At 67.0% G+C, this 51,747-nt stretch carries 42 protein-coding genes (1 of these 42 cut by a window edge); 25 read left to right on the top strand and 17 right to left on the bottom strand.

Translation table 11 applies throughout. The features are described 5' to 3' along the window. Positions 1 to 376 precede the first annotated feature (376 nt). From AC1DQR_RS04025 to cobU, 4 genes are read right to left on the bottom strand one after another with little or no spacing between them, the layout of a single operon-like run. Positions 377 to 1,300, bottom strand: coding sequence for a cobalamin-binding protein (locus AC1DQR_RS04025; protein WP_416049469.1), 924 nt, complete (start codon positions 1,298 to 1,300; stop codon positions 377 to 379). 6 nt (positions 1,301 to 1,306) lie between these two features. Beyond that, on the bottom strand, positions 1,307 to 2,359 hold the full coding sequence (gene cobD, locus AC1DQR_RS04020; protein ID WP_416049468.1) for a threonine-phosphate decarboxylase CobD: 1,053 nt from the start codon (positions 2,357 to 2,359) through the stop codon (positions 1,307 to 1,309). Then, positions 2,356 to 3,366, bottom strand: a complete 1,011-nt coding sequence (cbiB, locus tag AC1DQR_RS04015) for an adenosylcobinamide-phosphate synthase CbiB (RefSeq protein WP_416049467.1) — start codon at positions 3,364 to 3,366, stop codon at positions 2,356 to 2,358. Before cbiB ends, cobD begins: the two co-directional genes overlap by 4 nt. Beyond that, positions 3,366 to 4,082, bottom strand: a complete 717-nt coding sequence (gene cobU, locus AC1DQR_RS04010; RefSeq protein ID WP_477132560.1) for a bifunctional adenosylcobinamide kinase/adenosylcobinamide-phosphate guanylyltransferase — start codon at positions 4,080 to 4,082, stop codon at positions 3,366 to 3,368. The genes cbiB and cobU overlap by 1 nt, the downstream gene beginning before the upstream one ends. A 93-nt stretch (positions 4,083 to 4,175) precedes the next feature. On the opposite strand from cobU, the gene AC1DQR_RS04005 reads away from it, so the two are divergent. Both AC1DQR_RS04005 and AC1DQR_RS04000 read left to right on the top strand, forming a co-directional pair. Further along, entirely contained in the window at positions 4,176 to 5,699 is a 1,524-nt protein-coding gene (locus AC1DQR_RS04005; RefSeq protein ID WP_477132559.1) for a cobyric acid synthase, read from the top strand. A gap of 165 nt (positions 5,700 to 5,864) precedes the next feature. Further along, the gene (locus tag AC1DQR_RS04000) at positions 5,865 to 6,515 is read left to right on the top strand and encodes a ParA family protein (protein WP_183036630.1); all 651 of its coding nucleotides are present in this window, start codon (positions 5,865 to 5,867) and stop codon (positions 6,513 to 6,515) included. Here AC1DQR_RS04000 and AC1DQR_RS03995 read toward each other — a convergent pair. Continuing rightward, the gene (locus AC1DQR_RS03995; protein ID WP_416050372.1) at positions 6,466 to 7,047 is read right to left on the bottom strand and encodes a GNAT family N-acetyltransferase; all 582 of its coding nucleotides are present in this window, start codon (positions 7,045 to 7,047) and stop codon (positions 6,466 to 6,468) included. The genes AC1DQR_RS04000 and AC1DQR_RS03995 overlap by 50 nt on opposite strands. A gap of 224 nt (positions 7,048 to 7,271) precedes the next feature. Between AC1DQR_RS03995 and AC1DQR_RS03990 the strand changes: the two genes are divergently transcribed. Then, on the top strand, positions 7,272 to 8,495 hold the full coding sequence (locus AC1DQR_RS03990) for a PepSY-associated TM helix domain-containing protein (protein WP_416049463.1): 1,224 nt from the start codon (positions 7,272 to 7,274) through the stop codon (positions 8,493 to 8,495). Positions 8,496 to 8,747: 252 nt separating this feature from the next. Here the strand turns inward: AC1DQR_RS03990 and panC are convergent, their stop codons facing one another. The 3 genes from panC to AC1DQR_RS03975 all read right to left on the bottom strand — a co-directional run bounded on the left by panC (position 8,748) and on the right by AC1DQR_RS03975 (position 10,851). Beyond that, positions 8,748 to 9,596: a pantoate--beta-alanine ligase gene (panC, locus tag AC1DQR_RS03985; protein ID WP_043348819.1), complete on the bottom strand. Its 849-nt coding sequence runs from the start codon at positions 9,594 to 9,596 to the stop codon at positions 8,748 to 8,750. 138 nt (positions 9,597 to 9,734) lie between these two features. Continuing rightward, positions 9,735 to 10,616, bottom strand: coding sequence for a segregation and condensation protein A (locus AC1DQR_RS03980; protein WP_477132558.1), 882 nt, complete (start codon positions 10,614 to 10,616; stop codon positions 9,735 to 9,737). Positions 10,617 to 10,662: 46 nt separating this feature from the next. Further along, positions 10,663 to 10,851, bottom strand: coding sequence for a DUF3460 family protein (locus tag AC1DQR_RS03975; RefSeq protein ID WP_006160566.1), 189 nt, complete (start codon positions 10,849 to 10,851; stop codon positions 10,663 to 10,665). A 265-nt stretch (positions 10,852 to 11,116) separates the two neighbouring features. Between AC1DQR_RS03975 and AC1DQR_RS03970 the strand changes: the two genes are divergently transcribed. From AC1DQR_RS03970 to bamE, 3 genes are all read left to right on the top strand, one after another. Beyond that, positions 11,117 to 12,973: an autotransporter assembly complex protein TamA gene (locus tag AC1DQR_RS03970; protein WP_416049460.1), complete on the top strand. Its 1,857-nt coding sequence runs from the start codon at positions 11,117 to 11,119 to the stop codon at positions 12,971 to 12,973. Between the two features lie 79 nt (positions 12,974 to 13,052). Further along, positions 13,053 to 17,186 (top strand): translocation/assembly module TamB domain-containing protein, encoded by a 4,134-nt coding sequence (locus tag AC1DQR_RS03965; RefSeq protein ID WP_477132557.1) that lies wholly within the window; start codon positions 13,053 to 13,055, stop codon positions 17,184 to 17,186. 76 nt (positions 17,187 to 17,262) lie between these two features. Further along, the gene (gene bamE / locus AC1DQR_RS03960) at positions 17,263 to 17,805 is read left to right on the top strand and encodes an outer membrane protein assembly factor BamE domain-containing protein (RefSeq protein WP_477132564.1); all 543 of its coding nucleotides are present in this window, start codon (positions 17,263 to 17,265) and stop codon (positions 17,803 to 17,805) included. Here bamE and AC1DQR_RS03955 read toward each other — a convergent pair. From AC1DQR_RS03955 to AC1DQR_RS03945, 3 genes are all read right to left on the bottom strand, one after another. Beyond that, positions 17,802 to 19,676: a SulP family inorganic anion transporter gene (locus tag AC1DQR_RS03955; protein WP_477132556.1), complete on the bottom strand. Its 1,875-nt coding sequence runs from the start codon at positions 19,674 to 19,676 to the stop codon at positions 17,802 to 17,804. The two genes, bamE and AC1DQR_RS03955, sit on opposite strands and share 4 nt — an antisense overlap. A 131-nt stretch (positions 19,677 to 19,807) precedes the next feature. Next, positions 19,808 to 21,877, bottom strand: a complete 2,070-nt coding sequence (gene metG, locus AC1DQR_RS03950) for a methionine--tRNA ligase (protein ID WP_416049457.1) — start codon at positions 21,875 to 21,877, stop codon at positions 19,808 to 19,810. 324 nt (positions 21,878 to 22,201) lie between these two features. Then, complete coding sequence (locus tag AC1DQR_RS03945) at positions 22,202 to 22,834, bottom strand: YiaD family glycine zipper/OmpA-like lipoprotein (protein WP_150984015.1); 633 nt, start codon at positions 22,832 to 22,834, stop codon at positions 22,202 to 22,204. Positions 22,835 to 23,156: 322 nt separating this feature from the next. On the opposite strand from AC1DQR_RS03945, the gene apbC reads away from it, so the two are divergent. The 16 genes from apbC to AC1DQR_RS03865 all read left to right on the top strand — a co-directional run bounded on the left by apbC (position 23,157) and on the right by AC1DQR_RS03865 (position 40,271). After that, positions 23,157 to 24,245, top strand: coding sequence for an iron-sulfur cluster carrier protein ApbC (apbC, locus tag AC1DQR_RS03940; RefSeq protein ID WP_174422664.1), 1,089 nt, complete (start codon positions 23,157 to 23,159; stop codon positions 24,243 to 24,245). 5 nt (positions 24,246 to 24,250) lie between these two features. Then, positions 24,251 to 24,823 (top strand): DUF3305 domain-containing protein, encoded by a 573-nt coding sequence (locus AC1DQR_RS03935; protein ID WP_416049456.1) that lies wholly within the window; start codon positions 24,251 to 24,253, stop codon positions 24,821 to 24,823. A gap of 16 nt (positions 24,824 to 24,839) precedes the next feature. Beyond that, positions 24,840 to 25,463: a DUF3306 domain-containing protein gene (locus tag AC1DQR_RS03930; protein ID WP_477132555.1), complete on the top strand. Its 624-nt coding sequence runs from the start codon at positions 24,840 to 24,842 to the stop codon at positions 25,461 to 25,463. Positions 25,464 to 25,563: 100 nt separating this feature from the next. Next, positions 25,564 to 27,735, top strand: coding sequence for a 4Fe-4S binding protein (locus AC1DQR_RS03925; RefSeq protein ID WP_416049454.1), 2,172 nt, complete (start codon positions 25,564 to 25,566; stop codon positions 27,733 to 27,735). Between the two features lie 32 nt (positions 27,736 to 27,767). Continuing rightward, positions 27,768 to 28,406, top strand: coding sequence for a TorD/DmsD family molecular chaperone (locus tag AC1DQR_RS03920; protein WP_416049453.1), 639 nt, complete (start codon positions 27,768 to 27,770; stop codon positions 28,404 to 28,406). 137 nt (positions 28,407 to 28,543) lie between these two features. After that, positions 28,544 to 28,762: a formate dehydrogenase gene (locus AC1DQR_RS03915; RefSeq protein ID WP_043348783.1), complete on the top strand. Its 219-nt coding sequence runs from the start codon at positions 28,544 to 28,546 to the stop codon at positions 28,760 to 28,762. Between the two features lie 55 nt (positions 28,763 to 28,817). After that, a complete protein-coding gene (locus AC1DQR_RS03910) occupies positions 28,818 to 31,841 on the top strand; it encodes a molybdopterin-dependent oxidoreductase (RefSeq protein ID WP_416049452.1) in 3,024 nt (1,007 codons plus the stop codon). A gap of 97 nt (positions 31,842 to 31,938) precedes the next feature. After that, complete coding sequence (gene fdh3B / locus AC1DQR_RS03905) at positions 31,939 to 32,598, top strand: formate dehydrogenase FDH3 subunit beta (protein WP_416049451.1); 660 nt, start codon at positions 31,939 to 31,941, stop codon at positions 32,596 to 32,598. Then, a complete protein-coding gene (locus AC1DQR_RS03900) occupies positions 32,595 to 32,828 on the top strand; it encodes a hypothetical protein (protein WP_150984024.1) in 234 nt (77 codons plus the stop codon). The genes fdh3B and AC1DQR_RS03900 overlap by 4 nt, the downstream gene beginning before the upstream one ends. A 52-nt stretch (positions 32,829 to 32,880) precedes the next feature. Then, complete coding sequence (locus tag AC1DQR_RS03895) at positions 32,881 to 34,092, top strand: formate dehydrogenase subunit gamma (protein WP_416049450.1); 1,212 nt, start codon at positions 32,881 to 32,883, stop codon at positions 34,090 to 34,092. Positions 34,093 to 34,128: 36 nt separating this feature from the next. Continuing rightward, complete coding sequence (locus AC1DQR_RS03890; protein WP_416049449.1) at positions 34,129 to 34,530, top strand: hypothetical protein; 402 nt, start codon at positions 34,129 to 34,131, stop codon at positions 34,528 to 34,530. A gap of 13 nt (positions 34,531 to 34,543) precedes the next feature. Next, positions 34,544 to 35,083: a superoxide dismutase family protein gene (locus AC1DQR_RS03885; protein WP_416049448.1), complete on the top strand. Its 540-nt coding sequence runs from the start codon at positions 34,544 to 34,546 to the stop codon at positions 35,081 to 35,083. 66 nt (positions 35,084 to 35,149) lie between these two features. Next, the gene (locus tag AC1DQR_RS03880; RefSeq protein WP_416049447.1) at positions 35,150 to 35,980 is read left to right on the top strand and encodes a formate dehydrogenase accessory sulfurtransferase FdhD; all 831 of its coding nucleotides are present in this window, start codon (positions 35,150 to 35,152) and stop codon (positions 35,978 to 35,980) included. A 193-nt stretch (positions 35,981 to 36,173) separates the two neighbouring features. Beyond that, positions 36,174 to 36,740, top strand: a complete 567-nt coding sequence (gene dcd, locus AC1DQR_RS03875) for a dCTP deaminase (RefSeq protein WP_477132554.1) — start codon at positions 36,174 to 36,176, stop codon at positions 36,738 to 36,740. Between the two features lie 142 nt (positions 36,741 to 36,882). Beyond that, a complete protein-coding gene (locus AC1DQR_RS03870) occupies positions 36,883 to 39,147 on the top strand; it encodes an arginine/lysine/ornithine decarboxylase (RefSeq protein ID WP_183036612.1) in 2,265 nt (754 codons plus the stop codon). A gap of 143 nt (positions 39,148 to 39,290) precedes the next feature. Continuing rightward, positions 39,291 to 40,271, top strand: a complete 981-nt coding sequence (locus AC1DQR_RS03865) for a quinone oxidoreductase family protein (RefSeq protein ID WP_416049446.1) — start codon at positions 39,291 to 39,293, stop codon at positions 40,269 to 40,271. A gap of 119 nt (positions 40,272 to 40,390) precedes the next feature. On the opposite strand, the gene AC1DQR_RS03860 is transcribed toward AC1DQR_RS03865, so the two are convergent. From AC1DQR_RS03860 to AC1DQR_RS03840, 5 genes are all read right to left on the bottom strand, one after another. Further along, the gene (locus AC1DQR_RS03860) at positions 40,391 to 42,139 is read right to left on the bottom strand and encodes a TRAP transporter large permease (RefSeq protein WP_416049445.1); all 1,749 of its coding nucleotides are present in this window, start codon (positions 42,137 to 42,139) and stop codon (positions 40,391 to 40,393) included. Next, positions 42,136 to 42,678, bottom strand: a complete 543-nt coding sequence (locus AC1DQR_RS03855) for a TRAP transporter small permease subunit (RefSeq protein WP_416049444.1) — start codon at positions 42,676 to 42,678, stop codon at positions 42,136 to 42,138. Before AC1DQR_RS03855 ends, AC1DQR_RS03860 begins: the two co-directional genes overlap by 4 nt. Positions 42,679 to 42,892: 214 nt before the next feature. Next, positions 42,893 to 44,302, bottom strand: a complete 1,410-nt coding sequence (argH, locus tag AC1DQR_RS03850) for an argininosuccinate lyase (RefSeq protein ID WP_477132553.1) — start codon at positions 44,300 to 44,302, stop codon at positions 42,893 to 42,895. A 136-nt stretch (positions 44,303 to 44,438) separates the two neighbouring features. Beyond that, the gene (locus tag AC1DQR_RS03845; protein WP_477132552.1) at positions 44,439 to 45,185 is read right to left on the bottom strand and encodes an anti-sigma factor; all 747 of its coding nucleotides are present in this window, start codon (positions 45,183 to 45,185) and stop codon (positions 44,439 to 44,441) included. Further along, complete coding sequence (locus tag AC1DQR_RS03840) at positions 45,182 to 45,787, bottom strand: sigma-70 family RNA polymerase sigma factor (RefSeq protein ID WP_416049442.1); 606 nt, start codon at positions 45,785 to 45,787, stop codon at positions 45,182 to 45,184. The genes AC1DQR_RS03845 and AC1DQR_RS03840 overlap by 4 nt, the downstream gene beginning before the upstream one ends. A 195-nt stretch (positions 45,788 to 45,982) precedes the next feature. Here AC1DQR_RS03840 and AC1DQR_RS03835 point away from each other — a divergent pair, with 195 nt between their 5' ends. Then, complete coding sequence (locus AC1DQR_RS03835) at positions 45,983 to 46,618, top strand: ferritin-like domain-containing protein (protein ID WP_043348737.1); 636 nt, start codon at positions 45,983 to 45,985, stop codon at positions 46,616 to 46,618. 173 nt (positions 46,619 to 46,791) lie between these two features. Here AC1DQR_RS03835 and ppc read toward each other — a convergent pair whose 3' ends face one another. Further along, complete coding sequence (gene ppc, locus AC1DQR_RS03830) at positions 46,792 to 49,806, bottom strand: phosphoenolpyruvate carboxylase (protein ID WP_416049441.1); 3,015 nt, start codon at positions 49,804 to 49,806, stop codon at positions 46,792 to 46,794. Positions 49,807 to 49,885: 79 nt separating this feature from the next. Here ppc and hemC point away from each other — a divergent pair, with 79 nt between their 5' ends. Both hemC and hemDX read left to right on the top strand, forming a co-directional pair. After that, positions 49,886 to 50,887: a hydroxymethylbilane synthase gene (gene hemC, locus AC1DQR_RS03825; protein WP_416049440.1), complete on the top strand. Its 1,002-nt coding sequence runs from the start codon at positions 49,886 to 49,888 to the stop codon at positions 50,885 to 50,887. Positions 50,888 to 50,896: 9 nt separating this feature from the next. Next, positions 50,897 to 51,747 carry the start of a fused uroporphyrinogen-III synthase HemD/membrane protein HemX gene (hemDX, locus tag AC1DQR_RS03820; RefSeq protein WP_416049439.1) on the top strand. The gene runs 1,309 nt beyond the window's last position, so 851 of the gene's 2,160 nt are visible here — the first part of the coding sequence; the start codon lies at positions 50,897 to 50,899; its stop codon lies beyond the right edge, outside the window.

Below are 51,747 nucleotides of genomic sequence, written 5' to 3'. Positions count from 1 at the left end.
CTGACGCAACCAGCCGGAGAGCCGCGGAGATCCAAACCGCGATGGTGTCGATAAGACGCCCGGGTCACGAAACTGAGTTTTTCAGGCGATCCTTAAGGCGATACTCAGACATGGGTCCCTCTTTTCCGCTCTTTTCGCCGAAGCCCGAGGCGCCCCATACGGCCTTGGCACACCTTGACGGCTCGCTTCGCATCGCGCTGGGGTGTTCCCCGCCTGAGGGCGGGTCACACGGCTACGCCGAATCGTTGGTCTGACGATGTCGATTCTGCTCCTGCTGGTTGGCTCCCCTCTCCCACTTGTGGGAGAGGGGCCGGGGGAGAGGGCGGGCGTTCGTCAAGTACGGGATGTCAGACCTGACCCTTGACCTGTCTCGCTCCTACTGTGCCGGCCGTTTGCGCCTTGCGTTGTCCAGATCTTTGCACACGACTTCCGCGCCTTGGGCGATGCGTGGTCCGGCCCGGTTGACCAGGTCGCCGTCGATGGCGTAGAGGTTGCCACGTGCCACGGCGGTTACCTGTTTCCAGCGTTCCCACATGGCGAAGTCTGGCAGTGGCCGGTCGGAGCGGGTTGCGCCCATGCTGGCGGTCATCATGACTTCCGGGTTGCCGGCTACCACGGATTCCACCGAGACCGTCGGCACCAGCAGCGCTTCATTGGCGAACAGGTTGCGGCCGCCGCATAGCGCGAGCACGTCGCTGATCAGGTGCTGGCCGCTGAGCGTCATCAGCGGTTGTTGCCATACCTGGTAGAACACCGTCACCGGCGGACGCGCCGCATAGGTCTGGCGCAGTTTGTCGATCTGCTGGCGGAAACTGGTGGCGGCGCTGTTGGCGGTGGGCTCGGTGCCGAGCAGCACGCCCATTCTCTCGATATTGCTGGGGATGCCTTCGAGCTTGCGCGGCTCGCTGTAGAACAGCGGCAGGCCGAGCGCGCGCAGGCGGTCGGTTTGTTTCTGCGCATTGCCGTGGCGCCACACCACGATCAGGTCGGGCTTGAGCGCGGCGATGCGTTCGAGATCCAGCGCCTTGTTGTCGCCGACCCGGGGGATGTCGCGGGCCTGTGGCGGGTAGTCGCTGTAGCTTACGGTGCCGACGATGCGCGAGCCGCCGCCGGCGGCGTAGAGCATTTCGGTGACGTGCGGCGCGAGCGAGATCACACGGCGCGCGGGCTGGTCCAGCGTGACGGTCTGGCCGGCGTCATCGACCACGGATACGGCGGCGCCGGCTTGGCTGCAAAGGGCGCTGCCCAGCAGCGTGGCGAGGGCCAGCAGGGCACGGGTAGTGATCGGGGTAGGGGTCATCGGGCGTTAGCTGGATAGGGTGCTTGTGTCGGAGCGCGTTGTCGCAAGGGCTTGGGCCAGTGCCGCATCGAGCCGTTGCCATGCGGGCTCCTGCTCTGGTGGCAAACCCAGGCGCAGGCTTGGCAATACGCCAGGGATACCCGGCGGTGCGTCGAACAGCCGTGCCCACACGCCTTGCCGCGCGAGCGCTTCGTGCAGGCGGGCGGCATCGGCATGCGGCATCCAGCTGAACAGGGGGCGTCCCACGGGCGTCAGGCCGTGCTTGCGCAACAGCGTCGCTAGCCGGATGCCAGCTTGTTGCAAACGGTCGCGCGTGGCGGCCTGCCAGGTGCGATCGGCCAGGGCCAGGCGCGCCACCGCGCGTGCGGGGCCGGCCACGGTCCAGTGGCCGAGGTGCTCGGCCAGCGCTGCCAGCAACGTGGGCTCGGCCAGCACAAAGCCGCAGCGTACGCCGGCCAGGCCGTAGAACTTGCCCAGCGAGCGCAGCACCACCATGCCGGGGCGATCCGCCAGCGCGGCCAGCGAGCGCTCGGGCGTGCAATCCATGAAGGCTTCGTCGAGCAGCAGCGTGCCGCCACGGACGGCGAGATCCGCGTGCCATGCCCGCAGTGTGGCTTGCGCGAGCGTGCGCCCGGTTGGGTTGTTCGGGTTCACCACCACGAGGTGATCGAGCTGCGCGGCCAGGTCCGCGCGGGCGAAATCCGTCTCCGCGAGCGGCACAACCTCATGCCCCGCGCGTGCGAAGGCGGGAGCGTATTCGCTGTATCCCTGCGCCGCCACGCCCACGCGCCCGGGCCTGAGCAGTTGCGGCAGCGTGCGGATGGCGGCCTGCGAGCCGGCCACCGGCAGCGCGCGCGGCGCGCCGTAGGCTTGCGCGGCCAGTTCGGCCAGGCCGTCGTCATCTTGCGGCAGCCGCAGCCACGCGTCGGCGGGCAGGGCTGGCACGGGATAGCCGTCCGGGTTGATGCCGGTGGAAAGATCGAGCCAGTCTTCGACCGGACGGCCATGGCGGCGCACGGCGGCGAGCAGGTCGCCGCCGTGGCGGATCGGAGTACTCATGCTAAGCCGTAATGGAGGAGGGCGGCGCTGGCGCCGGAAGCGGCCAGCCACAGCCACAGTGTGCGTTGAACAAGGCGCAAGCAGGCATGCACATCGGCTGCGCCGGGCGCGTGGCCCATGCCCAGCGGCGGGCGCTCTTCCCATTCGCCGTGATAGCGGGCGGGGCCGCCCAGCGCCACGCCGACGGCACCGGCGCCGGCCGCCATGACCGGGCCCGCATTGGGGCTGGACCATGCCGGTGCCTGCGCGCGCCAGCAGCGCAGCGCCTGGGCAGTGCGCCCGAGCAGCGCGTACGAGAGCGCGGTCAGGCGGGCGGGCGCCAGGTTGAGCACATCGTCAAGCCGCGCAGCCGCCCAGCCGAAATACAGCAGGCGCGGCGTGCGGTAGCCCCACATCGCATCGAGCGTGTTGGCCAGGCGATAGGCGACCACGGCGGGCGCGCCGCCGACCAGGAACCAGAACAAGGCGCCGAAGATGGCGTCGTTGCCATTCTCCAGTGCCGATTCGCAGGCGGCGCGGGCCAGCGCTTCGGTATCCGCGTCGGTGGTGTCGCGCGAGACGATGCGTGCCGTGAGTTGGCGCGCATCGGCGAGATTGCCCTGCGTGAGCGCCGTGGCGATCGGCGCAATATGCTGGGCCAGGCTACGCGCACCCAGTGCCGCGTAGAGTGCCAGCGCTTGCAGCAGCCACGCCAGCGCCGTACTGAACTGCGCGGCGACATGCACCAGCAGGGCGGCCAGCGCGGCCGGCACCAGCACCATCAGCGCCCAGGCGGCCAGGCCGGTGAGCCGCTGGCGCAGCGGCGCGCCGGCCTCGCCGCGGTTCAGGCGGCGTTCAAGTGCTGCCGCGAGGCGGCCGAAGCCAACCAGCGGATGCCAGCGGCGCGGCTCGCCCAGCCATTGGTCCAGCAAGACGCCGGCTACGGCCGCGGCCACGCAGGCTTGCCAGCTGAAGAGGGGAAACGGCCACCATGAGGACAGCGATGGCAGCGATGGCAGCCACGACATCACGCCAGGTCGGCGCCTTTCACGCTGACAGGGATGCCGGCCACCAGCAGGCGCACGCGGTCCGCGGCGGCGGCCAGCTTCTGGTTCAGGCGGCCCAGCTCGTCGACATAGAAGCGGGTGATGGCGCCCATCGGCACCACGCCGAAGCCGATCTCGTTGGAGACCAGGATCACGTGCCCGGGCAGGGTGGGCAGCGCGGACAGCAGCGCGTCGATTTCCTCGGTGAAGGCGGCCGGTGGCGTTACCAGGCCATGCTCGGGATAACTGCGCGCATCGAGGAACAGCAGGTTGTTGAGCCACAGCGTGACGCAGTCGACCAGGATGCAGCCATCGTGGGTGGCATGGGCATATAGCGCATCCGCCAGATGCAGCGGCGCTTCGACCAGGCCCCACTCGGCCGGGCGCCGCGCGCGGTGCAGCGCGATGCGCACCTCCATCTCTTCGTCGGCGCTGTCCTGGCCGTGGCGTGCGGTAGCGATATAGGTAACGGGGCCGCCGGTGGCAGCGGCATGGTCGGTGGCCATCTGCTCGGCAAAGTGGCTCTTGCCGGAGCGCGCGCCGCCCAGCACCAGCGTGAGCTGGCGCGCGCGGCCCGGGACGGCAGCGGCGTGCAGCGCGGCTGCAGCCTGGGGCGCGCGTTCGCTGGCCGGCGCATGGGTGGATGCGCGTACGGGCTCGGTGGCGGTGGCGGTGGCGGAAGCGTTGGCCGGGGTCATCCGGGTATTGTAGCGGGCGCATCCATGGATCGCACGCCCGCAGTGGCCCGCGCACCGGGCAGCGCCGCGGGCTGCCGATGCGATAATCCCACGATGCAAAAAAATTCCTCCGAAGCCGCTGGCGCGGCATTGCCGGGTGGCTTGCGCGGTACCTTGATGGTGCAGGGCACCACCTCCGACGCGGGCAAGAGCACGCTGGTGGCGGGCCTGTGCCGGGTGCTGGCGCGCGCCGGCGTGCGCGTGGTCCCGTTCAAGCCGCAGAACATGGCGCTCAACAGCGCGGTCACCGCGGACGGTGGCGAGATCGGGCGCGCCCAGGCCTTGCAGGCCGCCGCCGCCGGGCTGGCGCCGCACACCGATATGAACCCGGTGCTGCTCAAGCCGAGCAGCGATACGGGCGCTCAGATCATCATCCACGGCCAGGCGCGGATGGATCTGGACGCGCGGGCCTATCACGCCTACAAGCCGGTGGCGATGCAGGCGGTGCTGGCGTCGCACCAGCGCCTGTCCAGCGCCTACGAGGTGGTGATGGTGGAAGGCGCCGGCAGCCCGGCGGAGATCAACCTGCGCGAGCGCGACATCGCCAATATGGGGTTTGCCGAAGCGGTGGACTGCCCGGTGGTGCTGGTGGCCGACATCGACCGCGGCGGCGTGTTCGCCCATCTGGTGGGCACGCTGGACTGCTTGTCGGCGTCGGAGCGCGCGCGCATCAAGGGCTTCATCATCAACCGCTTCCGCGGCGATATCGCGCTGCTGCAGCCCGGGCTGGACTGGCTGGAGGCGCGCACCGGCAAGCCCGTACTGGGCGTGCTGCCCTACCTGCACGGCTTGCACCTGGATGCCGAGGACGCCATCATCGGCGCGCAGGCGGCCAAGCGGGGCGAACTGCTGCGCGTGATTGTGCCGGTGCTGCCGCGCATTTCCAATCACACGGATTTCGATGCGCTGCGCGCGCATCCGCAGGTGGACCTGCGTTTTATCGGCCCCGGCATGCCGATCCCGCCGGCGGACCTGATCGTGCTGCCGGGCAGCAAGAGCGTGCGCGCCGACCTGGCCTTCCTGCGTGCCAATGGCTGGGAGCCAGCCTTGCTGCGGCACCTGCGCTATGGCGGCAAGGTCATCGGTATTTGCGGCGGCATGCAAATGCTGGGCCGGCGCGTGGATGACCCCGCAGGCAACGAGGGCAAGGCCGGCAGCAGCGAAGGTTTTGGCCTGCTCGACTACGACACCGTGCTGGCGCCGCACAAGCAGCTGCGCGTGGTGAGCGGCCGGCTGGCGCTGGATGGCGCCACCGAGGCCACCGAGGCCGCCGTGCAAGGCTACGAGATCCATATGGGCGTGACCACGGGCCCCGCGCTGGCGCGCCCGGCGCTATGGCTGGAAGGCGAGCGCCCGGACGGCGCGCAATCGGAGGATGGGCAGGTGCTGGCCTCCTACGTGCACGGGCTGTTCGACCAGCCGCAGGCTTGCGGCGCACTGCTGCGCTGGGCCGGGCTGGCGCGGGCGGAGGGCGTCGACCTGGCCGCGCTGCGCGAGGCCTCGCTGGAGCGCCTGGCCGATACGCTCGTCGCACACCTGGACATGGATGCCTTGCTGGCGCCCCTGCGGGCGTCATAGCGGCTGTCAGAGCAGGCTCGGCCGCCCGCCGCGCCAACTGCTAAACTCGCAGGCGGGCCCGCTCCGCCAGGGCCCGGCAGCGACCAATGGCAGGGCCATGGCGGAACCCGGAGCGGCGCGCCCGCCGGCGGCGCTGCCATGGAAAAAGCCATTGCGGAGACAACCATGCCCGTAGTCGTGATCGCCAATCCCAAAGGCGGTGTAGGCAAGACCACGCTGGCCACCAACCTGGCGGGCTACTTCGCCAGCGCCGGCCACGCCGTGATGCTGGGCGACACGGATCGGCAGCAATCCTCGCGAGCCTGGCTGGGTTTGCGCCCGGCCTCGGCGCCGGCCATCCGCACCTGGGACATCAGCGCCGACCAGATCGCGCGCCCGCCCAAAGGCACTACCCATGTGGTGCTGGATACCCCGGCCGGCCTGCATGGCTGGCGCTTCAACGATGTGATGAAACTGGCGCACCGCGTGGTGGTGCCGCTGCAACCATCCCTGTTCGATATTCTCGCCACCCAGGATTTCCTCACCCGGCTCGCCGATGACAAGCGCGTGCGCCACGGCGAAGTGGAGGTGGGCGTGATCGGCATGCGGGTCGACCTGCGCACCCGCGCGGCCGAGCAGCTGCAGCGCTTTGTCGCGGGGCTGGGGCTGCCAGTGCTGGGCTTTCTGCGCGATACCCAGAACTACGTGCAGCTTGCCGCGCACGGCCTGACGCTGTGGGATGTGGCGCCGTCACGCGTGGCGCGGGACTGGGAGCAGTGGCAGCCGATCATCGGCTGGCTAGAGCAGCCGGCGCTGGCCAGGCGCCCAGCCGCCTGAGCAAGGCATCCACGGACGGCCAGCTCACCCGGCGCACGGCCACGATCAGATCGGCGCCGGGAAACTGGTCGTCGAACGCCTCGCTCTCCACGCCGTCCAGGCGCCGGTAGAACTCGCGCGCCTGGGTGTTGCCGTCCAGCACATAGAGAAAGAGGGGCTGCCCGGGCCAGCCAACGGCGGCACGCTGCGCGCAATGCGCGAAGAGGCGCTTGCCAAGCCCTAGCCCGTGCCATCCCGGCATCACATGCAAATTGTCCAGATACACGCCATATTGCGGCTCGGCCTCGGGTTGCAGGCAGGCAAAGCCGGCGGGCGTGCCGTCCACGCGCACGAGCGTGACTTCCACCGGGCCATCGGCGCCATCCGCCAGGCGAGCCTGCCAGGCCTGCGCGCGCTGGGCCGGTGCTTCGCGCTCCAGGTAGTGCGCCGGCAACAGGCCACTGTAGGCATGGCGCCAGCTCTGCGTGTGCAGGTCGGCAATCAGCGCGGCATCATGCTGGCCGGCGGGTAGTAATTCGATGGAATGGGTCATCTTCAAGGGCGTTGTCCGGGGCCTGCAATGGGCGCGACAACATTCTGCCGCAATCCAGGCGAGCCTCGCCACGGTCTTGCTGCTGTCACGCACTGGCAGGCCCTGCCTGTTAGAATCGCGAATCTTTCGCATTCTCATTATGGCGGCGTGATGCGTTCATCTCACGCCTGCATGGGGTCCGAAAACACAATCCCCACAACCCCCAAATCTGCTCCCCGCCTCCCATGGTCACCGGCCGCCTGCGCGTTGTTTTCGTCAAGATTCACCTGTATCTCGGCTTGTGGCTGGGCCTGCTCTTTGTCATGCTGGGCCTGACCGGCACCGTCATCGCTTGGCGCGATGAGCTGGATGCGCTGCTGAACCCGGCGTTGCTGACGGCATCGGCCGAAGTACCCATGCCGGTAGCGCCGGCCACGGTGCAAGCGGTCACCGAGCGGCTGCAGGCCGACCCGCACTATGGGCGCCCCACCTTGCTGATGCTGCCGTCCGCGCCGCAAGAGGTGTTTATCGCCTGGTACCCGCTCAAGGGCACGCCCAACGCCGGGCGCTCGCGTCAGGTGATGGTTGATCCCGTCACCTTGGCGGTGAAGGGCGAGCGGGTCTGGGGCGAGCCCGGCCTGTCGCGCCCGTTGCTGCTACCCACCTTGTTCCAGTTGCACCACTACCTGCTCTCTGGCGAGACGGGCCGGACGATCCTGGGCATCACCGGGATGCTGTTGCTGATTCTGGTGATCGGCGGGGTTGTGCTGTGGTGGCCCAAGCTCAAGCCGCGCGCGGTGCTCAATGCGTTTCGCATCAGCCATGGCGGCTCGTGGTCACGTTTTAATTATTCGCTGCATCGTACGGCTGGCATTTTTGCGGCGCCGGTGCTGGCGACGATGGCGTTTTCCGGCTGGTACCTGGATTTGCCCAAGTGGGTGACGCCGATCGTGGCCAGCGTGATGACGGTGTCGCCGCCCGGCAAGCCGGCATCGGCAGCAGCGCCCGCGGGCACGCCGCTGCTAGGCGTGGCGCAGGCCGTGAGCACGGCTCAGGCGCTTTATCCCGCGGCGCTGGTGACGCGGGTCAGCTTTCCGCGCAAGGCGGGGGATCCGTTTGAGGTGCGGCTGCGGCAGCCGGGTGAAGTCCGCCAGGGCAGCGGGGCTACGCGGCTCTGGCTGGATGCCCATACGGGCAAGCGGCTCGGGGTTCGCGATCCGATGGAAGCGCCGGCTGGGGATACTTTTCTTAACTGGATGTATCCGCTGCATACCGGGGAGGCGTTCGGATGGGTGGGGCGGGCGTTTATTTCGGTGTTCGGGGTGGTGCCGCTGATGTTTGCTGTTACCGGGGTGTTGATCTGGTGGAAGCGTAGGCGGGGGCATCGGCGGCATGTGGTGCGGACGATGGAGAGGGCTAGCGGTGCTAAGGGCGTTAAGGTGGCGCGGGAGGAGGCGGTGGAGGTTTGATTGCCGGTTGTCTGCGGCTGCAGAATCAGCTTTAAATTCAACGGCTTAACTGCAAATTCAACTGCAGTTTCACCACCCCTGCGGGGTGGCGACCTACTTTTTTGTCTTGCCAAAAAAGTAGGCAAAAAAGGCGCCCCATACGACCTTGGCACACCTTGACGGCTCGCTTCGCATCGCGCTGGGGTGTTCCCCGCCTTGGGGGCGGGGCACACGGCTAAGACGTATGGGGGTGAGGCGTCATTGCTTGGCTGGTCAGATTTCCAGGTTGTCGATCAACCGGGTCGCGCCTAGCTTGGCTGCGGTCAGGATGACCAGCGGTTCGCCGGCTACATATTCTTCGCGGGTGGGGGCTTGCAGGTCCACGCGCTTGCGGATGGAGACGTAGTCGGGTTGCCAGCCGCGGGCTTGCAGGGCGGCCTTGGCGCTGGCTTCGATGGCGGCGAGGTCCGCGCTGGCGCTGTTGGCGGCCAGGACGGTATCGCGGACTTCGTGCAGTGTCTTGTAGAGTACCGGGGCTTCGGTGCGCTCGTCGGGCGTCAGGTAGCGGTTGCGCGAGGACAGGGCCAGGCCGTCTTCGGCGCGCACGGTTTCGGCGGGGACGATGTCGATCGGCAGCGCGAACTGATGGACCATGCGGCGCACGATCATCAGTTGCTGGTAGTCCTTCTTGCCGAACACGGCCACGCGCGGCTGCGCGCAGGACAGCAGCTTCATCACCACGGTGCATACGCCCTTGAAGAAGCCGGGGCGGAACTCGCCTTCCAGGATGTCGCCCAGGTCGTGCGGCGGCTCCACGCGGTATTCCTGCGGCTCCGGGTACATGTCGCGCTCGGTGGGCGCAAACAGCACATAGACGCCTTCCTTTTGCAGCTTCTCGATGTCGTCCTGCAGCGTGCGCGGGTACTTGTCGAAATCCTCATTGGGACCGAACTGCAGCCGGTTGACGAAGATCGACGCGACCACCGGGTCACCATGCTGGCGCGCCAGGCGCATCAGCGACAGGTGGCCTTCGTGCAGGTTGCCCATGGTCGGCACGAACGCCGCCCGGTTCTGCCCGCGCAACTGGTCCCGCAACTCGTGAATGGAGGAAATGACTTTCATGAAGTTGGTGTACTGGTCGTGGTAGGAATGCCCTGGCGCGGGTGTGCGCCGGGAGGCCGGTCCGGTGCTCTAGGTGGCGCCGATTGTCGGCGGATTGTAGAGCATGTGGCCCGAGGCGGGCGGCGCTATGGGTGTGGCTTAGCTGGGAATGTACGCCAATCGCACATAAATCGGTGCGAAGGGTTCGGCCTGGGTGATCTCGACCAGGGCTTCGCGCGATAGCTCGAGCATGGCGATGAAGTTGACCACTACCACGGGCACGCCCTTGCCGGAACGCACCGCGTCTTCGAAGAGTTCGCTGAACTCCATGAAGCGGGCATGCTGCAGGCGGCGCAGGATGTGGCTCATGTGCTCGCGAACGGACAATTCCTCGCGCGAGATCTTGTGGTGCTGGTTGAGCTTGGCGCGCTTGATCACGTCGGCCCAGGCGGCCTGCAGGTCCACCACTTCCACATCGGGGAAGCGCGGCGCAATGCTCTGCTCGATGTAGACCTGCGAGTGCAGGAAATCGCGCCCGAGCTGCGGCACCTGGTCGATGCGCATGGCCGCCAGCTTCATCTGCTCGTACTCGAGCAGGCGGCGGACCAGCTCGGCGCGCGGATCCTCTTCGTCGTCGTCGCTGTCGGACTTTTTCACCGGCAGCAGCATCCGCGACTTGATCTCGATCAGCATGGCGGCCATCAGCAGGTACTCGGCGGCCAGCTCAAGGTTGCTCTTGCGGATCTGCTCGATATACGTGAGGTACTGACGCGTCACTTGCGCCATCGGGATATCGAGGACGTTGAAGTTCTGCTTGCGGATCAGGTAAAGCAACAGATCCAGCGGCCCCTCGAACGCTTCCAGGAAGATTTCCAGCGCATCCGGCGGGATGTACAGGTCCTGCGGCAGCTTGAACAGGGGCTCGCCGTACAGGCGCGCGAACGCCATGCCGTCGACGGCGGCCGGCGTGGAATCCTGCTCGGGCGTCACGCTCGGCAGCTCGATCGCCGGCTTCAGCTTGTCCTGCTCGCTCTGGTTCATCTAGGGGCGCTCGCTCGGGGGTGGGGCGATGCGGCGGGTAAGGGCTTCAGTCCAGCGAGTAGACGTACGGCTTTTGCGCCACGCGCGAGGCGTCGGCACGGGCACGTTCTTCGAGGTTGATCGGGCTCTTGTCCCACAGCAGGGCGCGGCCCTGGCGTTGTTCCGCTTCCAGGGAAGGGCGCTCGTCCTTGAGCGACTTCAGGAACTGGGTGATATCCGATTCGTAGGCAGCCATGGCGGGAAACAGAGTGAAATTAACAAACAGCGGGGATTTTACCGTATCGGCGGGCCTGGCAACGGGATTGCGCGCGAATCTGCCGTTTTCATCCCGTGCCCTCGCTGTCGGCGATGGTTGGTGACCGCTGTGGTGACCGCAGTTGTGACAGTCGCGGCGGTCTTTTTGGCGGCGCCGGACAGGCCGGCCGCGCGGGTGTGGTCAAATATCGACTTTGCGTGACGTGCATCGATTGATGAGGATGGACCCAGGGAACCCGTGCATCATGCCCGCCGGCCTTGCCGCCCCTGCCGGCGGACTGCCGGTGGCGCCGGCCGTGCTGCGCCGCCTGATGCACCTGCTGCTGGCGGCCCTGATGCTATCCGCGGGGCCCGCTGCTGCCGCCTATAAAGTCGAGGTGGACGCGCCCAAGCCGATCAAGGAAATCCTGCAGGACCACCTGGACCTGTCGCGCTACCGCACCCGCGACGATATCTCGCCCGACCAGTTCAACTATATGGTCGAGACCGTGGGCGAGCAGGTCCGCCAGTTCACTTCCACCGAAGGCTATTTCGATCCGCAGACCACCACCAAGGTGGACGGCAGCGGCGACGAGCGCACCGTGCACATCACGGTGGAGCTGGGCGCACGCACGGTGATCCGCGCCGTCGACGTGAGCGTGACCGGCCCGGCCGCCAGCCAGTCGCCGGAGCGGATTGCCGAAATCAGGGCCAAGTGGGGCCTGCCGGTAGCTGCGCCATTTCGCCAGGCCGACTGGGACAAGGCCAAGGAAGATGCGCTGGTGGCGCTGCAGAGCAACACCTACTATGGCGCTCGCCTGACCGGCTCGCAAGCCCGCATCGAGCCGGATGAGCACGCGGCGGACCTGAGCGCGCGCTTTGCCAGCGGCCCGGCCTACAGCATGGGGCCGCTGAAGATCAGCGGGCTGCGGCGCTATCCCGAGCAGATCATCCGCAACATCAATCCGCTGTATGAGGGCGAGCCRTACCGCGTGGAGCGCTTGCTGGAATTCCAGCGCGCGATCCAGAACCAGCCGTATTTCTCCAATGTGCAGATCGACCTTGGCGAGCAGGAGACGACGGAGGACGGCAAGATTGTCGACACCAGTCCGGACCGGGTCGCCGAGCCCAAGGTCGACATGAGTGCCGACAAGGTCACCGTGCCGGTGTATGTCCGGGTGCGGGAGTATCCCGTCAATCGGCTGTCGTCAGGCGTGGGCTACACCACCGATACCGGCGCCCAGGTCGAAGGCCGATACTCTTACTACAACCTGTTCAACCGCGCCTGGGTGTTCGACTCGCAAGCGCGCATCGAGCAAAAGCGCCAGTACGCATTCGGCGAGATCGCGATGCCACCGGACAGCAGGACGTACCGCAACAGTGCCTACGCCAGCTACGAACGCACCATCGACCTCGAAAGCACCGACCTGACCAGCCTGCGCACCGGCCTGAAACGGTCCCGCTCGCGCGAGAAGTACGACACCACCATCTCGCTCGACTACTACTACGACAACCTGCAGCCCTTCGGCGAGCCGAACCAGCTCAGCCGGGCGCTGGTGCCTGCCTTTGCCTGGACGCGGCGCGACGTGGACAACCCGGTGTTCCCGCGCCGCGGCAACGTGATCAGCACGCAGGTGGGCGTGGCCGCCAAGCACATGCTGAGCGACGAAACCTTCTTCCGCCTGTACGGGCGTATCCGTCAGTACGTGCCCGTGGGCAAGCGCGACCTGGTGGTGGCCAGGCTGGAGCTCGGCGCGGATATCACCAACGGCGACGTGACCAAGGTCCCCGCCTCGCTGCGTTTTCGGGCGGGCGGCACGGATTCGATCCGGGGCTACAGCTACCAGTCGATCGGTACCCGCAACGGCGCCAGCGTGCTGCCGGCCAAGTACCTCGGCACAGCGAGCCTGGAATACCAGTACTGGTTCCTGCATGACTGGGGCGCCGCGATCTTCTGGGACGTGGGCACCGCCACGGACAACCTGACGGGCGTCAAGCTCTACAACGGCGTGGGCATCGGCGCGCGCTGGCGCAGCCCGGTGGGGCCGGTGCAGCTCGACGTGGGCTACGGCATCCAGGAAAAGCAGTTCCGCCCGCATATCTCGCTGGGAGTCGCGTTCTGATGATTGATCTGACGATGACGATGCGGCCCGGTCGCCAGCATGGCGTCCTCCATGAACGCAGTCGCAGGGTATTTGCCACATGAGCATTCCCGACATGCCTCCCGTTCCCGCCTCCGGCGATGTTCCGCCTGGGCCGGCGCGGCCGCGCCGCACGCGCTTCGGGCGCTGGCTGGCGTGGTGCGTCGTGGTGCTGCTGTTGCTGGTGCTGGCGGCGGTTGCGGCGGTGGTGCTGGCCTTGCGTACGGAGGCCGGTACGCGCCAGTTGTGGTCGCTGGCCACGCGCCTGTCCTCAGGCGCGTTGTCTGGCAAGCTCGAAGGCGGCACGGTGGCGCATGGCCTGCGGTTGCGCGATGTGGTGTTTGCCAGCGGCGAGACACGGGTGACGATTGACCGTCTCGACGGCAGCTGGGCGCTTGGCTGGTCGCCGACCCGCTTGCATGTCAGCGCGCTGCGCGTGGGTGCCGTCACGCTGCGCTTGCCGCCGTCGCAGCCTGACAGCGCGCCCGCCTCCTTGCCCAAATCGCTCGACCTGCCGTTGGCGGTGGACGTGGATACGCTCACGCTGGACCGCCTGACCTTGCTGCAAGGGTCGCCGGCCACGCCCAGCGAGATGGTGTTCAGCGACCTGGCGGCCTCGCTGCATTCCGACGGGCAACGCCACCGCATCAGCGTGGAACGGTTGGTCATGCCATACGGCAAGCTGGCCGCCAATGTGCAGATCGCCGGCCAGGCGCCGTTTGCGTTGAACGGCGCCGCGCTGCTGGAAGGCAGCTGGCAGAAGGAATCCTTTAGCATCAGCGCCAATGTGCGTGGCTCGCTTGCCATGCTGCACGCGCAAGCCGAGGCCAGCGGTGATCGCCTGCGCGGCCGCGCCGAGGCGGACCTGACGCCGTTTGGCAAGGTGCCGTTCACCCATGTGCTGGTCAATGGCGAGCACATCAACCCGCGCCTGTTCAGCCCGTCGGCGCCGCGCGCCAATCTTTCCGTGCAGGCCGAGTTGCGCCCGGTGGATGGCACGGCCACGCCGGCGCAGGCCACAGCGGCCAGTGCCCCGGCGGCACCGCCGGCATCGGCAGCTGCCACCCCGGCCTCCGCTCCCGCTGCCAAGCCTGGCAGCGCCCACGACAATGCGCCCCTGCGCGTGGCGGGCGACGTGCGCATCGTCAACCACGAGGCCGGCCAGCTTGACGCCGAGCGCCTGCCGGTGGAATCGGTACAGGCGTATATCGAGGTCAGCGAGGCGGCGCAGATGGTGCGCGACCTGCGCGTGGCGCTGGCCGGCGGCGGCGAGATCAACGGCGGTGGCGCGCTGCGCGATGGCCGCGGCGGCTTCGACCTCGACGTGCGCAACCTCGACCCGCAGGCCCTCTATGGCAGCCTGAAGCGCGTGCGCCTGTCCGGGCCGGTGAGCTTGCGGATGGAGCCCGGCCGCCAGAGCGTGGCGCTGGACCTGGCCGGCGGCGAGTACAAGCTCTTTGCCGATGCGCATCTGGATGGCGAGGCGGTGACGCTGACCTCGCTGCGCGCCGGCATCGGCGCGGGCACGCTCAACGCCGATGGCAAGCTGTCGCTGAAGGACGCACAGCCCTTCAGCTTCAGGGGCAAGCTGATCAATTTCGACCCGGCCCGCGTGGCCGAGGTGGCGCCCGGGCGCATCAATGCGGACTTCACCGCCAGCGGCACGCTGGCGCCGGAGCACCGCGTGGCGCTGGACTTCGCGGTGCGCGACAGCGTCTATGCGGGGCTGCCGATGCGTGGCGAGGGCAAGCTGCGCCTGGCCGGCGAGCGCTTGCTGCCGAGCCAGGCCACGCTGGAGATGGCAGGCAACCAGGCACAGATCAACGGTAGCTTTGGCGCGCGCGGCGATCGCCTGAAAGTGCATGTGGATGCGCCGCAGCTCGATCGGCTCAAGTTCGGCGTGGCCGGCGTGCTAAAGCTCGACGCGGACATCACCGGCACGCTGCTGCGGCCCGAGATCGTGGCCAGCTATGAAGCGCAGTCGCTGGTGGTGGGCCCGCACCACGTGGCTAGCGCCAGTGGCAGCGCCGAGTTGCGCGGGGGGCTGAACGGCACGCTCGCACTGAAACTGAACGCCCGCGACTATCGCGGCCCGGTCGCCACGCTGCGCACGCTTGATGCCTCGCTCAGCGGCACCCAGGCCAGCCATGCCTTCGACCTGAAGGTGGCCGGCGCGTTGCACGACAGGCCGATGCAACTCGCAATGTCGGGGCAGGGCGCCTGGCAGGGGGCGGCCGGCTGGAAGGGCACCATCGGCAACTTGGAGGAGCGCGGCACGGTCAACGTGCGGCTGATCGCGCCGACGCAACTGCAGGTGGCGGACCAGCGCGTGCATCTCGGCGCGGCCAGCCTGCAGTTCGAGCGCGCCCGCGTGACTGTGGACAGCTTCAATTTCGACCATGGCCGCATCCGCACCCAGGGCAACCTCGATGGCCTGCAGGTGGCCAACGTGCTGCGCCTGGCCGAGGCCTTGACGGGCGAAGCGCCGCCGGTGCGCTCGGACCTGGTCCTGGACGGCCGCTGGAACATCACGCTGGCCGAGTCTGCCTCCGGTTTTGCCGAGCTGCGCCGGCGCAGCGGCGACGTCTCGGTGAGCGCCGGGCGGGGCTACACCGCGCTGGGCCTGGGCGAAACCGCGCTGCGCGCCGAGTTTGCGGGCAGCCGCGTCAACCTGAAAGGCCGCATCGAGGCCGCACGGGTCGGCAAGGTGGTGGTAGACGCGTCCGCCGGGCTGATCCAGGAGCAGGGCCTGATGACGGTGACGCCGGCTTCCACGCTGGCGGGCAAGGTCTCGCTGGATGTGCCGAAGATCAAGTCGCTGGAGGCGCTGAGCGGCCCGCAATACGCGTTCGATGGCAAGCTGGCGGCAGTTCTGCAACTGGCGGGCAGCGTCGGGCAGCCCCTCGTTACCGGCACTATCGACGGCACCGGCATCGCCATCACCCTCTATGACCTCGGTATCCAGCTGACCGATGGCATCGTGCACGTGGTGCTCGACCAGAACACCATCGAGCTCAAGCAGGTGGAGTTCCGCGGCGGCGACGGCAAGATCGTGGCCACCGGCAACGTGAAGCTGGGCGACACCGATCCCAACCTGACGGGCAAGATCGTAGCCGACAAGCTCCAGCTCTTTGCCAGCCCCGAGCGCACGCTGATCATTTCCGGCGATGCCAGCATCGCCAACGAGAACCGCCAGATCGTGATCCGCGGCAAGTTCCGAGTGGATCGCGGCTTGTTCGACCTGCCCAAGGCCGGCGCCCCGGAGCTGGGCGACGACGTAGTGGTGGTGCGCCGCCGCGACCAGCGCGAGATCAAGACCGCCGCCACGCCGTTGCCGGAGGCCAAGCCGGCCAGCCGCTTCAGCCCGCTGATCGACCTCACGCTCGACCTCGGCGACAATTTCCGCTTCCGCGGGGCCGGCGCGGACCTGCGCCTGGGCGGCCAGCTTGGCGTGCGCAGCGCCCCACTGACGCCGCTGCGCGCCACCGGCACCATCCGCGTGACCGACGGCACCTATGAAGCGTTCGGACGCAAGCTCAACATCGAGCGCGGCATCGTCAATTTCAACGGGCCGGTGGACAATCCCAATATCAATATCCGCGCCATGCGCCGCAACCAGGAAGTGGAGGCGGGTGTGGAGGTGACCGGCACGGTACGCCTGCCGCGCGTCAAGCTGGTGTCCGAGCCGAATGTGCCTGAGGAGGATAAGCTGTCATGGCTGATGTTCGGCTACGGCGCGGAAAGCGCCGCGGCCGGACAGCAGCAGCAACTTAGTGCGGGAGCCCTGGGCGGTGCCGCGCTGGGCATGCTGGGCGGGCGCGCGGGCAAGGGGATCGTGCAGCATCTGGGCATCGACGAGTTTTCGATCGGGCCTAGCACGGCCGGCCTCAACGACCAGCAGGTGGTCAGCGTGGGCAAGGCCGTAACCGAGAAGATCTCGGTGGGCTATGAGCAGAGCCTGACCAGCGCCAGCAACGTGGTCAAGCTGACCTGGGCATTCTCGCGGCGCTGGTCGCTGATTGCCAAGGGCGGCTCGATCAACGGGCTCTCGGTGCTGTTTAACCGCCGCTTCGACAGTTGGGGCAATTTGTTCACGGGCGCGTCCAGCCGCGCCGGAACCGCGAGGAGCCAGACCGATGCCAGCCAGGATGCCGACAGCAATGCAACGGACGCAGCCGCGCCCGCGCAGCCCTGAGACACGCGCGATGATCTGCGTGCCGCCCACTTCCGCCACCTCCGCCACTGCCGCGTCTTACCGACGCCTCGCCGCCATGGGACTGATTTCCTCCGTGCTTGCCCTGTTCGGGTGCGACCAGCAAAAGGTCGACGAAGCGATGAAGAAAGCGGGCGATACCGCGCACGCCACCTGGAACTCGGTCAAGCCCGACAGCCAGTTGTTCAAGGGCATCGTGGTGGGCGAATCCAGCGAGGACGACGTGCGCAAACAGGCCGGGCGCCCGGAGATCACCTGGGAAGAAGAGGACGGCGGCCGCCGGCTTGAATACCCGCGCGGCCCGGAAGGCGCCACCACCTGGATGGTGACGATCGGCGCCGATGGCAAGGTGCGCGCGATCGAGCAGGTGCTGACCGCGGAGAACTTCGCGCGCGTGCGCCCCGGCATGAGCCGCGACGATATCCGCAGCCTGGTCGGCAAGCCTACCAAGGTGGAAGCCTTCGCGCTCAAGAAGGAAGAAGTGTGGGGCTACCGCTGGTGGGAAAGCGCGCAGGAGAAAGCGTTCTTCAACGTGCATTTCAACGCCGATGGCAAGGTGACGCACACCTCGCGCAGCGACGAGAGGCTGCAGGGCGGTTAGTCTGCCGCGGGCCGCTCGGCCCGCTCGGCGAGCAACACGCCGGCCCTGGCACAGGCTGCGGCCAGCGTGTCGCAATAGTTTGCCGTGCCCATCTGTTCCAGGAAGCCCGCGCGCCGCATCAGCGACATCACCTGTGCTGCCGCGGCGCACAGCACCAGCGTGCCGCCACGCCGCGCCAGTGTCTTGCGCAAGGCGTCCAGCGTGTCCAGGCCGGTGGTGTCCAGTGCCACCAGCTTGCCCACGTCGAGGATCAGCACCGCCGGTACCGGCTGCGTGCGGTCGCGCGGGTCGATCAGCGCTTCCACCTTGTTGACGGCGCCGAAGAAGAGCGCGCCGGTCATGTGATAGGCCGCCACCTCGCCGGCCGGCAGCGGTCTGCCGTCGGCCGCCGGGGGCAGCGCGGCTGGCGCGATCGGCTCGATCTGCGTGAGCGCGGCCATGCGGTAGATGAAGAAGAGGCAGGCGAGCACCAGTCCTACCTGCACCGCCACGGTCAGGTCGAACACCACGGTCAGCACGAAGGTGCCGAGCAGGATGATGCGGTAGTTGTTGCTGTAGCGCTTCAGGTGCGTCAGCCCGAACACATGCCACTCGCCCATGTTCCACGCCACGTAGAGCAGGATGGCAGCCAGCGTGGCGAGCGGGATGGCGCTGGCCAGCGGCGCCGCTACCAGCACGATCAGCAGCAGCGTGGCGGCGTGGATCATGCCGGCCACCGGCGTGCGCCCACCGCTGCGCACGTTGGTGACGGTACGGGCGATGGTGCCTGTGGCCGGCAGGCCGCCGAAAAACGGCGTGACGATATTGGCGATGCCCTGCGCCATCAGCTCCTGGTTGGGATCGTGGCGGTCGTCGATCAGGCTGTCGGCCACGCGCGCGCAGAGCAGCGATTCGATGGCGCCGAGCAGGGCAATGGTCAGGGTGGGCGCCACCAGCTGCTGGACCAGTTGCCAGCTCAGTTGCGGCAGCGCAAACGGCGGCAGGCCCTGCGGAATGCCGCCGAAGCGCGTGCCGATGGTCTCCACCGGCAAGTGCAGCAGGGCATTGGCCGCGGTGGCTAGCACCAGCGCTATCACCGTGCCGGGAACCATGGCCAGCGCGCGGCCAAGGCGGCCGTGCGCATTGGGCGGGCTCGGCGGGCTTGCCGGGTTTGCCGCAATCGTCGATACGGGGCGCCAGCGCTTGCTTGCCAGCAGGGCCAGGCGCGACCAGCCCGCCACCACCACCAGCGAGCTGACCGCCAGCGCTACCGTGGGCCAGGACACCGTGGGCAGGGCGCGTCCCAGCACACGCATCTGCGAAAGGAAGTTGCCAGGCAGCTTGCCGGTTTGCAGGCCAAGGAAATCGGCGATCTGCGAGACCATGATCAGCACGGCGATGCCGTTGGTGAAGCCGATCACGATGGCCACGGGGATAAAGCGGATCAGGGTGCCTAGCCGGAACAGCCCCATGGCGAACAGCAGGCCGCCCGCCAGGATGGTAGCGATCAGCAGGTTGGCCACGCCGTAGCGCGCCACGATGCCGTAGACGATGACGATGAAGGCGCCGGCGGGACCGCCGATCTGCACTGGCGAGCCGCCCAATGCGGCAATCAGGAATCCCGCGATGATGGCGGTGAACAGGCCGGCCTGCGGTGGCATCCCGGAGGCGATGGCAAAGGCCATCGCCAGCGGCAGCGCCACCACACCCACGGTGAGGCCGGCGGCGAGGTCCTTGAAGAAGAGGGCGCGGTTGTAGTCGCGCAGGCTGTCGAGCAGGCGCGGGTGGAAGGCGGCGAGGGGGAAGGGCTGGCGTAGGCGCGGCCTGCCGCCAGCGGGCGGCGCTGGCGTGCCAGCGGGGGCGGGGGCGTGGCCGGGAACGCTGTCGGGCATGCCAGGAAATCCCATCAACACCCTGTCGGGCATGGGTGCAGTATGGGCTTCCCGGCGGCGTGGCGTCAATCGGCGCCGGCGCCATGGCGCGTTGGCGGCTCAGCGCTGGCGCGCCTCACCGCCACCGCGGGTCAGCCGATGCGCATGCCTGGCACAGCGCCTTCGTGCGGCTCCAGGATCCAGAGGCCCGGCGAGGCCTTCTCATCCGCTGCCGATGCGGCCAGCACCATGCCCTCGGACAGCCCGAACTTCATCTTGCGCGGAGCCAGGTTGGCCACCATCACGGTGAGCTTGCCCACCAGCTGCTCGGGCGTGTAGGCCGACTGGATACCGGAGAAGACGTTGCGCGTCTTGCCTTCGCCCAGGTCCAGCGTGAGCTGCAGCAGCTTGCTCGATCCTTCCACCTTCTGGCAGTCCACGATCTTGGCCACGCGCAGGTCGATCTTGGCGAAGTCGTCGATCGTGATGGTGTCGGCGATGGGCTCGATCGATGCGGTGGCGGCATCCGCTTCACCGGCGGGCGCGGTGGCCTGCAGCGAGTCGCGGTTGGCGGCCAGCAGTGCATCGACCTGCTTGGCATCCACACGCGTCATCAGGTGCGAGTACGGCTGCACCGGGCGCGAAGCCGACAGTTGCTTGTCGATGCCGCGCCAGTCCAGCGGCTCGATATTGAGGAAGCGCTCAACCCCCGCGGCCATTTGCGGCACCACCGGCTTGAGGTAGACGGTGAGCAGGCGGAAGGCTTCCAGCGAGACCGAGCAGGCAGCGTGCAGGGCCGCGCGCTTGCTTTCGTCGCGTGCCAGCTCCCACGGCTTCTCCGTGTCGACGAAGGCGTTCACCGAATCCGTGAGCTCCATCACCAGGCGCAGCGCCTTGCTGTACTCGCGGGCTTCATAGAACTGTGCCACTTGCGGCGCGGCTTCACGCAATTGCTTGAGCAGCGGGTGGGCCAGCGCGGCCTCGTCCACCACGCCGTCGAAGCGCTTGACCAGGAAGCCGGCGGCGCGGCTGGCRATGTTSACGTACTTGCCGATCAGGTCGCTGTTCACGCGCGCAATGAAGTCATCGAGGTTCAGGTCGAGGTCTTCCATGCTGGCGTTGAGCTTGGCGGCGAAGTAGTAGCGCAGCCATTCCGGGTTCATGCCGGTGTCGATATAGCTCTGCGCGGTGATGAAGGTGCCGCGCGACTTGCTCATCTTGGCGCCGTCCACCGTCAGGAAGCCGTGCGCGAACACGTTGGTGGGCGTGCGGTAGCCCGAGAAGCGCAGCATGGCCGGCCAGAACAGCGTATGGAAATACAGGATGTCCTTGCCGATGAAGTGGTACTGCTCGGCGGTGGAGTGTGGGCCTACCCAGGCGTCGAAATCGATGCCCTTCTTTTCGGCCAGGTTCTTGAAGCTGGCGTAGTAGCCGATCGGCGCATCCAGCCACACGTAGAAATACTTGCCGGGAGCGCCGGGAATCTCGAAGCCGAAGTAGGGCGCATCGCGCGAGATGTCCCAGTCCGACAGCGTGGAGGCCTCGCCTTCGGCGCCCAGCCATTCCTGCATCTTGTTGGCCGCTTCCGGCTGGGCCAGGTCAGCCACCCACTCGCGCAGGAAGGTTTCGCAGCGCGGGTCGGACAGCTTGAAGAAGTAATGCGCGGAGGACTTGCGCACCGGCGTGGCGCCCGACACTACCGAGTACGGGTTTTTCAGGTCGGTGGGCACGTAGGTGGTGCCGCAGACTTCGCACGAGTCGCCGTACTGGTCCTTGGCGCCGCACTTCGGGCACTCGCCCTTAATGAAGCGGTCCGGCAGGAACATGTTCTTGACCGGGTCGTAGAACTGCTCGACCTCGCGCTCGGCGATCAGGTCCTCGGCCTTCAGCGCCAGGTAGATCTTCTCGGAGAGCTGCTTGTTCTCATCCGAGTCGGTGCTGTAGTAGTTGTCGAACGACACCATGAAGCTGTCGAAGTCGCGCTTGTGCTCGGTCCACACGCGATCGATCAGCTGCTTGGGCGTAATGCCTTCTTTCTCGGCCCGCAGCATCACCGGGGTGCCGTGCGTGTCGTCCGCGCCGACGTAGTAGACCTCGTTCGCCATCATGCGCTGGAAGCGCACCCAGATGTCGGTCTGGATGTACTCCACCAGGTGGCCGATATGGATCTGGCCGTTGGCGTAGGGCAGGGCAGAAGTAACGAGGATGCGACGTGCGGTCATGGAAGAATTGCCGGTCAGGAGGGGGTTGGACGGTAAGGCGGGGGGCGTCGCCACCAAAGTCGGGCGGGCACCGTGAGAGGGCTATTCTAACAAGCGGGGCGGGCAGCGCGTGCACTGCGCAGGGGCGTGGCGGGAAGAGAGTGCTTTGGCTGGTGTTTAGTGATGCAAAAAGCACTCAATAAGCTGAGGACAAAAAAAGCGCCGGTCAGAGCCGGCGCAGCTTTCCACAACGGAAAAGGAGGAGAAATCAGGTACCGCCCGGGAGGTCAGCCACCCATCGCGAGCCAGCAACGGTGACAAGCGGTACCTATTTCTATGACCGCATCATCTCTGAATTGGTTTCAAATAAATTTCGACCCGGCGATTTTGTGCGCGCCCGGCCTCGGTGGCGTTGTCCGCGACCGGCTGGGTCTGGCCCCGTCCTTCGGCTGCCAGGCGGGTCCGGGCAACGCCTCGGTCACCCAGGTAGGTCGCGACGCTCTGGGCGCGGCGCTGCGACAGTTGCATGTTGTAGTTCGGGTTGCCGGTGCTGTCGGTATGGCCCACCACGGTGGCGGAGACGTCCTGTTGCTGGGCAAGGGTCTGCGAGACCTGGTCGAGCACCGAGCGGAACGACGGCTTGATGGTGGCGCTGTCCGTATCGAAGGTCACCTGGCTAGGAATGTTCACCTTGAGCGAGCCGTCCGGCTGCTCGGTGATCTGCGTGCCGGTGCCCGCCGTGTCCTTGTTCAGCTTGCCGCGGATTGCGTTCCAGTTGTAACCCGTGGCCCCGCCCAGGGCCCCGCCAACCGCCGCGCCGACGAGCGTGCCGGTGGTATTGCCACCGATCAGGTTGCCCAGGCCGGCGCCGACCGCAGCGCCCACGCCGGTGCCGACCGCGGTCTGGGTGCCTTGTTCTGTGGCGCAGCCGGCGGCAAGGGTGGCGACAATGGCAAGGCTGACGAGCTTGAGTTTCATGCTTTCTCCTTCAGGACGAAGCTTTTTGGCTGATTTTGAAGTGGTGCGCGCAACACCGCTAGAAATAACGCGGAAGGCACCTGAATACAAGGGCCCGGACCGTATTCACCGGGCTCGCGTTCCTGGCGCACTACAATAAGGAGATGATGCCGGGTGCACAAGCCTGTTGCTGTGACAGTTGTAAGTGCGTGTAATTCCACGTGCGGATTATGGGCTTGCCGCCCACGCGTTACCCTCACGTTACCCTTGCGCCGCACATCGCTCATACTTTGATAAAGTACGCGCCTTCCCCATATTCCCATATTCAGTAGCGGAGATTGTCTTGAGCCTCACCGTCGACCAGGTTACCGAAGTCCTGCGCACCGTGATCGACCCCAACACGGGCCGGGATCTGGTGTCCACCCGTTCGGCTCGCAATGTGCGGGTCGAAGGCGGCGATGTGTCGCTGGAAGTGGAGCTGGGTTATCCCGGCAAGAGCCAGCTGGAACCGATCCGCAAACAAGTGGTGGATGCGCTGCGCCAGTTGCCCGGCGTGGCCAATGCCAATGTGGCCGTCAGCATGAAAATCGTGGCCCACGCGGTGCAGCGCGGTGTCAAGCTGCTGCCGGGCGTCAAGAACGTGATCGCCGTGGCGTCGGGCAAGGGCGGCGTGGGCAAGTCCACCACCGCCGTCAACCTGGCGCTGGCGCTGTCCGCCGAGGGTGCCCGCGTGGGCATGCTCGACGCCGACATCTACGGCCCGAGCCTGCCCATGATGCTGGGCATCGATGGCCGCCCGGAGTCGTCCGATGGCCAGACCATGGAGCCGCTCGAAGGCCACGGCCTGCAGGCCAACTCGATCGGCTTCCTGATCGAGCAGGACAACCCGATGGTGTGGCGCGGCCCGATGGTGACCTCGGCGCTGGAGCAGTTGCTGCGCCAGACCAACTGGCACGACCTCGATTACCTGATTGTCGACATGCCGCCGGGCACCGGCGACATCCAGCTGACGTTGTCGCAGAAAGTGCCGGTGACGGGTGCTGTCATCGTCACCACCCCCCAGGATATCGCCCTGTTGGACGCCAAGAAGGGTCTGAAGATGTTCGAGAAGGTGGGCATCCCCATCCTCGGCATCGTCGAGAACATGGCTGTCTACTGCTGCCCGAACTGCGGCCACGTCGAGCATATCTTCGGCGAAGGCGGTGGCGAAAAGATGTGCGAGGACTACGGCGTGGACCTGCTGGGCAGCATGCCGCTTAACCGCTCGATCCGCGAGCAGGCCGATACTGGCCGGCCCACCGTGGTGTCCGATCCTGACAGCCCGATCGCCGAGTTGTACCGCGCCATGGCGCGCAAGGTGGCCGTCAAGGTGGCCGACCGCGCCCGCGACATGACCAGCAAGTTCCCCAGCATCGTGGTGCAGAACACCTGATCCCCATGGACACGCCAGCCGACTCTGCTGCAGGCAACCCGGCCCCCGACGCCGTGCCCGCCGGCCGGCCCGGCGTGACCATGGCCGTGGTGATGCGCCGCGTACCGCTGGCCAGCCGCTGGCAGCCTTGGAAATGGGAACTCGACGCCGTGCTGCCGGATCTTGGCGAGTTCGGCGCCGTGCCCCACTGCCTGGCGCAGGACGAACACGGCGCGCGCTGGCTGTACCCGGGCTACGCCGTCACGCTGTTCCGTGACGAGGCCGAGGGCTATTACCTCAACCTCACTTCCACCGCGCCCTGCTGGTTCGTGCTGTGGCGAATGGCAGAGGAGGGCGGGCAGGCTGCCGTGCCAACCTCGCGCGACGGCGAGCCGCTGCCGGTGCCGGTGACGGTGACACTGTCCTACAACGAGGCCGGACGCTGGCTCGACGCCGGCGAAACCGTCGAGAACGTGCCGCTGGCCCCTGAGCAGCTGGAGTGGCTGCAAGCCTACGTGGCCCAGTACTACCGCCCCGAGCCCAAGAAACGCCGCCGCCCGGAATCATTCAAGGCGCCGGAGGACAGGGCGCGCTACTGATGCAGGCAGACCGCGCATGAGCGATGCTTCCTTCCTGTCGCGCTGGTCCCGCCGCAAGGCCGCGGCGCGTGACGGCAAGCCGCTTGAGGCTGAGCCACCCCTGCCGGCGGAATCGTCCGTGCCTCCCGGCAGGGATGCGCCAGTAGCCCGGGCACTGCCAGACCCCGTTCCAACCCTACCCGCTGAACCGCTTCCCACGCTAGCCGATGCCGCCTTGCTGCAGCCGGGCGACAGCATCGCCCGCTTCGTCGCGCGCGGCGTGGACGAAGACGTGAAGCGCGCCGCGCTCAAGACATTGTTCGCCGATCCGCATTTCAACGTGATGGACGGCCTCGATACCTATATCGACGACTACAGCCAGCCCGATCCGATTCCGCTGGATGTGCTGCGGCGCATGCGCCAGTCCGAGACGCTGGGGCTGTTCGCGCCCACCGACGAGGAGCTGGCGGCGGCTCGCGCACAGCTAGAAGGGCCCGATGTGCAAGACGCTGTCCCGGTGCCGCCTGAACCGCCCGCCGCGTTGGCACAAACGGCCGGCGAGGCCGGGGAGCCTGGCATTGCCACCGCCATGGCCACCGATGCCAGCTTGCCTCCTGCCGCGTCCCCGGCCGGCCATTCCGCCCCAGGCAAACACGCGTAGTCGCTGCCCCCGGCGCGGCCTACAATAGGCTTCCCCCACACTCCGCCGGCGGCAAGACTCCCAACAAAGGGGGCGGCCAGGCCGGCCAGCCGCACTCGCCATGCCAACGCTGATCTGCAATTGCAACGACACGATGCCGCTAGACGGGGCGGCATTGTCGGGCAATGTTCCCGCGCCCGCGGGTGGCGTGAAGACGCCACTCAAGGTCCATCATCTGCTGTGCCGCCGCGAGATTGGCGATTTCGCCGCCGCGCTCGCCGGCACCGATGACGTCATCGTGGCTTGCACGCAGGAGCGCGCGCTATTTACCGAGGTAGCCGCCCGGCGCCAGGCCGAGGGCACCATGACCGCGCCCGTGCGCTTCGTCAATATCCGCGAGACCGGTGGCTGGTCGCAGGGGGCGCGGCGCGACCCGAAAACCGCCAACGCCAAGATCGCTGCCTTGCTGGCCGCCGCCGCGCTGCCGGACCCGGATCCGGTGCCCGTGGTGGACTACCGATCCGGCGGCGCCGTGCTGGTGCTAGGCCCCGCCGATCGTGCGATCCCCTGGGCCGGCAAGCTGGCCGAAGCCGGCATGGATGTGTCGGTGCTGCTCAGCGCCGCCGCCGCGGCCATGGCCCCGGCCGGCCTGCCCGCCTCGCGGGCGTTCCCCGTGCACAGCGGCAAGCTGGTCAAGCTCGCCGGCTGGCTGGGCGCCTTCGAGGCCAGCTGGGAGACCGGTGCGGGACGCAGCAACCCCATCGACCTGGACCTGTGCACGCGCTGCAATGCCTGCATCGACGCTTGCCCGGAAGACGCCATCGATTTCAGCTACCAGGTGGATCTGGACCGCTGCCGCTCGCACCGCGCTTGCGTGAAGGCCTGCGGCGCCGCCGCCGCGATCGACTTCGACCGCCCGGCCGCCACTGCCACGGAACGCTTCGACCTGGTGTTCGACCTGGCCGACACGCCCGCCTTCCTCATGCACGCGCCGCCGCAGGGCTACCTGTACGCCGGCGCGGATGCGCTGCGCCAGCAGGCGCAGGCATTGGCGCTGGTCCAGCTGGTGGGCGAGTTCGAGAAGCCGAAGTTCTTCCAGTACAAGGAGAAACTCTGCGCGCATGGCCGCAACCAGACCACGGGTTGCACGGCCTGTATCGACATCTGCTCCACCGAAGCGATCCGCTCGCAATGGCACGACGGGCGCGGCCGCATTGAGGTCACGCCGAACCTGTGCATGGGCTGCGGCGCCTGCACCACGGTGTGCCCGAGCGGCGCCATCAGCTATGCCTATCCCAAACCGGATCACCTCGGCGAGCGCTTGCGCACCCTGATTTCGGCCTACCGCGCTGCGGGCGGGCGCGACGCTGTAATGTTGCTGCATGGCGAGGAGTACGGCAATGCGCCCATCCTGGCGTTGGGCCGCGCTGCGCGCGCCGGACAGGCCCACGGCATGCCGCCCAATGTGATTCCGGTGGGGTTGTTCCACCCGGCCGCGTGCGGGCTTGAGCTGTGGCTGGCGGCCATCTGCTGGGGCGCTGGACGTGTCGCCGTGATGCTCACCGGTGACGAAGCTCCGCAATACCGCACGGCGCTGGCCGGGCAGGTAGCAGTGGGGCAGGCCATTCTGGCGGGCCTTGGCTATGACGGCGAATGCCTGTCGCTGGTGGATGGCCCGGATGCCGCCACGCTGGACGCGCAACTATCGGCCTTGGCCGCGCCGGGGAGCAACCGGCCAGCCGCGCCACCCGCCGTGTTCCACGCTGCTGCCGCCAAGCGCGAGACGCTGGATTTTGCGCTTGATCATCTCGTGCGCAATGCGCCGCGCCCGGCCGCCAGCGTTGCGCTGCCTGCCGGGGCGCCGCTGGGCGCGGTGGCGGTGGACACCGGGCGCTGCACGTTGTGCATGGCCTGCGTGGGCGCCTGCCCTTCGCAAGCGTTGCGCGATAATCCCGAGCGGCCGGTGCTGGGCTTCCTGGAGCGCAACTGCGTGCAGTGCGGCTTGTGCGAGAAGACCTGCCCGGAAGACGCCATCACCCTGGTGCCGCGCTTGCTCACCGGTGAGCAAGCGCGCCGCACCGTGACGTTGGCCGAGACCCAGCCCTTCCATTGCATTCGCTGCGCCAAACCGTTCGGCACCGCCCAGATGGTGCATGCCATGCTGGCCCGGCTGGCGAGCCACCCGGCATTTGCCGGCGAGGCCGCCGAGCGCCTGAAGATGTGCGGCGATTGCCGCGTCGTCGACATGATGGAAAAGAACAGCGGCGAGGCCAGCGGCAACGCCTTGCAGTAGCCAAGCAGGCCATCCTTGAGAATCATCACGACATGACAGATTTCCAGCCTATCCAGCTGATCCCTCCAGTCGCCCACGCGGCGCCCGACGCAGAAGACACCGCCCGGGCGGACCTGTACGGCCTGCTGGCCACGCTGCTGTATCGCGCGCCGGATGCCGCGCTGCTGCACCATATCGCCGCCAACCGCGCGTACGGCGAGGATGCCGCCACGCCGCTGGGCGACGCCTGGAACGATTTGTGCGACGCAGCATCGGTCACCACGGCCGAAGAAGCCAGCGACGAATACCAGCAATTGTTCGTCGGCGTGGGCAAGCCGGAAGTCCTGCTGTACGGCTCCTACTACCAGACCGGCTTCCTCAATGAGCGCCCGCTGGTGGCGCTGCGCGACGACCTGGCGCGCTATGGCCTGGTGCGTCAGGACAATGTCAGCGAGACCGAGGATCACATCGCCACATTGTGCGAGGTGATGCGCTTCCTGGTGGCGGGCGAGGATGCCGGCGTGGCAAACCTTGCCGAGCAGCAGCACTTTTTCTCGCGCCATCTGCAGTCATGGGTGGAAACCCTGTGCGACAGCGCGGCGGCGCATCCGCAAGCGCGGCTCTATACCCGCGTGGCCGCGCTGCTGAAGGCCTTCATGGCGGTCGAGGCGATCGCGCTGGAAATGCATTGATCGCACGCAAGTTCTTGATTGCCATCATGGAAATCCCGGGGAGTCATGGTCTTTCGACACATATCATTCTAAAATAGGCAGTAGTGTTCATAACAGGATTGGTAATCGGCCTGGACAGACCGAGGAGCCCCCCCAAAATGAAAGACAAGCAGCCGAAGGCCGCGCGCCGCGCCTTCCTTGCCGGCACCGGGGTTGTTGCCGCTGCCGGCGCCGCTGCCGCGCTGACGTCGCGCGGTCCGGCCATGCCCGCCGTGCCCAGCCTGGCGGCGGCCATTCCCGATGTCACGTCGACCGACGGCGACGGCTACCGGGTCACAGAGCATATTCGCAAGTACTACCGGACTACGCTGGTGTGAGTGGTCGCGCCTGGCGCACGCCTCGCTCTACCTCGTTTCCATCCTGGGGTGATACATGATCTTGACCCGCAAACGCGCGGCGCAGGGCAGCGCATCTTCGCAAGTGGCTAGCGGCTCGGGCGAGCGCGCTGGCGGCCGGCTCTCCGAGCGTCTGGCTGCCGGGCTGGCGGGTGCCATGCCCACCATGGACCGGCGCAGCTTTCTCAAGCGCTCCGGCATCGGGGTGGGCGCGGGGCTGGCGGCTTCGCAGCTGACGCTGTTGCGCCGGGCCGATGCCGCGGATGCTTCAGGTGCGGCGGCCGGCGGCGAGGACAAGGGCAACATCGTGGTGCGCCGTACCGTGTGCGGCCACTGCTCGGTGGGGTGTGCGGTCGATGCCGTGGTGCACAACGGCGTGTGGGTGCGCCAGAACCCGGTCTTCGATTCGCCGATCAACATGGGCGCGCACTGCGCCAAGGGCGCCGCGCTGCGCGAGCACGGCCACGGCGAGTACCGCCTGAAGTACCCGATGAAGCTGGTCAACGGCAAGTACCAGCGCATCGGCTGGGACCAGGCGCTTGACGAGATCACCGCCAGGATGAAAGAGATCCGCCAGCAGACCGGGCCGGACTCGATGTTCTTCGTCGGTTCTTCCAAGCACAGCAACGAAGGGTCCTACCTGCTGCGCAAGTGGGTGTCGTTCTTCGGCACCAACAACACCGACCACCAGGCACGCATCTGCCACTCCACCACGGTGGCCGGCGTGGCCAATACCTGGGGCTATGGTGCGATGACCAATTCGTACAACGATATGCAGAACGCCCGCGCGGCGCTGTATATCGGCTCCAACGCGGCCGAGGCGCATCCGGTGTCGATGCTGCACCTGCTGCACGCCAAGGAGAACGGCTGCAAGGTGATCGTGGTCGATCCGCGCTACACCCGAACGGCCGCGAAGTCCGACTATTACGTACGGGTCCGCTCGGGCACCGATATCGCTTTCCTGTTCGGCGTGCTGTACCACATCTTCCAGAACGGCTGGGAAGACCAGAAGTACATCAACGATCGCGTCTACGGCATGGACCGCGTCAAGGAAGAAGTCCTGGCCAAGTGGACGCCGGACAAGGTCGAGGAAGTCTGCGGCGTGCCCGAGGCGCAGGTCCACCAGGTTGCCGAGATCATGGCCAAGAATCGGCCCAGCACGCTGGTGTGGTGCATGGGCCAGACCCAGCACACCATCGGCAACGCCATCGTGCGCGCCTCCTGCCTGGTGCAGCTGGCGCTGGGCAATATCGGCGTGTCGGGCGGCGGCGCCAACATCTTCCGCGGCCACGACAATGTGCAGGGCGCGACCGACGTGGGTCCCAACCCGGACTCCCTGCCGGGCTACTACGGCCTGGCCACCGGGGCGTGGAAGCACTTCGCCGCGGTGTGGGGCGTCGACTACGAATGGATCAAGAAGCAGTACGCCTCGCAGGCGATGATGGAGAAGTCCGGCACCACGGTGTCGCGCTGGATCGATATCGTTACCGAGAAGCCTGAGCTGATCGACCAGGATAACAACGTCCGCGGGGTGTTTTTCTGGGGCCATGCGCCCAACTCGCAGACGCGCGGCCTGGAGATGAAGAAGGCGCTCGACAAGCTCGACTTGCTGGTGGTGATCGACCCGTATCCGTCAGCCACCGCCGCGATGGCCAACATGCCGCCGGCGGAAGGCGACAAGGTCAACCCGAACCGCGCGGTCTACCTGCTGCCGGCCTGCACGCAGTTCGAGACCACCGGGACCTGCACGGCCTCCAACCGCTCGCTGCAGTGGCGCGAGAAGGTGATCGAGCCGCTGTTCGAGTCGATGCCGGACCACACCATCATGCAGGCCTTCGCCGACCGGCTTGGCTTTGGCAAGGAGCTGTCGAAGAACTTCAAGCTCAACGAGGTCAAGCGCGCGGGCCGGACCTGGATGGAGCCCGAAGTCGAATCCATCCTGCGCGAGATCAACGCCAGCAACTGGACCATCGGCTACACCGGGCAATCTCCTGAGCGGCTCAAGGCTCATATGCGCAATATGGAGAAGTTCGACGTGCGCACGCTGCGTTGCCTGGGCGGCAAGGATCCGCTGACCGGCTACGACCTGACCGGCGATTACTTTGGCCTGCCGTGGCCGTGCTATGGCACGCCGGAGCTCAAGCACCCCGGCTCGCCCAACCTGTATGACACCAGCCGCAACGTCATGGACGGTGGCGGCAACTTCCGCGCCAACTTCGGCGTGGAGCGCGACGGCGTCAGCCTGCTGGCCGAGGACGGCTCGTACTCGAAAGGCGCGGACATTACCACCGGCTATCCGGAGTTCGACCACGTGCTGCTGAAGAAGCTGGGATGGTGGGATGAGCTGACGGACGCCGAGAAGCAGAAGGCCGAGGGCAAGAACTGGAAGACGGATTTGTCCGGTGGCATCCAGCGCGTGGTGCTGAAGAACCATGGCTGCCACCCCTTTGGCAACGCCAAGGCGCGGGCCATCGTGTGGAACTTCCCCGACCCGATCCCGCAGCACCGCGAGCCGCTGTATTCCACCCGGCCCGACATGGTCGCCAAGTACCCCACGCACGACGACAAGATGGCGTTCTGGCGGCTGCCCACGCTGTACAAGTCGCTGCAGCAGCGCAACGTCGAGAACAAGCTCTACGAGAAGTTCCCGATCATTCTCACCTCCGGCCGCCTGGTCGAGTACGAGGGCGGGGGTGAGGAAACCCGGTCCAACCCGTGGCTGGCTGAGTTGCAGCAGGAGAACTTCGTCGAGATCAACCCGCGCGCGGCGTCCGATCGCGGCATCCGCAACGGCGACTTCTGCTGGGTCAGCACGCCCACAGGCGCGCACATCAAGGTGCGCGCGCTGGTGACCGAGCGCGTCGGCGTGGATACCGCCTTCATCCCGTTCCACTTCTCTGGCTGGTGGCAGGGCAAGGACCTGAAGGACTACTACCCGGAGGGCGCGATGCCGATCGTGCGCGGCGAGGCCATCAACACGGCCACCACCTACGGCTATGACTCGGTGACGATGATGCAGGAAACCAAGACCACGATCTGCCAGATCGCACGGTTCACCTGAATGCGGTTGTGATCGACATCGAGATAGCGACAGAGTTAGCGGCAGAGATGGCGGCAGAGATGGCGATAGGGACAGAGACCAAGGGCAAGGAACGACCATGGCACGCATGAAATTCATCTGTGACGCCGAGCGTTGCATCGAGTGCAACAGCTGCGTCACCGCCTGCAAGAACGAGCACGAGGTGCCGTGGGGCGTCAACCGGCGCCGCGTGGTGACCATCAACGACGGCATCGTCGGCGCCGAGAAATCGATCTCGGTCGCCTGCATGCACTGCTCGGACGCGCCTTGCATGGCGGTGTGCCCGGTCGACTGCTTCTACCGCACCGAAGACGGCGTGGTGCTGCACGACAAGGACGTCTGCATCGGCTGCGGCTACTGCTCCTACGCCTGCCCGTTCGGCGCCCCCCAGTTCCCCAGCGCCGGGACCTTCGGCGTGCGCGGCAAGATGGACAAGTGCACGTTCTGCGCCGGCGGGCCAGAGAAAAACGGCAGCGACGAAGAATTCGAGAAGTACGGGCGCAACCGGCTGGCCGAAGGCAAACTGCCGCTGTGCGCGGAAATGTGCTCGACCAAAGCGCTGCTGGGCGGCGACGGCGACGTCATTGCCGACATACTGCGCAACCGCGTGATCAAGCGCGGCAAGGGCGGCGATGTGTTCGGCTGGGGCACGGCCTACGGCAACAAGGGCGCCACGCAGGGTACCGCGGGCGCGGCGCCGCCCGCCGCGCCACCCGCGTCAGGAGCGCAGCCATCATGACCCGCCTGTTGCTGATCCTGCTGGCCGCCGGCTGCACCGCGCTGGCCGCCTGCGGCGAGCGCGCGCAGACCGCCACGGCGGCGCACAAGAAATCCGACGCGCCGGCGTACGAGGGCGCGCCGGGCGATCCCTTCGTGGCCAAGGGCTGGACGCCGGGCGACAAGACCAGTTGGCAAAACCAGATCCGCGAGCGCAACCAGTACCAGAACGAATACAACCGCACGCCATGACAGCGGCGATGCGAAGCCCGGGGCGCACCCTGGCCGACCCGATGGAGGGCATATGAAGCCGACGCTCAATCCTGGCTGGTTCCGCTACCTGGCGGGGGTGGCCTGCGCGCTGGCCTTGCTGGCGCCGCCCGGGGCCGCGCGGGCCCAAGCCCAAGCCCCGGCCCAGGGCGCTTCCGCGCCGCAGGCGGCCGGCGCGCCCGCCGAGGCCAACAACCCCGCCACGCATCCGGCCCAGCCCTTCGCGGGCATCGCTTCCGAGAATATCTTCAACGTGCCCCGCCGCGATCTCGCAGCCGAGGCGCAGGCCCAGCAGGCGCGTAGCAAGGATCAACCGGGCAACAACGCGCCGGTCTGGCGGGAGGCGAATTCCGACCAGGCGCACTACAGCAGCCTGCCCGCCAAGGAAGCCGGGGTGCTGATCCAGCGCACCGGGCAGAAGTGGCGCCTGTTGCGCAACGGGGTGATCACCGTCTGGGGTGGCTGGCTGATCGTGGTGGTGCCCGCCGCGATCCTGGCCTTTTTCTTCTGGCGCGGCGCGATCCCGCTCAATACGCCGCGTACCGGCCGCATGATCCAGCGCTTTACGCCGCTGGAGCGCATGGTGCACTGGACCATGGCGATTTCATTCGTCACGCTCGCGGTCTCGGGCATCGTGATGCTGTTCGGCAAGCATTTCCTGCTGCCCCTGATGGGCCACACCTTGTTCGGCTGGCTCACCTACCTGCTGAAGAACGTCCATAACATCGTCGGCCCGGTCTTTACCTTGTCGGTGATCGTCGGCTTCGTGATCTTCGTGCGCGACAACTTCCCCGCCCGGGAGGACTGGCAGTGGCTCATCAAGCTCGGCGGGCTCGTGTCCGGCAAGCACGTGCCAAGCGGGCGCTTCAACGCTGGCGAGAAGGCCTGGTTCTGGGGCGGGCTGGTGGTCTTCGGCCTGATCCTGTCGGCCTCCGGCTGGGTGCTCGACATGATCGTGCCCGGCATGGATTTCTACCGCGCCACCATGCAGGTTGCCAACGTCATCCATGGCATCGCGGCGGTGTTGATGATCGCCATGGCCTGCGGCCATATCTACATGGGTACCATCGGCATGGAAGGGGCCTACCGCGCCATGCGTGACGGCTGGGTCGATGAGGCCTGGGCCAAGGAGCACCACGAGCTCTGGTACGACGATATCAAGGCAGGCAAGATCCCCGTGCAGCGCGCGGCCGAGCCGGAGCCGGGCGAGCGCGCCGGTGGCCGGGCCAGCCCGGGCGAAGTCTGAGCGCGCACGGCCGATACCCAACGAGGAGCCCGATCCATGAACCGCATTCTGCTGATGCTCGCCCTGGCCCTTGGCGGCACAGGTGCCCTGGCCAAGCTGCCGCCGCCGACCGAGGCGCAAAAGCTCAAGGCCGACGAGGCCAAGGCGCGCGCCGGCTGGGCCGACAAGGTGGCCGCTTATCAGCTCTGCCGAGCACAAGACAAGGCGGCGGCGCACTACTACAGCGACTTGCAGGCCAAAGGCAAGGTGGTGGCGGCGGCCGCCACGGCCGCGCCGTGCGCCGATCCGGGCCCGTTCGTGGCGCAAGCGCCGGCTGCGCAAGCCGCGGCAAGCACTGCAGGAGGGGCTTCCACCGCACCTGTCGCCACGCCTTCGGATCACAAACCGGCCGCAGCGCCGGGCACGGGAGCGGTACAATCGCCCCGGACATCACCGTGAGAGGAGGTTCGGCATGAAGCGTGTACGTGTACTTTTCGGTCTGGCTGTAGCGGGCACTCTGGCAGGCACTCTGGCCGGCTGCGGGGGCATGGGGATGGGCAGGTCCGATACCGCGGTCGCCGCACTGGCGTCCAAGAGCGGTACCGCGACGCAGGGCAGCATCACCTTCACCCAGCGCGGTGACACGGTGCTGGTCAAGGCCGACGTAACCGGCCTGCCGCCCAATACCGAGCACGGCTTCCACGTGCACGAGAAGGGCGACTGCTCGGCCCCCGATGCCATGAGTGCGGGCGGCCACTTCAACCCGACGGCCAAGCCACACGGTTCGATGTCGATGCCCGACCATCATGCCGGCGACATCAACAACCTCAAGGCCGACGCTACCGGCCGCGCCCAGGCCAGCTTCGAGCTGACCGGCGTGACCTTGGGCGCCGGCCCCACCAGCCTGGTGGGCCGCGCGGTGGTCGTCCACAAGGACCCGGACGACTACAAGACCCAGCCCACCGGCAACTCCGGCGGCCGCATCGCTTGCGGCGTGATCGCCAAGTCCTGACGGATGGGGGGCAGCGCGGGCCGGCGGTTCCCGGCGCGCGCCGCCCATCCCGCATCCCCAACGCCCATGCCCCTGCGCCCTGAAATGACCCACGCGTGCGTCCCCTTGATCGAAGAGGTCGAGGTGGTCGACGAGCAGGGGCGCGTGCGCCAGGCCTTCCTGCCCGGCGAGCGCCCGCTGACGGTCTACCTGGACAAACGCGAGCTGGTGACGCTGATGACGCTGGGCGGGGCGCCGGAGGCCCTGGTGCTGGGTTACCTGCGCAACCAGCGCCTGGTCGAATCGGTCGAGGATATTGCTGCGATCCAGGTCGACTGGGAGACCGAATCCGCCGCCGTCACGACCCGCACGGGCGTGGATCGCATCGAGGAGCGCACGGCGCGCCGGGTGGTGACCACCGGCTGTGGCCAGGGCACCGTGTTTGGCTCGTTGCTGGACGAAGTGGACAATATCCGGCTGCCGGACGACGCCACCCTGGACCAGGAAACGCTCTACGGCATCGTCGACACCATCCGGCTGCAGCAGTCGGTCTACAAACAGGCCGGCTCCGTGCATGGCTGCGCACTGTTCCGCGGGCGCGAGCTGCTGATGTTCATCGAGGATGTGGGCCGGCACAACGCCGTGGATGCCATCGCGGGGCTGATGTGGCTCGAAGGCATGAGCGGCGCTGACAAGGTGTTCTACACCACCGGGCGGCTGACCTCGGAGATGGTGATCAAGGGCGCCCAGATGGGCATTCCCTTCCTGCTGTCGCGCTCGGGCGTCACGCAGATGGGCTACCAGATGGCCCAGCGCGTCAACCTGGCTCTCTTTGCCCGGTGCACGGGGCGCCACTTCCTGCTCTATACCGGCCGCGAACGCTTCCGGCACCAGTTGCCGGAGCAAGCCACGGCCTGACGCCCGGGGGTGGGCGGCCCGTTCCGGGGCCGGGGGCGGCATTTAAGGCGGTGATGCCGGATTTTGGTTGTACAATGCGGCCCATCGCAAGGCCCCGGCAGGTCCGGCGCGCCTGTGAGCAAATGCGAGCAGTGTTCCCGGTCAGCATGGGCCGCGCCCGAGCCTGCCCTCATTTGTTCATCCCGATACCCCTATGAGCATCAAATCCGATAAGTGGATCCGCCGCATGGCGGAACAGCACGGCATGATCGAGCCCTTCGAGCCCGGCCAGGTACGGGAAGAAGACGGCCGCAAGATCGTTTCGTACGGCACCTCGAGCTACGGCTACGACATCCGCTGTGCCGACGAATTCAAGATCTTCACCAATATCAACAGCACCATCGTCGATCCGAAGAACTTCGACGAAAAGTCCTTTGTCGACTTCAAGGGCGATGTCTGCATCATCCCGCCGAACTCCTTCGCGCTGGCCCGCACGATGGAGTATTTCCGCATTCCGCGCAGCGTGCTGACCATCTGCCTGGGCAAGAGCACCTATGCGCGCTGCGGCATCATCGTCAACGTGACCCCGYTSGAGCCGGARTGGGAAGGCTATGTGACGCTGGAGTTCTCGAACACCACGCCGCTGCCTGCCAAGATCTACGCCGGTGAAGGCTGTGCCCAGGTGCTGTTCTTCGAGAGCGACGAGATCTGTGAGACTTCCTACCGCGATCGCGGTGGCAAGTACCAGGGTCAGCAAGGTGTCACACTGCCGAAGACCTGATCGCATACAATGCGCGCGTTGCGGTGTTACGGGAAACCCCGGGGCCGCGCGCCAAGCCTGAACGTCGAGCCACATGCCGACCCAGGGGGACGAATCCCCGGGCCATGTGGCTCAAGTCCTTCTTGCCGTCCAAGGATGCCAAATGAAATTCCGCTTCCCCGTCATCATCATCGATGAAGACTTCCGCTCCGAGAACATTTCCGGCTCGGGCATCCGCGCGCTGGCGCAGGCCATCGAGCAAGAAGGCATGGAGGTGATGGGCCTGACCAGCTATGGCGACCTGACCTCCTTCGCCCAGCAGTCCAGCCGTGCTTCTTCGTTCATCGTGTCGATCGACGACGACGAGTTCGTCAGCGAGGACGACCGGCCCGAAGCCGCGGCCATCGAGAAACTGCGCGCCTTCGTCAACGAAGTGCGCCGCCGCAACACCGACCTGCCCATCTTCCTGTACGGCGAGACCCGCACCTCGCGGCATATCCCCAACGATATCCTGCGCGAGCTGCACGGCTTCATCCACATGTTCGAGGACACGCCGGAATTCGTCGCGCGCCACATCATCCGCGAAGCCCGGGTCTACCTGGATTCGCTGGCGCCGCCGTTCTTCAAGGCGCTGATCGCCTACGCGCAGGACAGCTCTTACTCGTGGCACTGCCCCGGCCACTCGGGTGGCGTGGCGTTCCTGAAGAGCCCGGTCGGCCAGGTGTTCCACCAGTTCTTCGGCGAGAACATGCTGCGCGCCGACGTCTGCAACGCCGTCGACGAGCTCGGCCAGCTGCTCGACCACACCGGCCCGGTGGCGGCCTCGGAGCGCAATGCCGCGCGCATCTTCAACTCCGACCACATGTACTTCGTCACCAACGGCACATCCACCTCGAACAAGATGGTGTGGCATGCCAACGTGGCGCCGGGCGACATCGTGGTGGTGGACCGCAACTGCCACAAGTCGATCCTGCACGCGATCATGATGACAGGCGCGATTCCCGTGTTCCTGATGCCCACGCGCAATCACTACGGCATCATCGGCCCGATCCCGAAGAGCGAGTTCGATCCCGAGACCATTCGCCGCAAGATTGCCGCGCACCCGTTCGCCAGCCAGGCCAAGAACCAGAAGCCGCGCATCCTGACCATCACCCAGGGCACCTACGACGGCGTGCTGTACAACGCCGAACAGATCAAGGAAATGCTGGCTACCGAGATCGACACGCTGCATTTCGACGAAGCCTGGCTGCCGCACGCGGCATTCCACGACTTCTATCGCAACATGCACGCGATCGGCAAAGACCGCCCGCGCAGCAAGGACGCGCTGGTGTTCGCCACGCAGTCCACGCACAAGCTGCTGGCCGGCCTGTCGCAGGCCTCGCAGATCCTCGTGCAGGATTCGGATACGCGCAAGCTGGACCGCTACCGGTTCAACGAGGCGTACCTGATGCACACGTCCACCAGCCCGCAGTACTCGATCATTGCCTCGTGCGACGTGGCGGCGGCGATGATGGAAGCCCCGGGCGGCACCGCGCTGGTCGAAGAAAGCATCCAGGAAGCGATGGACTTCCGCCGCGCCATGCGCAAGGTCGAAGGCGACTACGATGCCGGCAACAACGGCGACTGGTGGTTCAAGGTGTGGGGCCCCGAGGCGCTGGTCGAGGACGACATCGGCGACCGCGAAGAGTGGATGCTCAAGGCCAACGAACGCTGGCACGGCTTCGGCGACCTGGCCGACGGCTTCAACCTGCTCGACCCGATCAAGGCCACCATCATCACCCCGGGCCTGGACGTGGACGGCGAGTTCAGCGACCGCGGCATCCCTGCGGCCATCGTCACCAAGTACCTGGCCGAGCACGGCATCATCATCGAGAAGACCGGGCTGTACTCGTTCTTCATCATGTTCACCATCGGCATCACCAAGGGCCGCTGGAACTCGCTGGTGACCGAGCTGCAGCAGTTCAAGGACGACTACGACCAGAACCAGCCGCTGTGGCGCGTGCTGCCGGAATTCGTCGGCAAGCATCCTCAGTACGAGAAGCTCGGCCTGCGTGACCTGTGCGATGCGATCCATAGCGTCTACAAGGCCAATGACGTGGCCCGCGTGACCACCGAGATGTACCTGTCGGACATGGAACCGGCGATGAAGCCGTCGGACGCGTGGGCCATGATGGCCCACCGCGAGATCGAGCGCGTGGCCGTCGACGAGCTGGAAGGTCGCGTCACCGCCATCCTGCTCACGCCTTACCCCCCGGGCATTCCGCTGCTGATCCCGGGCGAGCGCTTCAACCGCATCATCGTGCAGTACCTGAAGTTCGCACGCGAGTTCAACAAGCTGTTCCCCGGCTTCGAGACCGACATCCACGGCCTGGTCGAGGAAGAGGTCGAGGGTGGTGGCAAGGCGTATTTCGTCGACTGCGTGAAGTAACGCAGGCTGGCGGCAAAAAAGAAGGCCTCGCGCGTGCGAGGCCTTTTTTCTGCGCTCGCCCATGCCTTGCGCACGGCCGACGCGTTGCGCGAGATTGCGATAGAGTGGCGCTCACAAATCTATGCAACCTCGACGGAGTGGAAATGACATCAGCACGCGTGGTGGAATTGACGGAGTTCGGCGGCCCCGATGTGATGCGCCTGGTGAATGCCGAGTTGCCCGCGCTGGCGGCCGGCCAGGTGCGGTTGCGCCAGACCGCCATCGGCTTCAACTATATCGACGTCTACCAGCGCTCGGGCAAGTACCCGCTGCCGTCGCCGACCGGGCTGGGCCATGAAGCCGCCGGCGTGGTCGAAGCGGTGGGCGAGGGCGTGACCGCCCTGCGCGAAGGCGACCGCGTGGTCTACATGCACGCTGGCATCGGTGCCTATGCCAGCCGGCGCAACGTGCCCGCCGACAAGCTGGTCAAGCTGCCCGACAGCATCGACGACCTCACCGCCGCGGCGATCTTCTTCAAGGCCATGACCGCGCAATACCTCGTGCGCAAGACACATCCCGTGCAAGCCGGCGACATCGTGCTGGTGCATGCCGCCGCGGGCGGCGTAGGGCAGATCCTCAGCAGCTGGGCCAAGGCGCTCGGCGCCACCGTGATCGGCACCGCCGGCTCGGCCGAGAAGTGCGAAGTGGCCCGCGCGGCAGGGTGCGATGTCGCCATCAACTATTCGCAGGCGGACTGGGTGGAGCAGGTGATTGCCGCCACCGATGGGCGCAAGGCGCGCGTGGTCTATGACTCGGTGGGCAAGCATACCTTCATGGGCTCGCTGGACTGCGCGGCACCATTCGGGCTGGTGGCGCTCTATGGCGCCGCCTCGGGGCCCGTGCCGGCGTTCGAGCCGGAGCTGCTCAGCAAGAAGGGCTGCCTGTTCCTGACGCGACCATCGGTGTTCCCGCACAATGCCGATCCGCAGACGTTCCGTGCCAACGCGGCGGATGTGTTCCAGGCGATCGGGCAGGGCGCGATCCGGGCCGCCATTGGCGCGCGCTTCCCGCTTGAGCAGGTGGCCGAGGCGCATCGGGTGGCCGAGGCGCGCGCGACCACGGGCGCTATCCTGCTGCTGCCATGACCTGAACTAAGCAGACAAGATGCGGGGGCAACCCCGGAAATCAAAAAAGGCCTCGGGTTTGAACGGAACCCGAGGCCTTTTTCCATGCTGGCGACCGAATCCGCCGGCGCTTTCTCTCGCTACTTCTTCTTGTCGAACTCGAACTGCGGCGTGGCGGGCTCGCTGTCGGCAGGCGCCGCCGGCAACTCCAGCGTGCCAGGCTCGCTACGGCCGCCTGGCACAGGCGCCGGCACCGAGGCCGCACCGCCCGGGCTCTCGCCCCCCAGCGGAATCGTGACCTCCGCCGCATTGCTATGGTGCAACGACCCCTTGTCCAGGAACATCGTCACCAGGCCCGGCCAGAACATCACCAGCACGACCATGATCAGCTGCAGGCCGACCCAGGGCAGCGCGCCCCAGTAGATGTCGGAACTCTTCACTTCCTTGGGCGCAATGCCGCGCAGGTAGAACAGCGCGAAGCCGAAGGGCGGGTGCATGAAGGAGGTCTGCATGTTCACGCACAGCATCACGCCGAACCACACCAGCGCCGCGGTGGCTGCCGCTTCCGGGTTGCCGCCCATCGAATCGGCAACCACCGGGGCCAGCACCTTGACCGCAACCGGCGCCAGCATCGGCACCACGATGAATGCGATCTCGAAGAAGTCCAGGAAGAAGGCGAGGAAGAAGATGAACAGGTTGACCACCAGCAGGAAGCCGATCCAGCCGCCCGGCAGCGAGGTGAACATGTGCTCCACCCAGGCTCCGCCATCCACGCCCTGGAACACCACCGAGAAGCAGGTGGAGCCGATCAGGATGAACACCACCATGGCGGTGATGCGCGCCGTGGACTGGTAAGCCTCGATGATCAGCCCGCGCAGCGCGGTCAGTTGCCCGGCACGCAGCAGCAGCCACGTGATCACGAGGTAGACCACCGCCAGCGGAATGCGGAAGGCATGCGAGCCGAACGCGACGGTGCCGGCGATGATGGCCACGCCCGTGGCGGCAAGGCCGATACGATAGATATTGCGGTCGAGCTTGCCGAAGCCGGGGTCGCGCAGCACCGCCAGCACCAGCGCGCCGACCGCGCCCATGGCGCCGGATTCGGTCGGCGTGGCGATGCCCAGCATGATCGTGCCCAGCACCAGGAAGATCAGCACCGCGCACGGAATGATGCCGCGCAGGCATTTGCGCCACAGCGCCCAGCCGCGCAGCGTGCGTTCTTCCACCGGCACCGGCGGCAGCCAATCGGGCTTGATGCGGGCCAGCACGAAGGTATAAAGCGCGAACAGCGCGATCTGGATCACAGACGGGCCCCAGGCGCCCAGGTACATGCTGCCCACGTCGGCGCTGCCCATTGGCGTCTTGAGCTGGTCGGCCAGCACTACCAGCACCAGCGACGGCGGCACCAGCTGCGTGATGGTGCCCGACGCCGCCAGCACGCCGGTGGCGTACTTCATGTTGTAGCGGTAGCGCATCATGACCGGCAGCGAGATCATCGCCATGGCGATCACCTGCGCCGCCACGGTGCCCGTGATGGCGCCGAGGATGAAGCCCACGATGATGACCGAGTAGCCCAGGCCGCCGCGCACCGGGCCGAACAACTGGCCCATGGAGTCCAGCATGTCCTCGGCCAGCCCGCACTTTTCCAGTATCGCCCCCATGAAGGTGAAGAACGGGATGGCGAGCAGCAACTCGTTGGCCAGCACGCTGCCGAACACGCGGCTGGGCACCGCCTGCAGGAAACTGACCGGGAAGTAGCCAAACTGAATGGCCAGGATGCCGAAGGCAAGACCCACCGCCGACAGCGAAAATGCGACCGGGAAGCCGATCAGCATGAATACCACCAGGCCGCCGAACATCAGCGGCGGCATATATTCCAATGGAATCATTGCACCGGCCTCTCGTATTTCGATTCGATGCGCACGAGGCCCTTGAGGGCGGCGATGCGCTTGATCAGCTCGGACACGCCCTGCAAGGCAAGGAAGGCGAAGCCGAGGGGCACCACCAGCTTGATCGGGTAACGCGGCAGGCCGCCGGAGTTACCGGATTGCTCGAGGATGTGCCACGAGGGCAGGAACAGCGATTCCCACGATAGCCAGGCAAACAGCACGCACGAAGGCAGCAGGAAGAAAATGATCCCGAAAATGTCGATCCAGTGTTGCGCACGCTCCGATACGTTGCCGTAGATCAGGTCCACGCGCACGTGTTCGTTGCGCTGGAAGGTGTAGGAGGCGCCGAACATCACCGCGATGGCAAACATATACCACTGCAGCTCGAGCGGCCAGTTGTCGCTGAGGTTGAAGCCGTAACGCAGCAGGGCGTTGCCTGCGCTGATCAGGCACGACAGCAGGATCATGATGTTTGCAAGCCTGCCCGTGTGCTGATTCAACCTGTCGATCTGTCGTGACAGACCAAGCAAGTAATACATGGGTTGTCTCCCCTGTTTTTGCGGCGATTAGTTTATCTGTAACAAAATGCTTCGGCGCTTGGGGCTAATACCTACCGCTTCGCGCAAAAATCAAAAGAGCCGGGAGACAATAAAAAAAGCCGCCAGGGGGCTGTCCTGACGGCTTTCTTTCAAAACAAAACTCACGTGAAACTTACGTTGGCACGCTGCGCTGTATTGAATCCGCAGTCTGCGTTTAAAGCGTGGCGCGCGCCGCGGCAATGGCCGCGCGTACCTGCGCCGGCGCGGTGCCGCCGATGTGGTTACGCGCCGCGACCGAGCCTTCCAGCGTCAGCACCGCGTGCACGTCATCGCCGATCAGCGCGGCCTTGTCGCCCAGGCCGGTGACTTCGCGCAGCTCGGCCACGGTCAGGTCGGCCAGGTCGCAGCGGCGGTCGTCGCAGGCGCGCACCGCGTGGGCCACGGCTTCGTGGGCATCGCGGAAGGGCAGGCCGTGCTTGACCAGGTAGTCGGCCAGGTCGGTGGCGGTGGCGTAGCCYTGCAGCGCGGCGGCGCGCATGGCGTCCGGCTTSACGGWGATGCCYGGCACCATGTCGGCGAAGATGCGCAGCGTGTCGGCCACGGTGTCCACCGTGTCGAACAGCGGCTCTTTGTCTTCCTGGTTGTCCTTGTTGTACGCCAGGGGCTGGCCCTTCATCAGGGTCAAGAGGCCGATCAGGTGGCCGTTCACGCGGCCGGTCTTGCCACGCGCCAGTTCGGGCACGTCCGGGTTCTTCTTCTGCGGCATGATCGAGCTACCGGTACAGAAGCGGTCGGCGATATCGATAAAGCCCACGCGCGGGCTCATCCAGATCACCAGTTCCTCGGAGAAGCGCGAGATGTGGGTCATCACCAGCGCGGCGGCGGCGCAGAATTCGATGGCGAAGTCGCGATCGGAGACGGCGTCCAGCGAGTTGCGGCACACGCCGTCGAAGCCCAGCTGCTGCGCCACGAACTCACGGTCGATCGGGTAGCTGGTGCCGGCCAGCGCGGCGGCGCCCAGCGGCAGGCGGTTAACGCGGCGGCGGCAGTCGGCCATGCGCTCGGCGTCGCGCGTGAACATTTCCACGTAGGCCAGCAGGTGGTGGCCGAAGGTGACCGGCTGGGCCACCTGCAGGTGGGTGAAGCCCGGCAGGATGGTGTCGGCGTTCTTCTCGGCCAGGTCCAGCAGCGCGCCGCGCAGCGCGCCCAGCAGGCCGATGATGGTGTCGATCTCGCTGCGCAGCCACAGGCGGATATCGGTAGCGACCTGGTCGTTACGCGAGCGGCCGGTGTGCAGGCGCTTGCCGGCGTCGCCGACCAGCGCGGTCAGGCGTGCTTCGATATTCAGGTGGACGTCTTCCAGGTCGAGCTTCCACTCGAAGCCGCCGGCCTCGATCTCGCCACGGATCTGCGTCATGCCGCGCTCGATCTCGGCGCGGTCGGCCTCGGCGATGATTCCCTGCTTGGCCAGCATGGCGGCGTGCGCCAGCGAACCCTGGATGTCGAAGAGAGCCAGACGCTTGTCGAAGAACACCGAAGCGGTGTAGCGCTTCACCAGGTCGGACATCGGTTCGGAGAAGCGGGCGGACCAGGCTTCGCCTTTCTTGGCAAGTTGGGAGGTCATGGGCGGTAAGGCTGGGTTAGCTCGCAAGCCGGCGGCGGGCCGCGGGGCGAACGAGAGAATTCGGGGAAACCGCGATTATATCGCTGCCGGGCCCCACGCAGACGGTAGCGGCTCCGGGAGGGCCTCCCGGACCTCCCTATAAGGTGTTGTCGATGACCTGGCCCTTGAACACCACCGGCCCGGTGGGGCCGTTGGGGTCGGGCGAGCCGCCGCGCGGCTCCACGCTGATGGCCAGCGCCGGCACCTTGCCCAGCGCCTGGTCGACCGCCAGGCGCAACTGGCGCTGGTGCCCGATCACGCCGAGCGACTGCGGCTTGCCGCCGGCCGGGAGGGCCCAAAGCTGCAGGGCCTGCGCATCGTTCAATGGCAGGTGATCCAGGCGGCGCAAGGTAAGCGCTTGCGAACGTGCATCCCAAGTCACAAGCACGGCGGCCTGGGCCCGATCGTCATTGAGCACGGCCACCGCATTGACCAGCGGGGCAGTGTCCAACTGGCGGGCCATCCGCACGTTGAGGCCGATTGCCACGGCGGCCAGCGCGGCGGTCGCCATGGTGGCGCCGCGCCAGAAGCCCGGGGCGGCCCACAGCCGTTGCCACCAGGCTGCGGGTGCCGCACCGGCTGGGCCGGCGGCGTCGGACGCCTTCATCGCTTGCCAGCCCAGTCGTTGTTCGATCCCGCACCACACCTTCTCTACCGGCGCCGAGGCAGGCTGGAGTTCGGCAAGGCCTGACAGCCTGGACTGCCAGTGGCTGATGGCAGCGCGGATCGCGGGTTCCTCGCGGGCGAGCGTCTCCAGCCGGCGGCGCGCGCCCCCGCGCAACACGCCCAGCGCGTACTGCGCGGCAAGGCGGTCGATCAGGTCGGGATGGCGGCTGAGGTTCATGACAGGCTTTCCAGGCACGTGCGCAGGCGCTCCAGGCCGCGTCGTATCCATGACTTGATGGTGCCAAGCGGCACCTGCAATTGTTCGGACAGCTCGCTATGGCTCATGTCCTTCAGGTAGGCCAGCGAGATAGCCTGCCGCTGTGGCTGTTCCAGCCGCTGCAGGCACTGGTTCAACGCCCGCGCTTGCTGGCTGGCGAGTGCAAGTTCCGCCGGGCCGGCCGCTTCGTCGGCCAGCCACTCGCCAAGGCTGTCGTCCAGTTCCACGGTCTGGCTGGTGCGGGCGGCTGCCTGGCGGCGCAGGCAATCCAGTGCCCGGTTGCGCACGATGGCTGTCATCCAGGTCATCGGGGCAGCCAGGTGCGGCCGGTAGTCGCCGGCGTGATGCCAGATGCTGACGAAACTCTCTTGCACCACATCCTCCGCCCAGTCGTGTCTGTTGGTTATACGCAGCGCGAGGCCAAACAGTTTCGTTGCGGTCTGGTCGTAGAGCTGCCGCAAGGCGTGCCGGTCTCCCATGGCCGCGCCTTGCAGCAACGCGGCAAGCAGGTCGGCGTCGGCCGGCCTGGGGGCAAAAGAGGAGTCGGCGGGGGAGGAGGGCACCGGGGGCGGATATCAGCAAGTGACGTTCCCGGATTATAGGCACGGCTTGCGTGCGGCATGCGAAGGATCGCTGCATCCGATGGCCAATTGCGCGCGTAGAAGAGACAGGCGCCGCCGTTGCAGCCGCGATGCAAGCCGCATCCGAGCGCATGCGACCCCATGAAGGCGCCATCCACCCCTATACAGGAGAACACCATGGAACGCATGCAGTCGAGCACCGCGCAGCACGAACGCCAGGCCGGCGAGGACACGGACAGCCGCATCCTTGTTGCGCCGGATGCGCGCCGGCGCGGCTTGCTGAAAGTCCCCGGCCTATTCGCGCTGGGATCACTCGCGGTGATGAGCCTGGGCGAGTCGATGCCAGCCTGGGCGCAGGTTCAGTCCGGCAGCACTAAGGACGATATCGCCATTCTCAATGTTGCCCTCGGGCTGGAATACCAGGCCATCGCGGCCTATCAGGTTGGCGCGGAGAGCGGTTTGCTGCAAAAACCCGTGCTGGAAACCGCGGTCAAGTTCCAGACGCACCACAAGGCACACGCACAGGTGCTGGCGGGCACGGTGTCCAAGATGGGCGGCAGCCCCGTGATGACCAAAAAGCCGGGTGAATACGGTTTCCCGACCGACCAACTGAAGACCCAGGCCGATGTGTTGCGCTTTGCCGCCGGCCTGGAGAAGGGTGCCACCGCGGCCTACCTGGGCGTATTGCCGAACTTCCACAATCGCGAGCTGACCAAGGCCGCCGGCAGCATCCTGGGTGACGAAGCGATGCACTGGGCCATCCTGCTCTCGGTGCTCGGCGAAGACCCGGTACCGGGCGCGTTCGTCGGCTGAAGCCTGGCCGCCAATATCGGATGGCCAGCCCGGTCTGCCGCTTCTGCCCGGAGAGCCGATACCCACGGTAGACGAGCCACACTCTGCGCCGTCCGGCCTACTGGCCGGACGGGTTCCCCGCCATGGTRCCAGCCACCATGGCGGCTTTTTTGCGCAGTGCGTGCAGCCTCGCCTTAGCCGCTGTTGCGCAGGCCCGCCGCCACCCCGTTGATGGTCAGGTGAATGCCGCGCCGCACGCGGATGTCGTCACCGTCCTTGCCCGAGCGGTAGCGCTTGAGCAATTCCACCTGCAAGTGGTTGAGCGGGTCCAGGTAGGCGAAGCGGTTCTTGATCGAACGGGCCAGCAGCGGGTTGTCCGCCAGGCGCTCATGACGGCCGGTGATCAGCGCCAGCATCTCGCAGGTCAGGTGCCACTCGGCGCTGATGCGCGCGAACACCGTCTTGCGCAGCGCGGCGTCTTCGCACAGCTGGGCGTAGCGCGAAGCCACGGCCAGGTCGGTCTTGGCCAGCACCATGTCCATATTGGACAGCAGCGTGGTGAAGAACGGCCAGGTCTTGACCATGCGGCGCAGCGTGGCCACGGCTGCCTTGTGCGCACGCTCGTCCGGCGCCTCGTCCAGCAGTGCCTTGACCGCGCTGCCAAAGCCGTACCAGCCCGGCAGCAGCAGCCGGCACTGCCCCCACGAAAAGCCCCAGGGAATCGCGCGCAGGTCTTCGATGCGGCGCTGCTTCTTGTCCATCAGCTTGCGCGAGGCCGGGCGCGAACCCAGGTTGAGGTCGGCGATCTCGGTGATCGGCGTGGTGGCGAAGAAATAGTCCTTGAAGCCGGGCGTGTCGTACACCAGGTGGCGATACGACGTGAACGCGCGATCCGAGAGTTGTTGCATCACGGCCTCGAACGTCGCCAGGTCCTTCGGCGCGTTCTGCGTCGGCAGCAGCGAGGCTTCCAGCGTGGCGGCGATCACCGTTTCCAGGTTGCGCCGGCCGATCTCGGCGTTGGCGAACTTGCTGTTGATGATTTCGCCCTGCTCGGTCAGGCGGATCTGCCCGTTGACCGTGCCCGGCGGCTGCGACAGGATGGCCTGGTAGGTCGGGCCGCCGCCGCGGCCAACGGTGCCGCCGCGGCCGTGGAACAACCGCAGCTTCACGCGGCGCGCCTCGAACACCTGCACCAGTGCCAGCTCGGCCTTGTACAGCTCCCAGTTGGAGGTGAGGAAGCCGCCGTCCTTGTTGGAGTCGGAGTAGCCCAGCATCACTTCCTGCTCGCCGCCATGGTGGGCGATCACCGAGGCAAAGCCCGGCAGCTCCAGCAGCGATTGCATGATGCCGGCGGCGTTGCGCAAGTCCTCGATGGTCTCGAACAGCGGGATCACCATCAGTTCCGGGCGCGCCGGGTTGGTCTTGCTGCCCAGCGCGCCGTGCAGCATGCCGGTTTCCTTCTGCAGCAGCAGTACTTCGACCAGGTCGGACAGCGTCTCGGTGTGCGAGATGATGTAGTTGCGGGCCACGCGTGCGCCGTAGCGGGCGCGCAGTTCGCGCGCCATGTTCAGGATGGCCAGCTCGCTGCGGGTCTGCTCGGAATAGGCATGCCAGGGCAGCGTCAGCAGGCGCGGCTGGCGCAGCTCGGCCAGCAGCAGTTCCAGCTTGCGGGCTTCCGTCAGGCCGGCATAGTTGGCCTCCACGCCGGCTGCGGCGAACAGCTCCGCGATCACCGCCTCGTGCACGTCGGACACCTGGCGCATGTCGATCGAGGCCAGGTGGAAGCCGAATACGGCGATGGCCTTGGCCAGCGCGTCGATGCGGGTGCGCGCCAGCGCCTCGCCGTGGTGGGCGCGCAGCGAGTCGATCACGACCTGCACGTCGGCGGCAAAGGATTGCGCGTCGGCATAAGGCGCGGAGTCGGCCACCGGATGGCGTGGCGCGGCCTGCCCGGTGACGGCCTGGCAGGTTGCCGCCAGGCGCGCATAGATGCCGATCAGTGCGCGGCGGTACGGCTCGTCGGCGCGATGCTCGGAGTGGTCGGGCGAGGCATCCGCCAGCGCCAGCAGTTCCGGGCTGGCCTCCACCATCAGGCTCGACATCGACAGTTCGGCGCCCAGCGCGTGGACTTCGTCCAGGTACCACTCCAGGATCAGCGACGATTGCTGGCTCGCGGCATGTTGCAGCGTGTCGGCGGTGACGTTGGGGTTGCCGTCGCGGTCGCCGCCGATCCAGGAGCCCATCTGGAAGAAGGGCGCGAGCTGGGTAGAGGCGGCCGGCGCAGCCTTGCTCTTGCGCGCGGCGGGAAACACCGCGGCGATGTCTTCTTCCAGCTCGCTCATCAGTTGCGGGATGCCGCGCAGGAAGCAGGTGCGGTAGTAGGACAGCGCATTCTCGATTTCGTCCACGACCATCAGCCGCGTATTGCGCAGCATGCGGGTCTGCCACAGCGTGGTGACGCGCGCGCGCAACAGTGCGGTGTTGTGATCGCGCTCACGCGCAGTCATGGGCAGGTCGCGCTCGGCCAGCAGGCGGGCGATCTCGCGCTCGGCGTCGAGAATGCTCTTGCGCTGGACTTCGGTCGGGTGCGCGGTCAGTACCGGCACGATCAGCGCTTCGTCGAAGAACTTGCGCAGTGTCTTGCCGGTCACACCGGCCGCGTCGATGGCCTGCAGCGCATGTGCCAGGCTGCCCGGCTGCGGCGGCGATCCGGCCAGCGCATGCACGCGCCGGCGGCGGTTGTGGTGCTGGTCCTCGGCGATATTGGCCAGGTGCGAGAAATAGCTGAAGGCGCGCACCACCGAGTTGGTCTGGTCGCGCGACAGGCGCTTGAGCAGACGATCCAGCTCCGCGCCGGCAGCGCGGTCGTTCTCGCGGCGAAAGCGCACGGCGGTCTGGCGGATGGTCTCGACCAGCTCGAAGGCCGATTCGCCTTCCTGCTCGCGCACGCAATCGCCCAGCAGCCGGCCCAGGAAGCGGATGTCTTCGCGCAGGGGCACGTCCTTGTCGCTGGCGCGGCGGGCCGGGGTCGCGGCGGGCGCGGCTTCAGGCTTCGCGGCGCTGGCGCGCCTGGTGCGGGTGGTCTTGGCGGATGGGGCAGATGGGGCGGTCGCGGGAATCGAGGCGGAAGCCAATGCGGTGTCGGGGGCGTCTGCCCGGCTGGCGGTTGGCTTGCGCCGGCCTGCGGGGCGCGCAGCTTGCTGCGTCATGCAATCTCCTGTCGTTTCTTATCTATTGTGTGTTGTCTGTTGGCCCGGAGCGGCTTGGGGTGCGTGCTAACATTCGCGGATGCAAGCATCCGTCTCCCCGTCTTCCTCCAGCGCTGCGCCGCGCAAGCTAGTCATCGCCTCCCGTGAAAGCCGTCTGGCTATGTGGCAGGCCGAGCATGTGCGTGCTGCATTGCAACAATACTATCCCGCGTGCGATGTGTCCATTCTCGGAATGACGACGCGCGGAGATCAGATTCTAGACCGTACTTTGTCCAAGGTTGGCGGCAAGGGCCTGTTCGTCAAGGAACTCGAGATCGCGATGGCCGAAGGCCGCGCCGACCTCGCCGTGCACTCCCTCAAGGATGTGCCGATGGAGTTGCCTGAAGGGTTTGCCCTGACCGCGATCATGGAGCGCGAGGACCCGCGCGATGCGCTGGTCTCAAGCCGCTTCGCCTCGCTGGACGACATGCCCGCTGGCACCGTGGTAGGCACCTCCAGCCTGCGCCGCGAAGCCGCGTTGCGCACCCGCTACCCCCAGCTGGTGATCCAGCCGCTGCGCGGCAACCTGGATACCCGCCTGGCCAAGCTCGACCGCGGCGACTACGGCGCCATCATCCTGGCCGCCGCCGGCCTCAAGCGCCTCGGCCTGGCCGACCGTATCCGTGCCGTGCTGGATCCCGTCAGCTCGCTGCCGGCAGCCGGGCAGGGCGCGCTGGGTATCGAGATCCCGTCCGGCCGCCCCGAGCTGGCCGCGTGGCTGGCGCCGCTGAACCATGCGCCCAGCGCGCTGGCCGTGACCGCCGAGCGTGCCGTGTCGCGCATGCTGGGCGGTTCGTGCCAGGTGCCACTTGCCGCGCATGCGCGTTGGGAGGGCACGCAACTGCACATCGACGCCTTCGTGGCGCTGCCCGATGGCAGCCGCTGCGTGCGGGCCCAGTCCGCGGCCGTGGTGGAAGGCGCCGATGCATCCAGCCAGGCCGAAGCGCTTGGCAAGGCCGTTGCCCAGGACCTGTTGGGGCAGGGCGCGGCTGACATTCTCGCGGCGCTGGCGGAACCGGCGTCCCCCCAAGCCCCTGCCTGAGACCGGCCCATGCCCCGCCCGACCGTCGTTGTAACACGACCCGCCGGGCAGTCCCGGCAACTTACCGAGGCCTTGTCGGCCGCCGGCCTGGACGTGCTTGGCTTTCCCCTGCTGGCGATCGGCCCCGTGGCCGACGATGCCCCCTTGCGCGCGGCGCTGGCGCAACTGGCGGACTTCACGCTGGTGGTCTTCGTCAGTCCCAATGCCGTGGCCTTCGCACTCGATGCGCTGGCCCAGGTGCAGGACAAGCCCGCGCCGCAGTGGCCGGCATCCGTAGCGGTAGCCGTGGTTGGCCCCGCCAGCGTGGCTGCGCTGGCCGAGCGCGGGATTGCCGCGCCCAACTACCGCGTGATCGCCCCGGCGGGTTGCACGACCGGCCATGAGGCAGACAACGGCGACGCCGCCAACGGTGGCGACGGCGCCGCGGCGCGCTTCGATTCCGAGGCCCTGTGGCAACAGCTTGAAGCCCAGCTTGGTGCCGGGGCGCTTGCCGGACGTAAGGTCTTGATCATCCGTGGCAATGGCGGACGCGACTGGCTGGCCGAGCGCCTGCGCGCCGCCGGCGCCGAGGTGCAGGCGGTCGAGGCCTACCAGCGCTCGGTCCCCACGCCCGGCAGCATGCAATGGCAAGCCGTGCGCGACGCGCTCAAGCCGGGCGCGGCACCGCAGGCCTGGCTGCTGACCAGTTCCGAAGCCGTGCGCAATCTCGATGAGATGGCGCGCCAGGCCCTGAGCCCGCAAGAGCTTGCCTGCCTGCGCCAGGTGCAGTGCATCGCGCCCCATGCGAGAATCGCCGAACAGGCCTTGGCCCTCGGGTTCTCGCACTTGCTGCGCGCCGCACCCGGAGACGAAGGCCTGCT

This window comes from Cupriavidus sp. 05L411, assembly GCF_056398045.1.
The sequence above is the reverse complement of the archived record's forward strand: the minus strand, read 5'-3'. Positions and strand labels throughout refer to the sequence as shown.

Bases quoted from the DNA above. Each gene is read 5' to 3' on its own strand.
- AC1DQR_RS04025 (WP_416049469.1), bottom strand. From the start codon at position 1,300: ATGACCCCTACCCCGATCACTACCCGTGCCCTGCTGGCCCTCGCCACG.
- cobD (WP_416049468.1), bottom strand. From the start codon at position 2,359: ATGAGTACTCCGATCCGCCACGGCGGCGACCTGCTCGCCGCCGTGCGC.
- cbiB (WP_416049467.1), bottom strand. From the start codon at position 3,366: ATGTCGTGGCTGCCATCGCTGCCATCGCTGTCCTCATGGTGGCCGTTT.
- cobU (WP_477132560.1), bottom strand. From the start codon at position 4,082: ATGACCCCGGCCAACGCTTCCGCCACCGCCACCGCCACCGAGCCCGTA.
- AC1DQR_RS04005 (WP_477132559.1), top strand. From the start codon at position 4,176: ATGCAAAAAAATTCCTCCGAAGCCGCTGGCGCGGCATTGCCGGGTGGC.
- AC1DQR_RS04000 (WP_183036630.1), top strand. From the start codon at position 5,865: ATGCCCGTAGTCGTGATCGCCAATCCCAAAGGCGGTGTAGGCAAGACC.
- AC1DQR_RS03995 (WP_416050372.1), bottom strand. From the start codon at position 7,047: ATGACCCATTCCATCGAATTACTACCCGCCGGCCAGCATGATGCCGCG.
- AC1DQR_RS03990 (WP_416049463.1), top strand. From the start codon at position 7,272: ATGGTCACCGGCCGCCTGCGCGTTGTTTTCGTCAAGATTCACCTGTAT.
- panC (WP_043348819.1), bottom strand. From the start codon at position 9,596: ATGAAAGTCATTTCCTCCATTCACGAGTTGCGGGACCAGTTGCGCGGG.
- AC1DQR_RS03980 (WP_477132558.1), bottom strand. From the start codon at position 10,616: ATGAACCAGAGCGAGCAGGACAAGCTGAAGCCGGCGATCGAGCTGCCG.
- AC1DQR_RS03975 (WP_006160566.1), bottom strand. From the start codon at position 10,851: ATGGCTGCCTACGAATCGGATATCACCCAGTTCCTGAAGTCGCTCAAG.
- AC1DQR_RS03965 (WP_477132557.1), top strand. From the start codon at position 13,053: ATGAGCATTCCCGACATGCCTCCCGTTCCCGCCTCCGGCGATGTTCCG.
- bamE (WP_477132564.1), top strand. From the start codon at position 17,263: ATGGGACTGATTTCCTCCGTGCTTGCCCTGTTCGGGTGCGACCAGCAA.
- AC1DQR_RS03955 (WP_477132556.1), bottom strand. From the start codon at position 19,676: ATGCCCGACAGCGTTCCCGGCCACGCCCCCGCCCCCGCTGGCACGCCA.
- AC1DQR_RS03945 (WP_150984015.1), bottom strand. From the start codon at position 22,834: ATGAAACTCAAGCTCGTCAGCCTTGCCATTGTCGCCACCCTTGCCGCC.
- AC1DQR_RS03935 (WP_416049456.1), top strand. From the start codon at position 24,251: ATGGACACGCCAGCCGACTCTGCTGCAGGCAACCCGGCCCCCGACGCC.
- AC1DQR_RS03930 (WP_477132555.1), top strand. From the start codon at position 24,840: ATGAGCGATGCTTCCTTCCTGTCGCGCTGGTCCCGCCGCAAGGCCGCG.
- AC1DQR_RS03925 (WP_416049454.1), top strand. From the start codon at position 25,564: ATGCCAACGCTGATCTGCAATTGCAACGACACGATGCCGCTAGACGGG.
- AC1DQR_RS03920 (WP_416049453.1), top strand. From the start codon at position 27,768: ATGACAGATTTCCAGCCTATCCAGCTGATCCCTCCAGTCGCCCACGCG.
- AC1DQR_RS03915 (WP_043348783.1), top strand. From the start codon at position 28,544: ATGAAAGACAAGCAGCCGAAGGCCGCGCGCCGCGCCTTCCTTGCCGGC.
- AC1DQR_RS03910 (WP_416049452.1), top strand. From the start codon at position 28,818: ATGATCTTGACCCGCAAACGCGCGGCGCAGGGCAGCGCATCTTCGCAA.
- fdh3B (WP_416049451.1), top strand. From the start codon at position 31,939: ATGGCACGCATGAAATTCATCTGTGACGCCGAGCGTTGCATCGAGTGC.
- AC1DQR_RS03900 (WP_150984024.1), top strand. From the start codon at position 32,595: ATGACCCGCCTGTTGCTGATCCTGCTGGCCGCCGGCTGCACCGCGCTG.
- AC1DQR_RS03895 (WP_416049450.1), top strand. From the start codon at position 32,881: ATGAAGCCGACGCTCAATCCTGGCTGGTTCCGCTACCTGGCGGGGGTG.
- AC1DQR_RS03890 (WP_416049449.1), top strand. From the start codon at position 34,129: ATGAACCGCATTCTGCTGATGCTCGCCCTGGCCCTTGGCGGCACAGGT.
- AC1DQR_RS03885 (WP_416049448.1), top strand. From the start codon at position 34,544: ATGAAGCGTGTACGTGTACTTTTCGGTCTGGCTGTAGCGGGCACTCTG.
- AC1DQR_RS03880 (WP_416049447.1), top strand. From the start codon at position 35,150: ATGCCCCTGCGCCCTGAAATGACCCACGCGTGCGTCCCCTTGATCGAA.
- AC1DQR_RS03870 (WP_183036612.1), top strand. From the start codon at position 36,883: ATGAAATTCCGCTTCCCCGTCATCATCATCGATGAAGACTTCCGCTCC.
- AC1DQR_RS03865 (WP_416049446.1), top strand. From the start codon at position 39,291: ATGACATCAGCACGCGTGGTGGAATTGACGGAGTTCGGCGGCCCCGAT.
- AC1DQR_RS03860 (WP_416049445.1), bottom strand. From the start codon at position 42,139: ATGATTCCATTGGAATATATGCCGCCGCTGATGTTCGGCGGCCTGGTG.
- AC1DQR_RS03855 (WP_416049444.1), bottom strand. From the start codon at position 42,678: ATGTATTACTTGCTTGGTCTGTCACGACAGATCGACAGGTTGAATCAG.
- AC1DQR_RS03845 (WP_477132552.1), bottom strand. From the start codon at position 45,185: ATGAACCTCAGCCGCCATCCCGACCTGATCGACCGCCTTGCCGCGCAG.
- AC1DQR_RS03835 (WP_043348737.1), top strand. From the start codon at position 45,983: ATGGAACGCATGCAGTCGAGCACCGCGCAGCACGAACGCCAGGCCGGC.
- ppc (WP_416049441.1), bottom strand. From the start codon at position 49,806: ATGACGCAGCAAGCTGCGCGCCCCGCAGGCCGGCGCAAGCCAACCGCC.
- hemC (WP_416049440.1), top strand. From the start codon at position 49,886: ATGCAAGCATCCGTCTCCCCGTCTTCCTCCAGCGCTGCGCCGCGCAAG.